Source organism: Streptomyces sp. NEAU-174, from assembly GCF_052665095.1.
Window position 1 is genome coordinate 517255 of record NZ_JBQTCE010000004.1, and the last position, 49637, is coordinate 566891.

The 49637-nt window shown below is 71.7% G+C and carries 44 protein-coding genes and 2 pseudogenes (1 of these 46 running past the window's edge); 23 read left to right on the top strand and 23 right to left on the bottom strand.

Annotated features, from left to right (window positions below; genetic code table 11):
* Nucleotides 1–4159: pseudogene (locus tag ACT2CW_RS14690) on the top strand (type I polyketide synthase); its annotated part reaches 2345 nt to the left of the window's first position; the annotation flags it as partial.
* Between the two features lie 198 nt (nucleotides 4160–4357).
* A complete protein-coding gene (gene argG, locus ACT2CW_RS14695; RefSeq protein WP_182473887.1) occupies nucleotides 4358–5806 on the top strand; it encodes an argininosuccinate synthase in 1449 nt (482 codons plus the stop codon).
* A 77-nt stretch (nucleotides 5807–5883) separates the two neighbouring features.
* Here the strand turns inward: argG and ACT2CW_RS14700 are convergent, their stop codons facing one another.
* Both ACT2CW_RS14700 and ACT2CW_RS14705 read right to left on the bottom strand, forming a co-directional pair.
* Nucleotides 5884–7746, bottom strand: a complete 1863-nt coding sequence (locus ACT2CW_RS14700; RefSeq protein ID WP_445517019.1) for a glycoside hydrolase family 9 protein — start codon at nucleotides 7744–7746, stop codon at nucleotides 5884–5886.
* A gap of 228 nt (nucleotides 7747–7974) precedes the next feature.
* Nucleotides 7975–9249 carry a glucarate dehydratase family protein gene (locus ACT2CW_RS14705; protein WP_164434637.1) on the bottom strand — a complete coding sequence of 425 codons (1275 nt, stop codon included), beginning with the start codon at nucleotides 9247–9249 and terminating at the stop codon, nucleotides 7975–7977.
* Nucleotides 9250–9516: 267 nt separating this feature from the next.
* Here ACT2CW_RS14705 and ACT2CW_RS14710 point away from each other — a divergent pair, with 267 nt between their 5' ends.
* Entirely contained in the window at nucleotides 9517–9960 is a 444-nt protein-coding gene (locus ACT2CW_RS14710; RefSeq protein ID WP_445516876.1) for a hypothetical protein, read from the top strand.
* Nucleotides 9961–10074: 114 nt separating this feature from the next.
* Here the strand turns inward: ACT2CW_RS14710 and ACT2CW_RS14715 are convergent, their stop codons facing one another.
* Complete coding sequence (locus ACT2CW_RS14715) at nucleotides 10075–10395, bottom strand: NIPSNAP family protein (protein ID WP_164434632.1); 321 nt, start codon at nucleotides 10393–10395, stop codon at nucleotides 10075–10077.
* Nucleotides 10396–10459: 64 nt separating this feature from the next.
* Nucleotides 10460–11428, bottom strand: a complete 969-nt coding sequence (locus ACT2CW_RS14720; protein ID WP_375792342.1) for an NADP-dependent oxidoreductase — start codon at nucleotides 11426–11428, stop codon at nucleotides 10460–10462.
* 138 nt (nucleotides 11429–11566) lie between these two features.
* Here ACT2CW_RS14720 and ACT2CW_RS14725 point away from each other — a divergent pair, with 138 nt between their 5' ends.
* The gene (locus ACT2CW_RS14725) at nucleotides 11567–11941 is read left to right on the top strand and encodes a winged helix-turn-helix transcriptional regulator (protein ID WP_037947419.1); all 375 of its coding nucleotides are present in this window, start codon (nucleotides 11567–11569) and stop codon (nucleotides 11939–11941) included.
* A gap of 87 nt (nucleotides 11942–12028) precedes the next feature.
* On the opposite strand, the gene ACT2CW_RS14730 is transcribed toward ACT2CW_RS14725, so the two are convergent.
* Entirely contained in the window at nucleotides 12029–12685 is a 657-nt protein-coding gene (locus ACT2CW_RS14730) for a YceI family protein (protein WP_164434630.1), read from the bottom strand.
* A 110-nt stretch (nucleotides 12686–12795) separates the two neighbouring features.
* Between ACT2CW_RS14730 and ACT2CW_RS14735 the strand changes: the two genes are divergently transcribed.
* On the top strand, nucleotides 12796–13587 hold the full coding sequence (locus ACT2CW_RS14735) for a thioesterase family protein (RefSeq protein ID WP_445516877.1): 792 nt from the start codon (nucleotides 12796–12798) through the stop codon (nucleotides 13585–13587).
* Between the two features lie 239 nt (nucleotides 13588–13826).
* Entirely contained in the window at nucleotides 13827–15206 is a 1380-nt protein-coding gene (locus ACT2CW_RS14740; protein WP_445516878.1) for an MFS transporter, read from the top strand.
* Here the strand turns inward: ACT2CW_RS14740 and ACT2CW_RS14745 are convergent.
* Both ACT2CW_RS14745 and ACT2CW_RS14750 read right to left on the bottom strand, forming a co-directional pair.
* On the bottom strand, nucleotides 15146–15952 hold the full coding sequence (locus tag ACT2CW_RS14745; RefSeq protein WP_445516879.1) for an alpha/beta fold hydrolase: 807 nt from the start codon (nucleotides 15950–15952) through the stop codon (nucleotides 15146–15148). The genes ACT2CW_RS14740 and ACT2CW_RS14745 overlap by 61 nt on opposite strands.
* 53 nt (nucleotides 15953–16005) lie before the next feature.
* The gene (locus ACT2CW_RS14750) at nucleotides 16006–17337 is read right to left on the bottom strand and encodes an FAD-binding oxidoreductase (protein WP_199336171.1); all 1332 of its coding nucleotides are present in this window, start codon (nucleotides 17335–17337) and stop codon (nucleotides 16006–16008) included.
* A 241-nt stretch (nucleotides 17338–17578) separates the two neighbouring features.
* Between ACT2CW_RS14750 and ACT2CW_RS14755 the strand changes: the two genes are divergently transcribed.
* The 5 genes from ACT2CW_RS14755 to ACT2CW_RS14775 all read left to right on the top strand — a co-directional run bounded on the left by ACT2CW_RS14755 (nucleotide 17579) and on the right by ACT2CW_RS14775 (nucleotide 21919).
* Complete coding sequence (locus tag ACT2CW_RS14755; protein ID WP_138912618.1) at nucleotides 17579–18052, top strand: nuclear transport factor 2 family protein; 474 nt, start codon at nucleotides 17579–17581, stop codon at nucleotides 18050–18052.
* 102 nt (nucleotides 18053–18154) lie between these two features.
* Nucleotides 18155–18754, top strand: a complete 600-nt coding sequence (locus ACT2CW_RS14760; RefSeq protein ID WP_166484165.1) for a TetR/AcrR family transcriptional regulator — start codon at nucleotides 18155–18157, stop codon at nucleotides 18752–18754.
* Between the two features lie 18 nt (nucleotides 18755–18772).
* Nucleotides 18773–19918 (top strand): sensor histidine kinase, encoded by a 1146-nt coding sequence (locus tag ACT2CW_RS14765; protein ID WP_445516880.1) that lies wholly within the window; start codon nucleotides 18773–18775, stop codon nucleotides 19916–19918.
* Nucleotides 19915–20625 (top strand): response regulator, encoded by a 711-nt coding sequence (locus ACT2CW_RS14770; protein ID WP_445516881.1) that lies wholly within the window; start codon nucleotides 19915–19917, stop codon nucleotides 20623–20625. The genes ACT2CW_RS14765 and ACT2CW_RS14770 overlap by 4 nt, the downstream gene beginning before the upstream one ends.
* A 94-nt stretch (nucleotides 20626–20719) precedes the next feature.
* Nucleotides 20720–21919: a serine hydrolase domain-containing protein gene (locus tag ACT2CW_RS14775; RefSeq protein WP_445516882.1), complete on the top strand. Its 1200-nt coding sequence runs from the start codon at nucleotides 20720–20722 to the stop codon at nucleotides 21917–21919.
* Nucleotides 21920–21967: 48 nt separating this feature from the next.
* Here ACT2CW_RS14775 and ACT2CW_RS14780 read toward each other — a convergent pair whose 3' ends face one another.
* From ACT2CW_RS14780 to ACT2CW_RS14805, 6 genes are all read right to left on the bottom strand, one after another.
* Nucleotides 21968–24499 (bottom strand): ABC transporter permease, encoded by a 2532-nt coding sequence (locus ACT2CW_RS14780; protein WP_445516883.1) that lies wholly within the window; start codon nucleotides 24497–24499, stop codon nucleotides 21968–21970.
* Nucleotides 24500–24595: 96 nt separating this feature from the next.
* Complete coding sequence (locus ACT2CW_RS14785; RefSeq protein WP_445516884.1) at nucleotides 24596–25360, bottom strand: ABC transporter ATP-binding protein; 765 nt, start codon at nucleotides 25358–25360, stop codon at nucleotides 24596–24598.
* 177 nt (nucleotides 25361–25537) lie between these two features.
* The gene (locus ACT2CW_RS14790; RefSeq protein ID WP_037947457.1) at nucleotides 25538–26188 is read right to left on the bottom strand and encodes a response regulator; all 651 of its coding nucleotides are present in this window, start codon (nucleotides 26186–26188) and stop codon (nucleotides 25538–25540) included.
* Nucleotides 26185–27480, bottom strand: coding sequence for a sensor histidine kinase (locus ACT2CW_RS14795; RefSeq protein ID WP_445516885.1), 1296 nt, complete (start codon nucleotides 27478–27480; stop codon nucleotides 26185–26187). The genes ACT2CW_RS14790 and ACT2CW_RS14795 overlap by 4 nt, the downstream gene beginning before the upstream one ends.
* An 18-nt stretch (nucleotides 27481–27498) precedes the next feature.
* Nucleotides 27499–27753: a hypothetical protein gene (locus ACT2CW_RS14800; protein ID WP_445516886.1), complete on the bottom strand. Its 255-nt coding sequence runs from the start codon at nucleotides 27751–27753 to the stop codon at nucleotides 27499–27501.
* A gap of 108 nt (nucleotides 27754–27861) precedes the next feature.
* Nucleotides 27862–28647 (bottom strand): trypsin-like serine peptidase, encoded by a 786-nt coding sequence (locus ACT2CW_RS14805; RefSeq protein WP_445516887.1) that lies wholly within the window; start codon nucleotides 28645–28647, stop codon nucleotides 27862–27864.
* A gap of 64 nt (nucleotides 28648–28711) precedes the next feature.
* Between ACT2CW_RS14805 and ACT2CW_RS14810 the strand changes: the two genes are divergently transcribed.
* Together ACT2CW_RS14810 and ACT2CW_RS14815 are read left to right on the top strand one after the other, a co-directional pair.
* Complete coding sequence (locus ACT2CW_RS14810; RefSeq protein WP_445516888.1) at nucleotides 28712–28912, top strand: hypothetical protein; 201 nt, start codon at nucleotides 28712–28714, stop codon at nucleotides 28910–28912.
* 375 nt (nucleotides 28913–29287) lie between these two features.
* On the top strand, nucleotides 29288–30610 hold the full coding sequence (locus ACT2CW_RS14815) for a cytochrome P450 (RefSeq protein WP_182473901.1): 1323 nt from the start codon (nucleotides 29288–29290) through the stop codon (nucleotides 30608–30610).
* Between the two features lie 11 nt (nucleotides 30611–30621).
* Here ACT2CW_RS14815 and ACT2CW_RS14820 read toward each other — a convergent pair whose 3' ends face one another.
* From ACT2CW_RS14820 to ACT2CW_RS14830, 3 genes are all read right to left on the bottom strand, one after another.
* The gene (locus ACT2CW_RS14820) at nucleotides 30622–30837 is read right to left on the bottom strand and encodes a tautomerase family protein (RefSeq protein WP_037947464.1); all 216 of its coding nucleotides are present in this window, start codon (nucleotides 30835–30837) and stop codon (nucleotides 30622–30624) included.
* A 58-nt stretch (nucleotides 30838–30895) separates the two neighbouring features.
* Nucleotides 30896–31804, bottom strand: coding sequence for an SDR family NAD(P)-dependent oxidoreductase (locus ACT2CW_RS14825; protein ID WP_445516889.1), 909 nt, complete (start codon nucleotides 31802–31804; stop codon nucleotides 30896–30898).
* 65 nt (nucleotides 31805–31869) lie between these two features.
* On the bottom strand, nucleotides 31870–32637 hold the full coding sequence (locus ACT2CW_RS14830; RefSeq protein WP_445516890.1) for an SDR family oxidoreductase: 768 nt from the start codon (nucleotides 32635–32637) through the stop codon (nucleotides 31870–31872).
* 199 nt (nucleotides 32638–32836) lie between these two features.
* Here ACT2CW_RS14830 and ACT2CW_RS14835 point away from each other — a divergent pair, with 199 nt between their 5' ends.
* From ACT2CW_RS14835 to ACT2CW_RS14845, 3 genes are all read left to right on the top strand, one after another.
* Nucleotides 32837–33700: a helix-turn-helix transcriptional regulator gene (locus ACT2CW_RS14835; RefSeq protein WP_445516891.1), complete on the top strand. Its 864-nt coding sequence runs from the start codon at nucleotides 32837–32839 to the stop codon at nucleotides 33698–33700.
* A 206-nt stretch (nucleotides 33701–33906) separates the two neighbouring features.
* Nucleotides 33907–34788, top strand: a complete 882-nt coding sequence (locus ACT2CW_RS14840) for an aldo/keto reductase (RefSeq protein ID WP_445516892.1) — start codon at nucleotides 33907–33909, stop codon at nucleotides 34786–34788.
* A gap of 145 nt (nucleotides 34789–34933) precedes the next feature.
* Nucleotides 34934–35704: an SDR family NAD(P)-dependent oxidoreductase gene (locus tag ACT2CW_RS14845; RefSeq protein ID WP_182473905.1), complete on the top strand. Its 771-nt coding sequence runs from the start codon at nucleotides 34934–34936 to the stop codon at nucleotides 35702–35704.
* Between the two features lie 50 nt (nucleotides 35705–35754).
* Here ACT2CW_RS14845 and ACT2CW_RS14850 read toward each other — a convergent pair whose 3' ends face one another.
* Nucleotides 35755–37311: an alpha-L-arabinofuranosidase B gene (locus ACT2CW_RS14850; RefSeq protein ID WP_445517020.1), complete on the bottom strand. Its 1557-nt coding sequence runs from the start codon at nucleotides 37309–37311 to the stop codon at nucleotides 35755–35757.
* A 196-nt stretch (nucleotides 37312–37507) separates the two neighbouring features.
* On the opposite strand from ACT2CW_RS14850, the gene ACT2CW_RS14855 reads away from it, so the two are divergent.
* Together ACT2CW_RS14855 and ACT2CW_RS14860 are read left to right on the top strand one after the other, a co-directional pair.
* On the top strand, nucleotides 37508–38116 hold the full coding sequence (locus ACT2CW_RS14855; protein WP_164434595.1) for a 3'-5' exonuclease: 609 nt from the start codon (nucleotides 37508–37510) through the stop codon (nucleotides 38114–38116).
* Between the two features lie 391 nt (nucleotides 38117–38507).
* Nucleotides 38508–39263, top strand: coding sequence for a dienelactone hydrolase family protein (locus ACT2CW_RS14860; RefSeq protein WP_445516893.1), 756 nt, complete (start codon nucleotides 38508–38510; stop codon nucleotides 39261–39263).
* Nucleotides 39264–39319: 56 nt separating this feature from the next.
* Here ACT2CW_RS14860 and ACT2CW_RS14865 read toward each other — a convergent pair whose 3' ends face one another.
* Nucleotides 39320–40222, bottom strand: a complete 903-nt coding sequence (locus ACT2CW_RS14865; RefSeq protein WP_445516894.1) for a serine hydrolase — start codon at nucleotides 40220–40222, stop codon at nucleotides 39320–39322.
* Nucleotides 40219–41190, bottom strand: coding sequence for a LysR family transcriptional regulator (locus tag ACT2CW_RS14870; RefSeq protein WP_325120120.1), 972 nt, complete (start codon nucleotides 41188–41190; stop codon nucleotides 40219–40221). Before ACT2CW_RS14870 ends, ACT2CW_RS14865 begins: the two co-directional genes overlap by 4 nt.
* A 177-nt stretch (nucleotides 41191–41367) precedes the next feature.
* On the opposite strand from ACT2CW_RS14870, the gene bla reads away from it, so the two are divergent.
* The gene (bla, locus tag ACT2CW_RS14875) at nucleotides 41368–42315 is read left to right on the top strand and encodes a class A beta-lactamase (protein ID WP_445516895.1); all 948 of its coding nucleotides are present in this window, start codon (nucleotides 41368–41370) and stop codon (nucleotides 42313–42315) included.
* Between the two features lie 65 nt (nucleotides 42316–42380).
* On the opposite strand, the gene ACT2CW_RS14880 is transcribed toward bla, so the two are convergent.
* The gene (locus tag ACT2CW_RS14880; RefSeq protein ID WP_164434018.1) at nucleotides 42381–43142 is read right to left on the bottom strand and encodes a sulfite exporter TauE/SafE family protein; all 762 of its coding nucleotides are present in this window, start codon (nucleotides 43140–43142) and stop codon (nucleotides 42381–42383) included.
* 84 nt (nucleotides 43143–43226) lie between these two features.
* Between ACT2CW_RS14880 and ACT2CW_RS14885 the strand changes: the two genes are divergently transcribed.
* On the top strand, nucleotides 43227–44150 hold the full coding sequence (locus ACT2CW_RS14885) for a LysR family transcriptional regulator (RefSeq protein ID WP_445516896.1): 924 nt from the start codon (nucleotides 43227–43229) through the stop codon (nucleotides 44148–44150).
* Nucleotides 44151–44354: 204 nt separating this feature from the next.
* Here ACT2CW_RS14885 and ACT2CW_RS14890 read toward each other — a convergent pair whose 3' ends face one another.
* Nucleotides 44355–44804: an RrF2 family transcriptional regulator gene (locus ACT2CW_RS14890; RefSeq protein ID WP_182473911.1), complete on the bottom strand. Its 450-nt coding sequence runs from the start codon at nucleotides 44802–44804 to the stop codon at nucleotides 44355–44357.
* 178 nt (nucleotides 44805–44982) lie between these two features.
* On the opposite strand from ACT2CW_RS14890, the gene ACT2CW_RS14895 reads away from it, so the two are divergent.
* Nucleotides 44983–46101: an NADH:flavin oxidoreductase gene (locus ACT2CW_RS14895; RefSeq protein ID WP_445516897.1), complete on the top strand. Its 1119-nt coding sequence runs from the start codon at nucleotides 44983–44985 to the stop codon at nucleotides 46099–46101.
* Between the two features lie 137 nt (nucleotides 46102–46238).
* Here the strand turns inward: ACT2CW_RS14895 and ACT2CW_RS14900 are convergent.
* Nucleotides 46239–46925: pseudogene (locus tag ACT2CW_RS14900) on the bottom strand (cellulase family glycosylhydrolase); the annotation flags it as partial.
* Nucleotides 46926–47073: 148 nt separating this feature from the next.
* On the opposite strand from ACT2CW_RS14900, the gene ACT2CW_RS14905 reads away from it, so the two are divergent.
* Nucleotides 47074–47463, top strand: coding sequence for a TraR/DksA family transcriptional regulator (locus tag ACT2CW_RS14905; protein ID WP_445516898.1), 390 nt, complete (start codon nucleotides 47074–47076; stop codon nucleotides 47461–47463).
* Between the two features lie 5 nt (nucleotides 47464–47468).
* Here the strand turns inward: ACT2CW_RS14905 and ACT2CW_RS14910 are convergent, their stop codons facing one another.
* Complete coding sequence (locus ACT2CW_RS14910) at nucleotides 47469–48395, bottom strand: SDR family oxidoreductase (protein WP_445516899.1); 927 nt, start codon at nucleotides 48393–48395, stop codon at nucleotides 47469–47471.
* Nucleotides 48396–48608: 213 nt separating this feature from the next.
* On the opposite strand from ACT2CW_RS14910, the gene ACT2CW_RS14915 reads away from it, so the two are divergent.
* Nucleotides 48609–49544: a D-alanyl-D-alanine carboxypeptidase family protein gene (locus ACT2CW_RS14915; RefSeq protein ID WP_164434032.1), complete on the top strand. Its 936-nt coding sequence runs from the start codon at nucleotides 48609–48611 to the stop codon at nucleotides 49542–49544.
* Nucleotides 49545–49637: the final 93 nt, after the last annotated feature.

Consider the following 49637-nt stretch of genomic DNA (forward strand, 5'->3'; position numbering starts at 1 on the left):
ATCCACCCTCACCGGACAACTCGCCACCGACCAAGACCTCCGCACCCCCGACTACTGGACCGCACAAGCCCGCCAACCCGTACGCTTCTCCGACGCCATCACCACCCTCCACCAGCACGGAGCCACGACCTTCCTCGAAATCGGCCCCAGCGGTGCGCTCACCGCCCTCGCCCAGGACGTCCTCGCCGACCTGTCCGGGACCACTACCGCCATCGCGCTGCTGCGGCGCGACCAGGCCGAGACGCGGAGCCTGGTCGGTGGTCTCGCCCGGCTGCACGGCACGCGAACACGTCCCGACTGGCGGGCGTTCTTCGACGGCACCGGGGCCCGCACGGTGGACCTGCCCACCTACGCCTTCCAGCACCGGCGCTACTGGGTGGACGCGGCCACACCGCACACCGACGCCGCCGGGCTCGGCCTCCAGCCCGCCGAACACCCGCTGCTGGGAGCGGCGTTGCTGCTCGACGACACCGACGAGGCCGTGTTCACCGGCCGGCTGTCGTCGCACACCCACCCCTGGCTCGCGGACCATACGGTGGCGGACACCGCCGTCCTGCCGAGTGCCGCACTGGTCGAGCTGGCCATGCGGGCGGGTGACGAGGTCGGCTGCCCCGTGCTGGAGGAGCTCACACCGGACGCGCCCCTGGCCCTGCCGTCCGGCGGCGCGGTCCGGCTGCGGGTGAGGATCGGGGCGCCCGACGGATCCGGGCGGCGGGCGATCACCATCCACTCCCGGCCGGAGGACGGCGGCGTCTCCTGGCTGCGGCACGCGCACGGCAGTGTGGGCCCCGGCGCTCCGGCCGCCCCGCCGACCGCGCCGTGGGCGGTGCCCGAGGACGCGGAACCGGTCCCGGTGGACGGCTTCTACGAGCGGCCCGACGGGACGGGCACGGCCTACGGGACGGCCTGCCAGGGGCTCACCGGGGTATGGCGGCGCGGCGAAGAGCTGTTCGCGGAGCTCCGGCTGCCCGCCGAGGTGGCGGATCGAGGAGCCGGCTTCGGCCTGCATCCCATCCTGCTGGACGCGGCGCTGCACCCACTGTCGCTCACCGGCGCGTCCGCCGCGTGGGCCGATCGGTGGCGGGGCGTGCGGCTGTACGCCACCGGCGCCACCACGCTTCGGGCGCGCCTGTCCCCGGTCACGGTGGCCACGGCGGACGAGGCACCGGGGGCGGGTGGCGGTACGTACACCCTGCGCCTCACCGATCCGTCCGGTCAGCTCGTCGCCGAGGCGGCGGCCGTGACGGTGCGTCCGCTCCCCGTCGCCGAGCTCACCGTCTCGAAGACCCGTCCGCACGACGCGCTCTTCCGTCTCGACTGGATCGCGCGGCCCCTCGCACCGGCCGAAGCGGGCCCCGCCGCCCGCTGGGGCGTGCTCGGTGGAGCGGACCCCGCCCCGGGGGCCGTGGTCTTCCCGGATGTGGCCGCGGCGGCCGCGGCGGTGGCCTCCGGTGCCCCCGTCGACGCCGTCCGCGTCACCCTCGGCACCCGGGACGGCGGCGCCGCCGACGACTGGGGCCGCACCACCGTCGGGCGCGCGTTGAGCCTGGTGCGGGAGTGGCTGGCGGACGAACGGCTGGCGGAGGTCCGGCTGGTGGTGGTGACCGCGGGCGCGGTGGCCACGGCCCCCGGCGAGGACGTCACCGACCTGGGCGCCGCCGCAGCCTGGGGGCTGCTGCGCTCGGCCCAGTCGGAGAACCCCGACCGCATCGTCCTCCTCGACGCCCCACCGGCGTCGCTCACCGACACCGCGCTGTCCGCCGTCGTGTCCTCGGGCGAGCCGCAGGCCGCGCTGCGGCGGGACACGATGCTGGTGCCCCGGCTGGCCCGAGTGGCCCATGACCACCGCACCGCCCCGCCGGTGTGGGACGGCGCGGGTACGGTCCTGATCACCGGTGGCACCGGCTCGCTGGGCGGGCTGTTCGCCCGCCACCTGGTGGCCGAGCACGGGGTGCGCCATCTGCTGCTGGTCAGCCGACGCGGTGAACGGGCCGAGGGGGCCGCCGAGTTGGTGGCGGAGCTGACCGGACTCGGTGCCGAGGTCGCGGTCGAGGCATGCGATGTCTCCGACCGGGACGCGCTCGCCGCGGTGCTCGCCCGTGTCCCGGCGGCACATCCGCTCACCGGGGTCGTCCACACCGCCGGTGTCCTGGACGACGGGCTCGTCGCGTCCCAGACCGCCGAGCGGCTGGACGGTGTGGTGCGGCCGAAGGCCGACGCGGCCTGGCATCTGCATGAGCTCACCCGGGAGCTGGACCTCACCGCCTTCGTCCTGTTCTCGTCCGTGGCCAGCGCGGTCGGCGGGCCCGGTCAGTCCACGTACGCCGCCGCCAACGCCTTCCTCGACGCACTCGCCCAGCACCGCGCCGCCCGGGGGCTGCCCGCCACCTCCCTCGCCTGGGGTCTGTGGGCGCAGGCCACCGGCCTCACCGGAGGGCTGACCGAGACCGACCTCAGGCGTATCGCCCGCAGCGGCCTCCGCCCGGTCCCGGCCGAGCGGGGGCCCGCCCTGCTCGACCTCGCGCTGCGCCTCGGCCTTCCGTACGCCGTCGCCACCCCGTTGGACCTCGGGACGCTCCGCGACCAGCCACCGGTCCCGGCGCTGTTCCGCTCTCTGGTGCCGGTCCCGGCGCGCGCGGTCGCCCGTGCCGCGGCCGATGAGTGCACGGCGCTGTCCGACCGGCTGGCCGGACTGTCCGCGGCACGCCGGCGCGAGGTGATCCTGGAGTCGCTGCTGAAGGAGGTGTCCGGGGCCCTCGGCCACGGCGGAGCCACGGCCATCGACACCGAACGCCCCTTCCCCCAGCTGGGTTTCGACTCCCTGACGTCCGTGGAACTCCGCAACCGGCTCGCCGCGCTCACCGGTCTGCGGCTGCCGGCCACCGTGGTCTTCGACCATCCCACCCCGGACGCCCTGGCCGGGTATCTGGAGGCGGAGATGCTCGCGGCGGACGGCGGGACCGGCGGCCGGGACGGCGCCGCCCCGGACGCCGTCGACTTCGCGGCGGACATCCGGCTCGGCGCGGACATCCGGCCCGCGTCCGAGGTCGTACGCGGCTGCGCGGACCCGCGGGAGATCCTGCTGACGGGCGCGAGCGGCTTTCTCGGCGCGTTCCTGCTGCGGGACCTCATGCGCACCACCCGGGCCAGGATCCACTGCCTGGTGCGCGGCGCGGACGAGGCCGCGGCGTACCGGCGGCTGCGCGAGAGCCTCACGTGGTACCGGGTCTGGGACGCCATCGACCCCGACCGGCTGGTGGTGGTCGTCGGCGACCTCGCCGAGGAGGGGCTCGGCCTTCCGCCGGAGGTCTTCGACTCCCTGGCCCGTACGGTCGACGTCGTCTACCACGCGGGGGCCACGGTGCACTGGCTGCATCCGTATCCGGCGCTGCGGGCGGCCAACGTCCGCGGCACCGAGGAGATCCTCCGGCTGGCGGCCCGCCACCGTACGGTGCCCGTGCACCACGTCTCGACCGTCGGTGTGTTCAACGGCCCGGTCACCGAGGGCGTACCGCTGAAGGTGACCGACCCGACCGGCCCCGCGGAGACGCTGCCCAGCGGCTATCTTCAGAGCAAGTGGGTCGCCGAGCAGCTGATCGGCCTCGCCCGCGACCGGGGTCTGCCGGTCTCGGTCTACCGGGTCGATGTGATCTCGGGCGACCAGCGCAACGGCGCCTGCCAGACCCGCGACTTCGTATGGCTCAGCCTCAAGGGGCTGCTCCAGGCGGGGAGCGTCCCGGCCGATGCCGGGGGCCGCTTCCATCTGCTGCCGGTCGACTACGTCAGCGCGGCGATCCTCGGCATCTCCATGCGACCGGAGACCTCCGGGGGGACGTTCCACCTGTTCAACCGCAGCTCCTTGAGCCTCGCCGACTGCGTGTCCCAGCTGCGCCGCCTTGGCTACCGGCTGGACGAGACGGACTGGGAGCGGTGGAGCGCCGCGGTGCGGGCCGACCGGGAGAACGCGCTGCTGCCGCTGTTGCACGCGTTCGAGATGATGGCCTCCGACACCGACTCCTTCTATCCGCCCTTCGACACCACCGAGACGGAGGCGGCGCTGGAGGGCACCGGGATCAGCTGCCCGCCGCTGACCGAGGAGCTCTTCGCCACCTACGTGGAGTTCTTCGTGCGGGAGGGCCATTTCCCGGCCGCCGTCTGACGTCACCGCCCTGAGCAGGCCGCCGTCCGTCTCCGAGTGGGGGCGGACGGCGGTCGTGTGCGGCCGTCATGCCGTCGTGGGCTGGGGTGGCGGGGACCAGCGGCCCCGCCTGCGGCGGGCTCGGTCCGGAGACCGGTCGCAGCCGCCGGGTGAGGACAGGGCCTTGCATGATCATGCGTAACCCTGCATACTCCTGCTGTGTCCAAAGTTCTCACCTCCCTCCCTGTCGGCGAACGCGTCGGGATCGCCTTCTCAGGCGGCCTCGACACCTCGGTAGCGGTCGCGTGGATGCGCGACAAGGGCGCGGTGCCCTGCACCTACACCGCCGACATCGGCCAGTACGACGAGCCCGACATCGCCTCGGTCCCCGGGCGCGCCACGACGTACGGCGCGGAGGTCGCCCGGCTGGTGGACTGCCGGGAGGCCCTGGTGGAGGAGGGGCTCGCGGCCCTCGCCTGCGGGGCGTTCCACATCCGCTCCGGCGGCCGCAGCTACTTCAACACCACTCCGCTCGGGCGGGCGGTCACCGGCACCCTGCTGGTGCGCGCCATGCTCGAGGACAATGTGCAGATCTGGGGCGACGGCTCCACCTTCAAGGGCAATGACATCGAGCGGTTCTACCGCTACGGCCTGCTGGCCAACCCCTCCCTGCGGATCTACAAGCCGTGGCTGGACGCCGACTTCGTGAGCGAGCTCGGCGGCCGCAAGGAGATGTCGGAGTGGCTGCTCGCCCATGACCTGCCCTACCGGGACAGCGCGGAGAAGGCGTACTCCACCGACGCCAACATCTGGGGCGCCACCCACGAGGCCAAGTCGCTCGAGCACCTCGACACCGGTATCGAGATCGTCCAGCCGATCATGGGCGTGCGGTTCTGGGACCCGTCGGTCGAGATAGCGGCCGAGGACGTCACGATCGGCTTCGAGCAGGGCCGGCCGGTGACGATCAACGGCAAGGAGTTCGCCTCCGCCGTCGATCTGGTGCTGGAGGCCAACGCCATCGGCGGACGCCACGGGCTGGGCATGTCCGACCAGATCGAGAACCGCGTCATCGAGGCCAAGAGCCGGGGCATCTACGAGGCACCGGGCATGGCGCTGTTGCACGCGGCCTACGAGCGGCTGGTCAACGCGATCCACAACGAGGACACCGTCGCCACCTACCACACCGAGGGGCGCCGCCTCGGCCGGCTGATGTACGAGGGCCGCTGGCTGGACCCGCAGGCGCTGATGGTGCGCGAGTCGCTCCAGCGCTGGGTCGGCGCGGCGATCACCGGCGAGGTGACCCTGCGGCTGCGGCGCGGTGAGGACTACTCCATCCTGGACACCTCAGGACCGGCGTTCAGCTACCACCCGGACAAGCTCTCCATGGAGCGGACCGAGGACTCCGCCTTCGGTCCCGTGGACCGGATCGGCCAGCTGACCATGCGCAACCTCGACATCGCCGACTCGCGCGCCAAGCTGGAGCAGTACGCCGGTCTCGGCATGGTCGGCAGCTCGCATCCGGCGCTGATCGGTGCCGCGCAGGCGGCCTCCACCGGGCTGATCGGCGCGATGCCGCAGGGCGCCTCCGAGGCGATCGCCTCGGACGGGCATGTGTCCGGACAGGACAAGCTGCTCGACCGCGCCGCGATGGAGTTCGGCGCCGACTGACCTCCCCGCTTCCTCTGGTCCGCCGCCCACCCGCGCCCGAGCGCGGGTGGGCGGCGGCGTGTTCCGGCCGGGCCGGGTCAGCGCACGGGCCGCTGCGCCGCGCCGCCGCCCAGACCGTCGACGTACGAGGCGATCCAGGCCAGCGGGGCGTTCCAGTTGATGGTGATCTCGTTGGTGGAGAACGCCATCAGGCTGTCGGTGTAGCACATCGCCGGGGCGCAGCCCTTCAGCTTCTTCTTGGCCACCGGGTCCTGGAGCCCGGAGTTCGGGCCGCCCGCCAGCGAGCCGGGTGCCGGATGCGGCAGCCGGTGGTCGCGCTGGTGGGCCCAGAAGCGGTGGTGCTGGTTGTGCGAGTCCCGCTCGCCGTGGCCGGTGACATAGGACTGGTTGAGCGGATTGCCGCCCAGCAGATAGTCCATGCCGCGGAGCACCGCGTCGAGATAGCGGTCCTTGCCCGTCAGGTCGTGCGCGGTGGCGAGCACGACCATGTTGTTGAGCACCTGGCTGTTGGAGCCCCACTCGTACGTGCCGTCCTTCGGCGCGTACGGCACGCCGTAGGCCGACTTCGCGGAGTCGGCGGCGTAGCGGTCTGCGGCCTTCGTCACCATCGCGCGCACCTCGGCGCGCTGCCGCTCGGTGAGCTTGTTGGGGACGGTGGCCAGGTCCAGCGCGCCGAGGCCCGCGGTCGAGGCCCACGACATGCCGCCGCCGCGCGGGAAGAGCGCGCCCACGTCGCGGTGGAGCGGCGAGTCGAGCACCGCCTTGGCGTAGCCGTGGTCGCCGGTGGTGATGAACAGCTCGGCCGCGGCCCAGTAGAACTCGTCGCCGACGTGGCGGTCGCCGTAGGCACCGCCACCCGTGGAGTCGTTGTCGCCGGCGTAGATCTTCGGATGTGCCTTGGCCGCGTCCCACGCGGCCCGGGCCGCGTGCAGACAGCGGGCGGCGAACTCCGGGTCGTAGGACTTGAACAGCCGGGCGCTCTGCGCGGCGGACGCCGCCAGGTTGAGCGTGGCCGCAGTGGACGGCTTGTGCAGCTCGCGCTGTTGCCGGTCCTGGTCCGGCCGGGTCGGGAACCCGGTCCACTGCTTGTCGTGCACCTTGTGGAACGCCATACCGGCGAGCGGCTTGCCCTTCGGCACCTGCATGCGCAGCAGGAAGTCCATCTCCCAGCGGGCCTCGTCCAGGATGTCCGGGACGCCGTTGCCACGCTCGGGCACCCGGAGCCTGCCGTCGCCCAGCGACGCGGCGTCGGCGCCCTTGGCGGTGCGGGTGCGCTCGTAGGCGGACATCAGCTGGGCCACCGAGATACCGCCGTTGACGACGTACTTGCCCTGGTCACCGGCGTCGTACCAGCCCCCGGCGACATTCCGGCGGTAGTCGCACACGCCCTTGACGCACGGGACGTCGGTGTCGCCCCGGTGCGGGGCCGCCTTGTCGTGGCCCGCGGGACGGGCGTACTTGGAGCCCACGAGGTCCGCGTCGATCTTGATGCCGCTGCGGTTGTGGTAGAAGTACGCGAGCGCGTCGCTCCGCAGCGAGTCGTAGAGGTGATCACCGATGGCGAACGGCTCGCTCTTCTTCCCGTCGATGGTGACGGTGTACCCCTCGCCCGCGTCCATGATCCTGCCGAAGTCGAAGATCTGGACATTCTGCCGGGAGCTGGGGTCGACGCCCGCGGGGGTGGTGGTGCCGCGCGCCCGCTCGGTGCCGTCGGCGGCCCGGAGCGTCCAGGTCAGCGGCTTGGTGGCGGGGGTGACCACGGTGCCCTTCTTGGGGCCGTGGGTCAGATAGCCGACCTGGTTCACCCGCACCGGGGAGCCGGTGTCGGCCTTGGGAGCGCCCGTCCCGGCGGTGTGCCGCGCGTGGTGGTCGGCGGCGCTCGCCGCGGGCGCGGCCAGGGCGCCGAGGGTCAGTCCGGCCGCGACCGCCGCGCCCACCATGCGCCGGCGGCGGCGGTCGGTCCGATCAGGGGTGATCCGTACGCGAGGAGCGGTAGCAGACAAGACTCAGCACTTCCGGGGTTCGGCGTCCATTCCGTCCCTCAGAGGCTAGGAAGAGGCCCTGGCCTGGAGCTTCGTACGCTTAGCCGAAATCCGGATACACCAGGTGACCGAGGCCCGCCTCCTTCGATCGAGGTATCGCGGGAGGTGAGCCGTGGTGGCGGGGGGCTACCAGCGGGCGAGATCCGCCTGGAAGGACGGGTCGAAGCGCCGCATGTACCCGGTGTCATCGCGGTTGCGCAGTCCGCACCGGACGTACTGCTCGTGCAGGCGCGCCAGGGCGTCGGGGTCCAGCTCCACACCGAGGCCGGGGGCGCCCGGCACGGGCACCGCGCCGTCCACGAAGGTCAGCGCGCCGTCCACGATCACGTCCTCGGTCTTCCACGGCCAGTGGGTGTCGCAGGCGTAGGTGAGGTTCGGGGTGGCCGCGGCGAGGTGGGTCATCGCGGCCAGGCTGATGCCCAGGTGTGAGTTGGAGTGCATGGACAGGCCCATGCCGAAGGTGTCGCAGATGCCGGAGAGCAGCTTGGAGCGGCGCAGCCCGCCCCAGTAGTGGTGATCGGAGAGGACGACCTGGACGGCGTCGGCGGCCACCGCCGGGGCCAGCTCGTCGAAGGCGACCACGCACATGTTGGTGGCCAGCGGCATGGGGACCTCGCGGGCGACCGCGGCCATGCCGTCGATCCCGGGGGTGGGGTCCTCCAGATACTCCAGCACGCCCTCGAGCGCGCGCCCGACCTTCACCGAGGTCTCCGTCGTCCAGACCGCATTGGGGTCCAGCCGCAGCGGATGATCGGGGAAGGCGCGGCGCAGCGCCCGGATCGCCTCGATCTCCTCCTCGGGGGGCCGGACGCCGCCCTTCAGCTTGATCGCCGTGAAGCCGTAGTCGTCCACCATCCGGCGGGCCTGCGCCACGATGGCGTCGGGGTCGAGGGCCTCGCCCCACTCGTCCGGCTCCTGGCCCGGGTGGGCGGCCCACTTGTAGAAGAGGTACGCGCTGAACGGGACGGCGGACCGCACGGCGCCGCCGAGCAGGTCGCTGACCGGGCGGCCGATGGCCTTGCCCTGGATGTCCAGGAGCGCCACCTCGAACGGGGAGACGACGCGGTCGACGGTGCTGCTGGTGGTGATCATGCCGGTGAGCCCGGAGCCGCCGGAGCCGCCCACGCGGTCGATGACCCGCTGGACGCGCTGGTGCAGCTCCTCGGTGGCGAAGGCGTCCAGCCCGACGATCTCGTGTCCGACGGCCGCCAGGCGCTCCAGGTGGAGCTCGTCCGCGTAGGTCTCGCCGAGCCCGGTCAGGCCCGCGTCGGTGTGGATCTGCACGATCGAGCGGAGCGCGAAGGGCTCGTGGACGCCGACGGAGTTGAGCAGGGCCGGGTCGCGGAAGGCGACGGGGGTGATGGTGACATCCGTGATGCGCAGGGGTGCTCCGTCAGACATCGACGTCCATTCAGATGGTGGAACAGATGGCGGATGTATGAACCCTATCAAGGGTAGGGTCTGCACCCCACTGCCAGTGGGTTCAAGTGCGTGAACGAAGCGAGGAGTTCCTGCTGGGCATCGCGGAGGCGGGGTTCTTCCCCGGTGTGATGGACTACCTCACCACCTGGCTGCCGGACTCCGCGCGCGGCCGGGCCGGCGCCATCTTCCTCGGCGGCTCGGGTCGGGCTGCTCACGGCCATCCCGTGGATCTGCGCGGTCATCGCGATGTACACGATGAGCCGCTATACCGACCGGGTTCCGGACCGGCGGCCCTACCTCGCCATCGTGCTGGTGCTCTCCGCCATCGGCACCTTCCTCGCCACCCTGGGCTCCCCGTGGTTCGGGCTCGCGGCCGTCACCCTGGCCGCCGTCGGCAGCAAGTGCGCCGCCAACCTCTTCTGGCCGCTGGCCAAGTCCACGCTCGACCTCAAGGTCACGGCCGCGGGGCTGGCCGTCGTCAACTCCCTGGGCAACCTGGGCGGCTTCGTCTCCCCCACCCTCTTCGGCTATCTGGAGGAGACGACGGGCAGCACCAACGGCGGCCTCTACGCGCTCTCCGCGGCCTCGCTGCTCGCCACCGCCGGTGTCTACTTCATCCGCCGCGCCGGCAGCGGCCGTGGCGGGGCCGAGGCCGCAGCGCCCGCCGCCGTCCGGACCGCCTCCGGGTGACCATGGCGCGGCCCCGCCCGGAGCCGTGTGGTGCCGGGCGGGGCCGTGTGGTTACGGGGTCGCGGCGGGGCCCGTCATCGTCGGACGACCGTCGCGTCGGTGGCGCCGTCGCGGTCAGCGAAGCCCGGACGCGGGCGTGGGCACGGCCCGCGTGACCTGGATCTTCTCCCGGAACAGCAGTTCCTCGACCCGAGGGCCGATCTCCTGCTGCCACCGCTCGCTCTGGTAGACGGCCTCGTAGAGCCGCACCCGCTCCGCCTCGTCGGCGAAGCGCCGCAGCCACACATAGCCGTCGGGGTCCTCCTCGTCGATGAACGAGGCGATGACGTTCATCCCCTGCGCCGTCTGGAAGGGAATGATCACCTCCTCCATGAAGCTGACCCATTCCTCCCGGCGGCCGGGCCTGGTCTGGTAGCGGCGGATCTCGTAGAACATGCGCGTCTCCTGGGGCTGGTGTGAGCGTCGTGCGAAGTGGTCTCGGGTGTCGGCCGGGGAACGGTCAGGCGCCGGTGCGGAGCACCAGCTTGCCGCGGGTGTGGCCGTCCTCCCCCTGGCGGTGGGCGCGGGCGGCCTCCTCCAGCGGAAAGACGTCCGCCACCTCGACCTCCACCGCACCCTGGTCGATCAGTCCGGCGATGGTGGTCAGGGCGGCGCCGTCCGGCTCGACGAGGAAGGGGCTGGTGCGCACACCGCGGGCGTCCGCGGCCTCCCGCAGCTCGGGGCTGACGCCACCGGGGACGGCCACCAGCAGTCCGCCCTTCTTCAGCACCTCCAGGGAACGGGTACTGGTCGCGTCGTGCCCCTCTCCCAGCAGGTCGATCACCACATCGACGTCCTCGACCGCGTCCTCGAAGCGCTGCTCGGTGTAGTCGATCAGCTCCGCCGCGCCGAGCCCGCCGAGCCACTCGTGGCGGCTCTTCCGGGCGGTCCCCACGACCGTCGCCCCCAGGTGCCGTGCGAACTGGACGGCGAAGTGGCCGACGCCACCGGCGGCGGCGTGCACCAGAACCCGCTGCCCGGCCTCCACCTTGACCGTGTCCACCAGGATCTGCCAGGCCGTCAGCGCCGCGAGCGGCACGGCGGCCGCCGCCTCGTGGCTCAACGTGGCGGGCTTGCGGGCGAACTGGCGGGAGGGGGCCGTCACGAACTCTGCGTAGCCGCCCGCCTGACGGGGGAACCACGGCATTCCGTACACCTCGTCGCCCGGGGCCAGGGTGGTCACCCCGAACCCGGCTTCCTCGACCACACCGGAGACGTCCCAGCCCAGGGTGAACGGCGGCTCGCCCAGCACGCCCGCCATACCGCCGCCCTGACGGGTCTTCCAGTCGACCGGGTTGACGCCGGCGGCGTGCACCCGCACCAGCACCTCGGTGGGCAGCGGTTCCGGCCGCGCGACCTCCGCGACGCGCAGCACCTCCGGGCCGCCGGTCGCGTCCTGTACCACCGCACGCATCATGGACCTGGACACGTGTTGCCTCCTGAGCTCATCCGTATCTCTCGCGCCCGCTCTCCGAACGCGCTCGCACGCTAACCTCAGGGACCTGGTTACCCACAAGGGACACTGCTACCTTTTGGATAGTACGACGTAGCCCGGAAGGTTTCCGCCATGAGTACGCGATGCCACACGGGCCAGCATGCCCATCATGATGTGTACGAGGCCCAGTGCCCGTGCCGCGCCATGCTGGATCTGCTGGCGAACAAATGGTCGGCGCTGGCCATCGGAGCCCTGGAGGACGGCCCCTTGCGATTCGGCGCGCTACAGCGCCGGCTTCAGGGGATCAGCCCCAAGGTGCTCACCCAGACACTGCGGCGCCTCGAGGACGCCGGGCTGGTGGAGCGGACCGTCTACCCGGCCGTTCCGCTCCATGTGGAGTACGAGCTCTCCTCCCTGGGCCACAGCGCGTCCGTCCCGCTCAGGAATCTGCGTCTGTGGGTGGAGGACAATCTGGATCTCACCGCCTCGGCCGCGAAGCCGATGTGACGGCGCCGGTTCCCCTGCCGGTCGCCGCCCGGCCCCCCCTCAGCACCCTTCTCGCGGAGCGAGCGGGCGCCCTGGTCCGGGCTCTTGTCAGGCGGTGGGGGCGGTGCGGATGGCGGCGATGTCGAACTGGAGGCGGACCTTCTCACTCACCAGGGCGCCGCCCTCGGCCAGCCTGGCGTTGTAGGTCAGCCCCCATTCGGAGCGGTTGATGGTGGTCGTGCCGTCGAAGCCCGCCCGCTGGTAGCCGAAGGGATCCGTGACATGTCCGATATAGGTGAGCTCCAGGACGACGGGGCGGGTGATGTCTCTGATCGTGAGCTCCCCGGCCATGCGGTAGACGTCCGGGCCCGAGACCTCCACGGCGGTGCTGATGAACCGGATGTGCGGAAAGGTTCTGGCGTCCAGGAAGTCCCGGCCCATCAAGTGGTCGTCGCGCTGCTCGACACCGGTCTGGACACTGGCGGTGGACAGCAGGACCTCGGCCCGGGAACGGCGCGGGTCACGGCCGTCGAAGTAGAGTCGGCTCTCGAACTCCGTGAAGGCGCCACGCACCGTGCTCACCATGGCGTGCCGGACGGAGAAACCGATCCGGCTGTGCGCCGGGTCGACGATCCACTCTCCGGTGAGAGCCGCGAGGCCGGGGTCCGGCAGAGCGACGGCGCTGGACGTCGCCCGAGTAGTGGGGGCCTCCGGTGCGGCGCTGGCGATCGCGCGGCGGGAGGTACTGCGGCTGAACAGGTTCATGCCACCCGTTGTTATTTCAACTTACGGGATGACGCAACCCTTGATCAAGAGCAGATACTCAAGGATCTTGAGTAAGTGTCTGCGATGCACCCCCCGAGGAGAAGCCCCCGTTGACGACCGACAGTTACTACGAGCCGATCGACGAGTACCGCTACAAGCCCACCTCCCACGTCAGTGGCGCCTGGAGCACCGACGAACAGCACTTCAGCCCGCTCGGTGGGCTCATCGTCCACGCCATCGACCGCCACCTCGCCACCCGGCCGCACACCGGGCTGCTGCTCAGCCGGATCAGCTTCGACATCCTCGGGCGCCTCGCCCTCGACGAGTGCGAGATCCGGGTGGAGACCATCCGGCCCGGCCGCACCATCGAACTCCTCGAGGCCGTGGTGCTCATCGCCGACCGTCCCGTGGTCCGGGCGCGCGCCTGGCTCCTGGCCACCGTGGACACCGCCGCCGTGGCCGGTGGCCCCGGGGACCGGCTCACCCCTCCCGAGCGGCTCGCCCCCTGGTCGATGGCCTCGCTGTGGCCCGGCGGGTACATCGCCTCCCTGGACTCCCGTCCGCTCGCACCGCGCGAGCCGGGCCGCGCGACCCTCTGGGTCTCCACCCCGCTCGGCCTGGTGGCCGGGCAGACCAGCACCCCGCTGGCCTCGTACATCGCGCTCGTGGACACCGCCAACGGCATCGCCGTACGGCAGTCGCCCACCACCTGGATGTTCCCCAACGTCGACCTGACCATCCATCTCCACCGGCAGCCCGAGGGCCGCTGGACCGGGCTGGACACCACGGTCACCTTCGGCGGCACTGGTCAGGGCATCACCAGCACCGTGCTGCACGACCTGCGCGGTCCGGTCGGCCACGCCCAGCAGATCCTCACCGTACGGCCCCTGCCCGGCACCTGACCGCGCACGGGACAGGCCGCCACCGGCGAGGTGGCGGCTCCCCCTGTACGATGAGCCCGCAAGCAACGAACCACTCTGCCTGACGCAGAGCTGGCGCGACCGCTCGGCGGCCGCGGTCCTCCATGCCCCTGATCGGCGCGGACCCGGTATCTACCCCGGTCCAGCGCGAGAGGACAGCTCTCGGCGCACTCCGCCACGCCGGCCCGGGTGCGCTACCAGGCGGCGGAAAGGCGTCGGCCGTGGCATCCGCGGTCTCCAGCGACACCCCTCCCCCCGCACAGCGCGTCGGCTACCGGCAGCTGCTGCGCACACCGGGCGCGTGGACCTTCCTGCTGCCCGGGTTCGCCGCCCGGCAGCCGTTCGCGATGCTGACGATCAGCATCGTGCTCCTGCTGCGCCACACCACCGGGTCGTACGGCATCGCCGGTGCGGTCGCGGCCGTCACCGGCGTCTCCATGGCGCTGTTCGCGCCCCGGAGCGGCAAGCTGGCCGACCGCCACGGGCAGCGCGCGGTCCTGGTGCCTGGTGTGCTGCTCCACGCGGCGGCCGCGGCCCTGCTGACGGCGCTCGCACTGGCCCACGCGCCGCTGTGGGCGCTGATCGCCGCCGCGGTGCCCACGGGCGCCTCCGTGCCGCAGGTCGGGCCCATGGTGCGGGCCCGCTGGGCGGCCGCCCTCGGGGACGGCGCACCGGGCGGATCCGGGCCGCGCCCGGGACGCCATCCGCTGCTGGCGACCGCGGCCGCGTTCGAGTCCGTGACGGACGAGCTCACGTTCGTCATCGGGCCCGTGCTCGCCACCGCCCTGAGCACCGCCGTGCACCCGGCCTCCGGCCTGATCGCGGAGGCCGCGCTGACGCTGGTGGGCGGGCTGCTCTTCGCGGCCCGGCGCCGTACCGCGCCACCGCCGCGCCCGGCGCGGGCGAACGCGCGGGAGCCGCACGCCTCGGCCCTGTCCGTGCCGGGCGTACGGGTCCTGGCCGTGGCCTTCCTGGGCATCGGCTCGGTGTTCGGCGGGATGCAGGTCGCCCTGACCGCCTTCACCCATGAGCACGGCCAACCGGGCCTGAACGGTGTGCTGTACGGGGTGTTCGCGGCGGGCAACATGCTCGCGGGCGTGGCCTGCGGCGCCATCGCCTGGCGCACCTCCCCGCGCCGGCGGCTGCTGACCGCCTACGCCGCGCTGACGCTGATCTGCTCGACGCTGTGGGCGGTGTCCGCGCCACTGCCGCTGGGCGGGCTGGGACTGCTGGCGGGCCTGTGCATCGCACCGGCGCTGATCACCGGGTACACCCTGGTGGACGCGCTGGTCCCGGCCGCCTCCCGGACGGAGGCGTTCACCTGGCTGACCGGCTCGGTCGCGCTGGGGCAGGCCGCGGCGGTGACGGCGGGCGGACAGGTGGCGGACGGCTTCGGCGCGAGCGCCGCCTTCACCGTGCCGCTCGTCGGCACGGCCCTGGCCCTGCTGACGGTGGTGTCCCTGCGCGCCCACATCGCACCGCGCGGCACCACCACGGCGATACGCCGGGACCAGCACACCGCCGACACCCACGCCGCGGGTCAGTCGGTGAGGAACGACGACACGATGGCCCCGGCCTCCGGGCGGCACTCCTCGAAGTAGCCGTGCCGGGCGCCCTCGAAGATGTGCGTCCGCGCCCGGGGAATGCGCGAGGCGAGCAGCGGTGCGTTGACCGCCGGGGTGAGCCGGTCGTCCGCTCCGTGCAGGATCAGCGTGGGCGCGCCGATGAGCGGGAGGACGTCCCAGGCGTCGTGTTCATTGCTCGCCACCAGATGGCGCCGCCGGGCGTGCGGGGGCATACCGGGATCGCCGAGGGTCGTATACGGCCCGGGGTGCCCGGACCGCCAGGCCGGGGTGTACATGAGGTCGGTCAGCGCCTCCCTCGCCGCCCGCGCGTCGGCCTGGGCCAGGGAGCGCCGTACCGCCATGTCGCGCTCCGTCGCCCGTGGTCCGCCGGGTGAGGTGCAGCCGAGGACGAGGCGCCGGATCCGCGCCGGGTGGCGGGCGGCGACCCACTGGGCGACCCGTCCGCCCATGGAGGTCCCGTACAGATCGGCGGACTCGATGCCCAGATGGTCGAGGACGGCGATCACATCGTCGGCGAAGTCCCGTGTCGCGTAGGGGTGGTCGGGCTTTCCGCTCTCCCCCGTACCGCGCCAGTCCATGGTGAGGGTGGAGTGCGTGGTGTGGAAGTCCGCCCGTACGCCGTCCCACCAGTGGTGGTTGTTGGCCTGGCCGGCCAGGAGCACCAGCGGCGCCCCGGTGCCCTGGCGCTGGTAGGCGAGGAGGGTGCCGTCCAGTGCGCGGGCGTGCCCGCTGACCTGCTGGGGGACGTCGGTGTGTGGCATGGGTGTCTGGTGCCTTTCGGGCTTCGGGCGTTGCGGGCGCGGGCGGTCCGCGCTCAGCCGCGGGCGATGACCTTGCCCGGGTTGAGGATCCCGTGCGGATCGAGGGCCGCCTTGACCGCTCGGTGCAGGTCCAGGACGGCCGGTGTGAGCTCCCGCTCCAGACCGTCCCGCTTCAGCAGGCCCACACCGTGTTCACCGGTGACCGTGCCGCCGAGGTCGATGGCGTCCGCGATGATCTCGTGGAACGCGGCCTGGGCCCGCTCCCGGGCCGCCGTGTCGCCGGGCTGGGTGATCAGCAGCGGATGGAGGTTGCCGTCACCGGCGTGGGCGATGTTGGCGATGAGCGTGTCATGGCGGGTGGCGGCGCGCTCGATGCGCGCCAGCATCTCCGGTACGGCCGCCTTGGGCACGCACACGTCCTCGGTGAGCACCGGGCCCAGCCGCTCCAGCGCGGGATAGGCGAGCCGCCGGGCCGCGAACAGCGCGTCGGCCTCCTCCTGGTCCGTGGACTGCGCGGCCCAGGTCGCCCCCGCCTCCTCGAAACAGGCGAGCATCCGCTCGGCCTCCTGGGCGCCGGCCGGGCCGGGGGCGTCCGTGCGTCCGAGGAGCACCACGTCCGCGTCGACGGACAGGCCCATGTTCTTCCACTTGTCGACGGCCGCCAGGCAGTGCCGGTCGATGAGCTCAAGCGCGGACGGGGTGAGCCCGGCGGCCCCGATCGCGGCGACCGCGCGTCCCGCCGCCACGACGGAGGAGAAGTATCCGGCGACCGTGCGCTCCGCCTCGCGCCGCGGCCGCAGCCGCACCGTGACCTCGGTGATCACTCCCAGGGTGCCCTCGGAGCCGACCATCAGGCCCGCCAGGTCGTACCCGGCCACGCCCTTGGCGGTCCTGCGGCCGAGTCGCACCAGCTCACCGGTGCCGGTCACCACTTCCAGGCCGAGCACATAGTCGCGGGTGACGCCGTACTTCACACAGCACAGCCCGCCCGCGTTGGTCGCCACATTGCCGCCGATGGTGGACCAGGGCGCGCTCGCCGGGTCCGGCGGGTACCACAGCCCCCGCTCGGCGCAGGCGGCCCGCAGATCGTCGTTGACCACCCCGGGTCCGACGACCGCGAGGCGCTCCACGGGGTCGATCTCGTGGATGGTGTCCATGGCCTCGGTGGAGAGCACCACACAGCCCTCGACGGCGTTGGCACCACCGGAGAGACCGGTGCCGGCGCCCCGGGTGACCAGCGGTACGCCGTGCCGTACGCAGGCCCGCACCACCGCGCGCACCTCCGCCGCCGTACGTGGCCGCACCACCGCGCGGGGCGTGCCGTACGGCGCCCACTCCGCCTCGTCGTGGACGAACCCGGCGGCGACACCGGGGTCCTCAACCATCCGGCCGTCCGGCAGCTCCTGCCGCAGATCATCGATCAACACGCCGGTCCCCTGCCTCGTCGTCGCGCACGGTACTTCCCGCTCGCACGGTACCCACCGCCACCGGAGAGCGTGATCACCACCCCCTGGCTCCGGGGCGGTGGCGGGTCGGCACTTGCATGAGAACCATCGTTCTCCTAGGGTCGGACCCATGGAGAGAACGCTCGTTCTCCCCTCCTCCGCCACGACTCGAGGAGTCGCCATGACCGACGCCGCACGCCCTCCGTTCCCCCCGTTCACCCGCGAGACCGCCATCGAGAAGGTCCGGCTGGCGGAGGACGGCTGGAACTCCCGTGACCCGGAGAAGGTCGCCCTGGCCTACACCGTCGACTCGCGCTGGCGGAACCGCGCGGAGTTCGTCACCGGCCGCGCGGAGATCGTCGCCTTCCTCACCCGCAAATGGGCGAGGGAGCTGGACTACCGGCTCATCAAGGAGCTGTGGGCCTTCGACGGCAACCGCATCGCCGTACGCTTCGCCTACGAGTCCCACGACGACTCCGGCAACTGGTTCCGCTCCTACGGCAACGAGAACTGGGAGTTCGACGACAGCGGTCTGATGCGCCTGCGCCACGCCTGCATCAACGACCTCCCCATCGAGGAGTCGCAGCGCCTGTACCACTGGCCGCTCGGGCGCCGCCCCGACGACCACCCCGGGCTGAGCGACCTCGGCCTCTGAGACCTCGGCTTCCGACCGGCCGGACACCAGGCCGGACACCAGGCCGGACACCAGGCCGGACACCAGGCCGGACACCAGGCCGGACACCAGGAGAGCGATGACATGATCAGTCCCGAGACCGCGGAGCTCCGGATCCTCGACGCGGCCGAGACCCTGTTCTACGGACGGGGCATCCAGGCGGTGGGCATGGATGAGATCCGCTCCGCGTCAGGCGTCTCCCTCAAGCGGCTCTACCAGCTCTTCCCGTCCAAGGGCGAGCTCCTCCAGGCGTATCTGCGGCGGCGCGACATCCGCTGGCGCCAGAGGCTGGCCGCGTACGCCGATGCGCAGGCCACCCCCGAGGAGAGCATCCTGGCGGTCTTCGACTGGCTCCACGAGTGGTTCGGCGAGCCGGACTTCCGCGGCTGCGCCTTCAGCAACTCCTTCGGGGAACTCGGCGCCACCTCCTCGGCCGTCGCCGAGACGGCCCGGGCGCACAAGGAGGCGTTCTTCCGCTACCTCGCCGAGCTGACGGCGGCCGCGGGCAAACCGGCCGCGCTGGGCGACCACTTGGCCCTGCTGGCCGAAGGCGCCATCACCACCGCGGCCATCACCGGCAGCGCCGAACCCGCGCATCAGGCGAAGGCGGCCGCGCGCGTCCTGCTGGACGCGGCACAGCCGTCAGCATCCAGGGCACAGCCGTCACCAGCAGGAGGGGCATAGCCGCTACCATCCAGTCTCATGCGGGGGTGGTGGGAGCGGGGCCGGGCGCTGGGAGCAGCCCACCCCCAGGCCGTGGACATCGGGATCGCGCTCCTGGTCCAGGCGGCCATGACGATGCCGTTCGTGGTGCCACGCCCGCCCGATCTGGAGCCGGCGACCTGGCCCGCCTACGGGCTGACCACACTCACCGTCGTCCCCCTGATCTGGCGCCGGCGCGCTCCCCTGGCCGTGCTGACCGCGATCATCGCGACCAGCGCGCTGTACAGGCTGGCGGTGGAGGGGCCCGGGCAGCCGCTGCCGTACACCGGGCTCGTCATCATCTACACGATCGCCGCCGCTTCACCGCCGTGGAAGCGGCTGGTCGCGGGCGGTCTGCTGACGGTCGCCGTGCCGGTGTCGGTGTGGCTCAACACCCGGACGGCGCGTGAGCTGACCTTCTCCCTCTTCGTGTTCGCGGCGGCCTATGTCCTCGGGCGGCTGACCGATGCCCGGCAGCGGGAGCACCGGATCGAGGCGGAGCGGGCCGCCGCGCGCGAACGGGCCCGGATCGCACGGGAGATGCACGACATCCTCTCCCATGCGGTGAGCCTGATGATCGTGCAGGCGGAGGCCGGTCCGGTGGCGGTGCGGACGGCTCCGGAGCGGGCCGAGGCCGCCTTCGACGCCATCTCCGCGACCGGCCGGGACGCCATGGCGCAGCTGCGCCGGATGCTGGGTGTGCTGCGCGAGGGCGATGAGCCGGGCCGCGCCCCGCGCGAGCCGCAGCCGGGCCTGGCCGGTCTGCCCGAGCTGCTCGACCGGATACGGGCGAGTGGCCTCGAGGTGGCGTACGAGTCGGCGGGGGCAGTACGGCCGCTGCCGGAGGCCACCGGGGCGAGCGTCTTCCGGATCGTCCAGGAGGCCCTGACCAACGTGGTCAAGCACGCGGCGGCCCGCGGCGTTTCCGTCCAACTCACCTATGGCGAAGGCGCGGTGGACATCCGGGTGCTGGACGACGGGCGCGGACCGCGACCGGGTTCCGGTGGCGGCCACGGTCTGATCGGGGTCCGCGAGCGGGCGGCGGCACACGGCGGTACGGCGGCCACCGGGCCCGGCCCGGACGGCCGGGGCTTCGAGGTACGGGTCCATCTCCCCGTACCCGCCGCGGCGGAGGTGGCGCGTTGACGATCCGGGTGGTGGTGGCCGACGACCAGGAGCTGGTGCGCAGCGGCTTCGCCATGATCCTTGACGCCCAGCCGGACATCGAGGTGGTCGCGGAGGCGGGCGACGGGGCCGAGGCCGTCGAGGCGGTGCGGCGGCACACGCCCGATGTGGCCCTGCTGGACATCCGGATGCCACGTCTGGACGGTATCGGGGCCTGCCGCGAGATCGCCGCGTCCGGCGGCTGCCGGACGGTGATGCTGACGACCTTCGACTCCGACGAGTACGTCTACGAGGCGCTGCACGCGGGCGCGAGCGGCTTCCTGCTGAAGGATGTGCGCAGGGACGATCTGGTGCACGCGGTACGGGTGGTGGCGCGGGGCGACTCCCTGCTCGCCCCGTCGGTGGCCCGGCGGCTGGTGGAGCAGTACACCCGGGCCACCGCCCGGCCACAGCGGCCGGACCCCCGGCTGGACGCGCTGACCGGGCGGGAGCGGGAGACGCTGCTGCTGCTCGCGCGGGGGCTGTCGAACGCCGAGATCGCCGCGGCGCTGGTGGTCAGCGAGCACACGGTCAAGACGCATGTCGGCAATGTGCTCGCCAAGCTGGGGCTGCGGGACCGGATCCAGGCGGTGATCTGCGCCTACGAGACGGGCCTGATCACGGCCGGGGATCCCCCGCCCGGGGGAGCGGCCGGTCCCGGCTCCTCCCCCGCGTCGGCGAGGAACTGACCCCGGAACACCGCTCGCGCGGGCGATCCGCGCCGGACCGCCGGTCACCAGGATGGAGCCACCGAGAACAACGCTCATCTCACGGGAGTTGACCATGAAGAATACCAGCCGCACCCTGCTGGCCGCGGCGCTCGTCCTGGGCGTCGTGGCGGGCCCGGCGGCGCCGCCGGTCCTCGCGGCCACCTCGTCGCCCTCGGACATCCCGTCCCCCGCGGACACCTCGTCGGCCACAGCATCCGAGCGGTCCGGGATTCCCGAGCTGGAGGCCGCCATCGCGAATCTGCCGACGAGCGACGCCACGGCCGCGCTGGTACGGGTCGGGGGCACCGAGGGCGTCTGGAGAGGCAGTTCGGGCGTGCACGACCTGACGACCAGCCGGCCGGCCGATCCGGCGGGCCGCTTCCGCGCCGGTTCGGTGACCAAGGTCTTCACGGCCGCGGTCGCCCTCCAGCTGGCCGCCGAGGGCACACTCGACCTGGACCGCACCGCACGCTCGTATCTCCCGGAGCTGATCCCGGCGTCGTACGGGGCGGTCACCGTACGGCAGTTGCTCAATCACACCCACGGCATCCCCGCCGCCCGTATCCCCGGGGACACGGTCGAGGAGCGGTACGCCGACCGCTTCCGGATCCATGACCCCGAGGAGATGGTCCGCTCGGCGACCGCGCAGAAGCGCGAGTTCGCGCCCGGCGAGAAGCAGCACTATCTGAACATCGGCTACACCATCGCCGCCCTGGTCATCGAGCGGATCACGGGCGACACCTACGAACACCAGGTGACCCACCGGATCCTGAAGCCCCTGGGGCTGCGCGACACCTACCTCCCGGGGACGGATCCGCGCATCGCCGGCCCGCACAACCACGGCTACCAGACGATGCGGCTGGACGACGGCACGACCGGGCTGCGCGATGTGTCGGTGTGGGGGCCGACGGACGGCTGGGCGGCCGGGGACATCATCTCGACCACGGCGGACCTGGAGCGGTTCATCAAGGCCCTGTTCCGGGGGCGGGTGGTGCGCGGCCCGCTGCTGCGGGAGATGTTCACGCTGCCGAAGGTGGCGGACTTCACCACCGGCGACCCGGCCGCGTACTCGGTCGGCCTCTCGATGAAGAAGCTGGGCGGCCGTGAGGTGTGGGGGAAGTCGGGCGGCCGCTGGGGCTACAACACCGGCATCGTCTCCACCCGCGACGGCTCGCGCACCCTCGTCTACAGCGTCAACTCCACCGACGCCAAGGGCCAGGAGATGAACACGGTGGTGCGGGACATCATGGTGGCGGCCTACGGCAGCCCCTGAGCGGCTCCTCGGTCCCCCGAGCGGCTCCTCAGTCCCCTGAGCGGTGCCTCAGTCCGCCTTGAGGGCCGTGAGGATGTTCAGCCGGGCCGCCCGGCGGGCGGGCCAGAGTCCGGCGACCACTCCGACGAGCGCGGCGCCCGCGAGGGCCACGGCGATACGGCCCCAGGGGATGACCATCTCGTACCCCTGGATGCTGTCGGAGGCGAGCTTGCCCGCGGCCCAGCCGAGGAAGATGCCCGCGCCGATGCCCAGAAGCGCCCCGAACAGCGAGATGAGCACGGACTCCAGACGGATCATCCGCTTCGTCTGCTCGGGCTGGAGCCCCACCGCGCGCAGCATCCCGATCTCACGGGTGCGCTCGAACACCGACATCGCGAGGGTGTTGACGACTCCCAGGACCGCGATCACCACCGCCATGGCCAGCAGCCCGTAGAGGACGTTGAGGAGCAGTGTGATGGCCTCGCCACCGGCCGCCTCGGCCAGGTCGTCGGTGTTCCGCACCTGGATGACGGGGTTCTGGTCGAGGATGCGCTGGAGGGAGCGGCGCGCCGCGTCGCCGTCACCGGTCTTGGTGCGCACCAGGACCGAGGCGTCCTCGATCTCCTTCAGATGGGGCTGGAGCGTGGCCAGCGGCATCATGGTGGACGGGAGGTACTCGTCGTCGTGGTAGACGCCGCCGATCTCCAGCGAGCCCCGGCTGCCGTCGTCGTAGACCACCGTCACCCGCTGTCCCGTGGTCCATCCGTAGATGTCGGCGATGGAGGTGTCGATCAGCAGGCTCTTGCCTCCGCCCGAGCCCAGGGCCGCGAGCGAGCCCGAGGCGAAGCTCGGGTCGAGGAGGTCGCCGATGGTCCGGGGGTCCACACCGGTCAGGGTCACCTCGTCGCCACCGATCCGCACGGCGCCCTGGCGCCGCGGGCTGGAGGACGTCACGGCCGAGGACTTCGCCAGGGTTTGCTGGACCGACGCGGGCAGGTGGCCGCTGTTCTTCGACGAGATCTCGAAGTCGGCCCTGACGGAGCTCTCGGCCCGCTCGTGCAGCGATGTCGTGGCGGACACCGCGACCACCGTGAGACCGGTGACCAGGGACAGCCCGATCATCAGGGCCGAGGCCGTGGAGGCGGTGCGCCGGGGGTTGCGCCGGGCGTTGCGCGGCGCCAGCGTGCCCGGGACGCCGAAGCGGCGCAGCAGCGGTGCGGCCAGGTCGACGGCCGGGCCGGAGAGCGCCGGTGTCACCACGATGATGCCGATGAGCAGCATGGCGGCAGGGAGGAGCACGACATTCCTGCCCTGCTCGCCGCTGGACGCCGCGTACACCACGCCGAGCACACCGATCGCGATCAGGGCGGCGCCGATCGCGTTGCGCCTGCGGAGGCTGCGGGCGGGCGGCGGCGTGTGGATGGCGGACATGGCGGCCACGGGAGGCACGGCGGCGGCGCGGCGGGCGGGCACATACGCGGCGAGCATGGTGACGACGACGCCCACCAGGAACGAGATCAGTACGGTGCTGGGCGAGATGACCAGCGGCCCGTCCGGGAAGCCGGATCCGGTGGACGCGAACAGCTGCCGGATGCCCATGGCCACGCCGATGCCGAGGAGGAACCCCGCGGCGCCCGCGCACAGCCCCAGCAGACCGGCCTCGACGAGGACGGAGCGGGTCACCTGGCGGCGCTCGGCGCCGACCGCCCGCATCAGGGCCATCTCCCGCGAGCGCTGGGTGACGAGCATGGTGAACGTGTTGCCGATGACGAAGATGCCGACGAACAGGGCGATGGCCGCGAAGACGAGCAGCACCTGGCTGAGTCCCCGCGTCCCCTCGGCGGCCTCGGTCCGCTGCCGCTCGCGCAGCTGCGCCCCGGTGCTGATGTCGGAGTCCCCGGGCAGCAGATGGCGGGCTTCGGCCGCGAGCTTCGCCTCGGAGGTGCCGCGGTCGGCCTGGAGGGTGACTCCGTCGTACCGGCCGGGCTTCAGGAACAGCTTCTGCGCGGTGGCGTCGTCGAAGAGCGCCAGGGTGCCGCCGGAGCCGTGGGTGTCATCGGTGCGGACGATGCCGACGAGCTTCTTGTGCAGCACCGGTCCGTCGACGGCCAGCCGGACGGTGTCGCCGATCCGGTAACCACCCTGGTCGGCGGTGGCGGTGTCCAGCAGCACCTCGTCGGGCCCGGTGGGGGCTCGCCCTGCGGTCAGCGGATGGCGGGTGTCCTTGCCGTCGGCCTGGGGGAAGTAGTTGCCCCCCGCGGTCACATGGTCCTCGCCGAGGGGGTGGCCGTCCTTCGCGGCCACGGCGGCGAACCCCTCGACGGAGCCGGTGACGGACGCCACGCCGGGCAGCCGCTGGAGGCGCCGCAGGGTGTCCTCCGCCACCGTTCCGGGCTCGCCGGCCTTCTCGTCGTAGGGCGGTGTGGCTTGGACCGAGACATCGCGCAGGGTGGTGAGGAAGCGCTCCTTGTAGGCGTTGCCGATGGTGTCGGTGAAGACGAGGGTGCCCACGACGAAGGCCACGCCGAGCAGCACGGCGAGCATGGTCATCAGCAGACGGGCTTTGTGCGCGAGGACGTTGCGCAGGGCGGTACGGAACACGGGGCGGCCTTCCGGGAGGGTGCCGGGTGTGAGGTGCTCGGAGAGCGGGGGCGGGCGTCGGAGGTGAGTTCGGAGGTGAGTGAAGTGGCGCGGGCGTCAGGCGTGCGCCGGGGTCAGGCGGCCCATGCGCTCCAGGACGGCCTCGGCCGTGGGCGCGTGGAGTTCGTCGACGACGCGGCCGTCGGCCAGGAAGACCACGCGGTCCGCGTAGGAGGCGGCGACGGGGTCATGGGTGACCATCACGACGGTCTGGCCCAGCGCGCTCGCGGAGCCGCGCAGGAACTCGAGGATCTCGGCGCCGCTGCGGGAGTCGAGGTTGCCGGTGGGCTCGTCGGCGAAGACGATGTCGGGCCGACCGGCCAACGCGCGGGCGACGGCGACGCGCTGCTGCTGGCCGCCGGAGAGCTGGGCGGGCCGGTGGCCGAGCCGGTCGGCCAGGCCGACGGTCCGGATGATGCTCTCCAGCCAGGCCCGCTCCGGTTTGCGGCCCGCGATGTCCATGGGGAGGGTGATGTTCTCCAGCGCGCTCAGGGTGGGCAGCAGGTTGAACGCCTGGAAGACGAAGCCGACGCGGTCGCGGCGCAGCCGGGTGAGCTGACGGTCGTTCAGGGTGGCGATCTCCGTGTCACCGAGGCAGACCGAGCCGAAGGACGGCGAGTCGAGACCGGCCATGCAGTGCATCAGGGTGGACTTCCCCGACCCGGACGGACCCATGATCGCGGTGAACCGCCCCTTGCCGAAGCCGACCGTGACCGCGTCGAGGGCCACCACACGGGTGTCCCCCGTGCCGTACACCTTCGTCAGATCGGTGGCGTGGGCGGCGTAGGACTCCGGGGCGGAAGGGGGCTGGTGTGCGTGCATGCCGGTCCTCGGTGAGCGCTCGGTGGACGGCCCTCGTGGCGGAGGGCGTCGCCGCTGATGGCGACACCCATGAGCCTCCCGCCCCGCCACCCCCGCGCGGATCCCCCGACCATCCGGAGCCGCATCCCCCGATCGGGGGAGATCTCCGCCGAACCACTCGGCACGCCCGCGGGGCCGCTACTCGGCGCGCCCCGTGCGGAAGGCCCAGGCCGCGATCTCGACCCTGTTGCGCAGCCCCAGCTTCGCCTGGACCGAGCCCAGATGCGTCTTGACCGTGCTGGGCGCGATGTACAGCTCGGCGGCGATCTCCGGGTTGGTCAGTCCGCGGGCGATGCCCTGGATGACCTCTTCCTCGCGGTCGGTCAGCGGCTCGGCCGGCTCATGCGCGGCGCGCCGCCGGCTCTTGGTGAAGTGCTGGAGCAGCCGGAGGGTGATCTGCGGGGCGACCATCGCGTCCCCGCGCACGGCCGCCCGCACGGCCTCGGTCAGCAGCGCCGGACCGGCGTCCTTCAGGAGGAAGCCGGACGCGCCGTTCGACAGCGCGGTGTACACATACTCATCGAGGTCGAAGGTGGTGACCACGACCACCTTCGGGGCTCCGGGCCGACCGCCGCCGGCCAGTCGGCGGGTGACCTCCAAGCCGTCGGGCGGGGGCATCCGGATGTCCACGAGGCACACGTCCGGCTGGGTCTCGCGGGCCAGCGACAGGGCCGAGGCCCCGTCGGCGGCCTCGGCCACCACCTCCATGTCGGACTCGGCCGACAGCACCATGCGGAACCCGGCCCGCACCAGATGCTGGTCGTCCGCGACCAGGATGCGTATGGTCATGCCGTCCTGCCCTCCCGTAGCCGCAGCCCGCTTCGTACGGCGTGCCGCCCGCGGGTCCGCGAGGTGCGCGCGGCCTCGTCGGGGCGCAGCGGTACGGAGGCGCGGACCCGCCATCCGCCTTCAGCGCGGTGGCCCGCCTCGAAGGCGCCGCCGAGCAGTTCGATCCGCTCCCGCATGCCCATGATGCCGAAGCCGCCGCCGAGCCGGCCGAGGCTGCCGCGGTGTCCGGACGGGGAGCCGTGTCCGTCGTCCTCCACGACCAGTTCCGCGTGGCGTGCCGCCACCCGGGCGGACACATCCACCGACCGCACTCCGCGCGCATAGCGCTGGGCGTTGGTCAGGGCCTCCTGGAGGACGCGGCTCAGCCCGCCGGTGACCTCGGCCGGTACGTCCTCCGGCAGATCCCGCCCCAGGTCCAGCCGGACCGGCAGCCCGGTCCCCCGTGCCTCGTCCACGATGCGGTTCAGGACCTCACCCAGGTTCTCCGGATGCCGCGGGGTCTCGTCACCGCGCATGGAGCCCACCAGGCGCCGCATCGATGTCAGCGCCTCGCCGCCCGCGTTCTCGACGGCCTCGAGCATCTCGTTCAGCGCCTGCGGGTCGGGGGTGCCCCGCCCGGTGACATGGCGTACGGCCTGCAACTGGACCACGATCGCGGTCACCTGGTGGGCCACGGTGTCATGCAGGTCCCGGGCCAGCGCGAGCCGTTCCTCCTGCCGCACCAGCTGTCCGGTGCGCTCCTGCTGGACGTCGTAGAGCCGCAGCACCAGCCCGCAGACGAAGGCCAGCGCCAGCAGCAGCGCGGTGTTGTCGGAGAAGTCACCGGGATCGGAGTCCCGCAGGAGCGGGACGGAGAACACACTGACGGTCATTGCCGCCACGGACACCAGGGCCCACCAGGGTGTGCAGCGCCGCACCCCCACGGCGAGGAGGAACAGCAGGCCCATCACTTCGGTGCCGCTGGACTCGCTGGTCACCATGTTCACCGGCATCAGGTGGTAGGCCACCGTGGCCGCGAAGGTACCGGCGCAGGCCACCAGCGCGGCCCGCGGGACCCATCGGACATCACGCACGACGGCCAGCACGGCCATCGCCCCGGCCAGGACCCCGGAAGCGATCGGCACCCAGTCCCCGGCGTACGCCTCCGTGTCGAGGTCCGGGTCGAGGACGAGCCGTTCCCGCACGTCCTGGTAGACGGAGAAGAGGAACCACAGGGCCAGCGCGGCGATCAGGATCCGCCCCGGCCAACGTCGATAACCGGCGCGCCGGCCGGAGGACACAGCTATTCGCACCCGCGCCACCCTACGCACCTACGGCGGCGATTGCCGCCCGTCTCCCGCCCCCGGGCCCTCGCCCGGGTCGGTGGGCATGGGCGCGGGCCGTGCGTCGCGCACCCGCTCCGGTGTCCAGTACGAGGGGTCCGGCGGATCCGCCCGGTGGCTCCGTGGGGTGTCCGGGGCGGGGGGATCGCCGGTTTCGTCGCCCCGGGCGGTGACGGCGAGGACCGCGACGATGCCGGTCCCCACGGCCGCCGCAGTGATGAGGACTGCGGTGAGCGGGCGCATGACGTTCTCTCCCGATTCTCTCCCGAGGGTGGGGCGCTGCGGATGCCGGAGGCCGGGGCCCCGAGTGCGGGGCCCCGGCCGAGTGCGGTGTGTGTGGTGCTCTGGTGCTCAGCCGTTGGCCGTGTTGTCGTAGATCGTCTGGATCTTGTTGTCGAAGTAGGGGCTGTCGATGTAGGCGGGCGGATCGGTCCGGGTGCTGGTGACGCCGATCTCGGTCCCCAGACCCGTGGTCTCGTTGTAGTCCCGCAGCCAGGGGCCGCCGCTGGCGCCCTCGACCATGGTGCACCCGTTCTGCACCCGGGAGCCGTCCTGCCACGTGGGGATGTTCTGGCACACATAGGGCAGCTCGCCGTCGTAGCCGAAGGCGGCCGGATAGCCCCAGACGGTCACGGTGTTGGAGTACCCGTAGTTGTAGCCGAGCCCCATGCCGCCGACGGTGTTGACCAGCTTGCCGCCGCCGTTGTCCCAGACGTTGACCACGCCGATGTCGTAGTTCAGGTCACTGTTGTTGATCCAGCCGTTGAACGTGGTCAGCGTCTTGGCGGACCAGGTTCCGTACGGCCGCGAGCCGTTGTAGTACGCGGGCACGAACACCCAGTTGGTGGCCCAGGTGCCACCGGCGCCACCGTGGACGCAGTGCCCCGCGGTGAACACCATGTTCTTCGTGGGATTGTTGACCGCCGCGGCGGAGCAGGCGTAGTCGCCGCCGTTGGTCGGATTGTGGAAGAAGACCTTGCCCTGCACGATCGAGGTGGCGATCCGCACCCCACGGGCCTTCTGCGAGCTGGCTTTCTGCGGTTTCGCGAGCTGAGCGGGTTCGGCCGCCGCGTCGTTGGCCGCCTTACGCGACGCCCTGGCGTCGGCGGGCGTGTCGGCCTCGACGGCTCTGCGCATACGCTGCGGGGTCCAGTATTTCCCGGCGGACTCCGCGGATGAGCGGGACGCTGCACTCTTGTGCGTGGACACCGCGGTGTCCACGCTGCGTGTGACGGTGCTGTGCGAATCGGCGGACGCGGCCGCCGGAATCGTCAGGGCGAACGCGAAAACCACTCCGCTCGCCGCTAAAACGACCTTGCGTATCTGCACCAGTCCCCCAGTTTTTGATCGGGACGGGGAGCGGCTGCCCCCGGTGAAATCCCGGGCGCACCGTATCGCGTGATGAAGTGCGCACGCCAAGCTCCCGCAGGTGGTCAGAACGGTATCCGGCCAGGCATGACGCCCCCGGCCCGGTACGGAGAACCGCCTCGCGACCGCTGGACTGCCCTTTCCGGTAAAAGCGGAACGGGTCGTGTACCGCATTGAACGAGGAATTCCGACGCGTCAACGCGCGTCAACGGCCGCCTTCTCCCAGACGGCGACGGCCACCCGATCCCCGACAGTGTCCGGAACCCGTAATCGCATTTCTCTCGTCGAATTCACGGAAGTATTCACGCAGTTACGGCAGCCCCGTACTACGCAATGGGCCCGCCTGCCGCAGCGGATGCTGTTAGCCTCCCGGCATCCCGTAGGCCCGCCGCTCCGAGGAAGACCATTGGTGACGAACCTCCAGGACGACCAGGAAGACCAGGACGCCCAGGACAGCCAGGACACACCGGCGCCGCAGCACGCACCGGAGGCTCCTGACACGCCGCCCCCGGGCTGCCCCGCCCACGCCGCGCGGCTGTACGGGCCGGACTTCCGGCGCCGCCCGGACGAGACCTACCAGCGGATACGGCAGGACAGCGGACCCGTTGCCCCGGTCCTGCTCGAAGGCGACATCGACGCCTGGTTCGTCCTCGGCTACCGCGAGACCCGTCAGGTGCTGTCCGACACCGAGACGTTCGGCCGGGACCCGCGCCGCTGGAACGGCTGGGACAGCGTGCCGCCGGACTGGCCGCTGATGCCGTGGGTGGCGTACAGCCCGATGATGACCTTCACGGAGGGCGAGGAGCACCAGCGGCGCGCGACGGCGGCGAGCGAGGCCCTCGCCACGGTCGATCCCTTCGTGCTGCGTGGCCACTGCGAGCGGCTCGCCGATCAGCTGATCGACAAGTTCGCCGGGAGCGGCAGGGCGGATCTGGTGTACGACTACATCTACTCGGTGCCCACCCTCGCCACGGCCGAGCTGTTCGGCCTGTCCCAGGACGAGGCCGGGCTGGAGGCCCTGGCGGCGGGGCTGACCGTGTCGTTCCTCTCCAACGAGGAGGCCATCGCCGGTCAGCAGCGGGTCGCCGCGTATGTGACGGAGCTGGTGCGGGCGAAGCGCGCGGATCCGGGCCCGGACCTCACCTCGCGGTTCATCCTGAACACCCCGGACCTCACCGAGGAGCAGCACACCGCCGACATCATGGTGCTGATGGCGGCGGCGCTGCCGCTGACCTCGTACTGGATCGGCAACACCCTGCGGCTGATGCTCACCGACGAGCGCTTCGCCATGACCCTCTCGGGCAACCGCCGCAGCATCGGCGAGGCCATGAACGAGGTGCTGTGGGCGGACTCCCCGTTGCAGAACCTCATCGGGCGGTACGCCACCCGCGACACCGACCTCGGCGGCCGGCACATCCACGCCGGTGACCTCGTCGTCCTCGGCCTGGCCGCCGCCAACGCCGATCCGCTGCTGTGGCCCGACACCCCCGTCGGCCACGCCGGGAACCACTCCCATGTCGCGTTCAGCGGGGGCGACTACGGCTGCCCGGCGGGTGGTCCCGAGACGGCCAGGATCATCGCGGAGACGGCGATCGAGGTGCTGCTGGACCGGGTTCCGGACCTGACACTGGCGGTGGCGCCGGACGAGCTGAGATGGGCGGACTCGTTCTGGTACCGCTGCCTGGAGTCACTGCCCGTCACGTTCAGTCCGGCCCCGGTCACCGCGGGCTAGCGCGCGTGGTGTCAGTTGCCGGGTGGCTGCTGGAGCATGGCGAGGGTCAGGACATTGCCGCCGATGCCCCAGCCGCCGTCGGTGACCTCCTCGACCAGGACCAGGGTGGTGGCTCGGGCGCGCTCACCGTAGATGTCGACGTACAGCTCGGTGGCACGGGTGACGATCTCCTCCTTCTGCTTCTCGTCGAGGGATCCGGCAGGGACCTTGAAGTTCGCGAAGGGCATGGTCGTTTCTCTTTCGTCCGTGGATTTCGGTGGGTTCGAGGGTGCGATTCGGGTGTGATTACAGTGAGCTGCCCGTGGTGAGCAGATCGTCCAGCCCGGCCCTGCGGAAGAACTCGGCGCGAACGCGGTCGGCGACCGCGGAGACGACTTCGCTGCCGTCGCGGCTGGGGTCTATGTGGGTGCGCAGCGGACGGGTGCCGGCCGGCAGGTCCACCAGGCGTACGACGGCGTCGGCGACGTGCGCGGCGTCCGCGTCCGGCGGGATCAGCGCGGCCAGCCGCTGGTCGAGCTCGGCCAGCAGGGTGCCGTAGCGCTCGTCGTAGGCGGTGGCGCGGTCGGAGTCGGCGGGCGCGCCCGCGTGGCGGAAGTGGTTGGTGCCGGAGGTGAAGGCGCCGGGGACGACGATCGCGGTGTCGATGCCGAAGCGGACCACCTCGGCGGCGTAGCTGACGGCCAGGGCGTCCATGGCGGCCTTCGCGGCGAAGTAGGGCCCGATGAAGGGCGGGCAGCCGCCGCGGGTGCTGGAGCTGCCGATCCACACCAGCAGCCCCTCCCCCTGGGCCCGCAGCCGCGGCAGCGCGGCGCGGTTGACGCGCTGGGTGCCCAGGACGTTGACGTCGTACAGCTGGGCCAGCTGCTCGGGGGTGAACGCCTCCGCCGGGCCGGTGACCATGTGTCCGGCGTTGTGGACGATCACGTCCAGCCGGTTCCGGTCGGCCAGGATGCGGGCGATGGCTGCGTCGGCGGAGTCCTGCGAGGTGACGTCGAGCTCTACAGCGCGCAGGTCGACGTCGTGGTCGGTGGCGTAGCGGGTCAGCTCGGCCACCGCGGGAGCGTTGCGGGTGGCCGGCTGCCGGATCCCGGCGTAGACGGTGTGGCCGGCGCGGGCCAGGGCGCGTGCGGTCAGCGCCCCGAAGCCGCTGGAGGCGCCGGTGACCAGAACGGTCGTGGGGGTGTCGGAGGGCATGGGGTCCTTACGGGCGGAAGAAGGCGGGAGAAGGGAGAAGAAGGGGGAATGATGTGCGGTGGCGGTCAGATGATGCCGCCGTTGGCGCGGACGCGCTGGCCGTTGACCCAGTGGCCGGCCGGGGAGGCGAGAAAGGCCACGACCTCGGCGATGTCGGCGGGGGTGCCCAGGCGCTCCAGCGGGGGCTGGGCCGCCATCCGGGCGATGGTCTCCTCGTCCTTGCCGTCGAGGAACAGATCGGTGGCGGTGGGGCCGGGGGCCACGGTGTTGACGGTGACGTCCCGGCCGCGCAGCTCGCGCGCCAGGATCATGGTGAGCGCCTCGACCGCTCCCTTGCTGGCGCTGTAGGCGCCGTAGCCGGGGAGGGCCAGGCCCACGATGGACGTGGAGAAGGTGATGAGCGCCCCGCCGCCGCGGATCCTGCGGGCGGCCTGCTGGGCGACGACGAAGGTGCCGCGGATGTTGGTGCGGTGCAGCGTGTCCAGCTCCGCGAGGTCCAGCTCGGCGATGGGCGCCAGATACATCCGGCCGGCCGCGTGGACGACGACGTCGACACCGCCGTACTCGGACTCCGCGGTGTCGAAGAGCGCGGCCGCCTGCTGTTCGTCGGCGACGTCGGCCTGGACGGCGACGGCCCGGCCACCGGCGGCGGTGATGTCCTTGGCGGCGGCCTCGGCCGGTTCGCGGTGGCCCGCGTAGCCGATGACGACGGCGTATCCGTCGGCGGCCAGCCGCTTCACCGACTCGTGGCCGATACCGCGGGAGCCTCCGGTGACGATGGCGACGCGGGGCCGGTCGGTGGGGTGCTGGGGCGCGGCTTCTTGAGGTGACATGGAGACTCCTGGGGGCATGTGCTGACGGACTGATGCCACGGCGTACGGGCCGTGGACCCCGGGGCGCCGGCGTCGTTCGGCGCCGTGCCCCTTCGGTGTTCCCAGCTTGGGCCGGGATCGCCGGGCCAGCCATGGCTCTCTCCACCCAGGGGTTGTCAGCCCCTGGCTCAGCTCACCGGCACAAGCGACCATGGAGGGCGTGAACCATTCCGAATTCGCCGCCTTCCTGAAGTCCCGGCGCGACCGCATCCGCCCGGCCGACGTCGGTCTGCCCGCCGGTCCACGGCGCCGGGTGCCCGGTCTGCGGCGCGAGGAGGTCGCCCAGCTGGCCGGGCTGTCCGCGGACTACTACACCGAGCTGGAGCGCGGGCGCGGCGCCCAGCCCTCCGCTCAGGTGCTGACCGCGCTCGCCCGGGCGCTGCGGCTGAACGGCGACGAGCGCGACCATCTGTTCCACCTCGCCGACCGGCCCGTTCCCCCGGCGACGCACGGCCCGGCCGCGCAGGTCCAGCCGGGCCTGCTCGGCCTGCTGGACCGGCTCACCACCACCCCCGCCCAGGTCATCACCGATCTGCACCAGATCCTCGTGCAGAACGAGCTGGCCGCGGCGCTGGTCGGCCGTCCCCCGGCGGTGCGCGGCCCCGCGGCGAGCTTCGTCTACCGCTGGTTCACCGATCCGGACGCCCGTGGGATCTACCCGCCCGAGGACCACCCCCACCACTCCCGGGTCTTCGTGGCCGATCTCCAGGCCGTCGCCGCCCGGCGCGGCGGCGACTCCGAGGTACGGCGGATGGTGGCGGCGCTCCGCCGCCGCAGCGAGGAGTTCACCGCCCTCTGGGACACCCATGACGTGGCCCTCCGGCGGACCGACCACAAGCGCATCGTCCACCCCTCGCTGGGCGTCATCGAGCTGGACTGCCATTCCCTGTTCAGCGAGGACGGCCACCAGCGGCTGCTGTGGTTCAGCGCCCCGCCCGGCACCGAGGGCGCCGCCCAGCTGGAGCTTCTCTCGGTGATCGGCACGCAGGACATGACGGCCGGCGAGCACAGCGCGTCCGGGTGAGCCCCCGCGATACGGCGGCGGTCCGGCGGCCTCGGCGACCGGCCACGGCCCCCTGATCGCGCCAACATGGTGACGTTCGGGGCGCGGAGCGAGCAAGCGGTCCGTCTTTGGGAACCCCTGTCGCAGTACGCGCGGGCGCTGCCCGGTGCCGGGGCCACGGCACCGGCGGTGGGCCCGCCGGTCTCCGACTCACCCAAGGACCCCGTATGAATGGACCAGCCCCGCTTCTGACCCTGAACAACGGCGTGCGGATGCCCGCCCTCGGCCTCGGTGTCTACCAGAGCCCGCCCGACGAGACCGTCCCCGCGGTGACGACCGCGATCGAGGACGGCTACCGCCTGATCGACACCGCGGCCGCCTACGGCAACGAGAAGGAGGTCGGTGAGGGCATCGCCCGCTCGGGCATCGCGCGCGAGGACATCTTCGTCATCACCAAGCTGTGGCTGACCGACTACGGCTACGACTCCACCCTCCGGGCCTTCGACACCAGCCTCACCAAGCTGGGCCTGGACCACCTCGACCTGTATCTGCTCCACTGGCCGGCCCCGTCCACGTACGACACCACGGTGGCCTCGTACAAGGCGGCCGAGAAGCTGCTGGCCGACGGCCGGGTGCGGGCCATCGGCGTATGCAACCACACCCCCGAACACCTGACCGCTCTCATGGCGCGCACCGAGGTCGTGCCCGCGGTGAACCAGGTCGAGCTGCACCCGTACTTCAGCCAGCCCGAGCTGCGCGCGTTCGACGTCCGCCATGGCATCGTCACCCAGTCCTGGTCGCCCATCGGCGGGGTGAACCGCTACGGGGGCGAGGGCGCGGACAAGGTCAGGGATCCGCTCCAGGAACCCACCATCACCGGCCTCGCCGAGAAGTACGGCAGGAGCCCGGCCCAGATCATCCTGCGCTGGCAGGTCGAGCACGAACTGTGCGCGATCCCGAAGTCCGTCAAACCCCACCGCATCGCGGAGAACATCGGGATCTTCGACTTCTCCCTGACCCCTCATGAGGTGGCGGCCATCGACGCGCTCGACACCGGGACGCGGGGCGGGCCCGACCCCGACCGGGTCGAGCTCGACACATTCTCCTGAGACCCGGTTCTTCCGGGACACCGGGTGCGGGGCGGCCATCGGCCGCCCCGCGCACGGCCGTCAGGACAGGAGACTACTGAGTTCCTTCGTGGAATGATGGCGCGTGCTTTTGTCGGTTCCAGACCTCTGTCGGTGGGAGAGAGGCATGCGGGGACTTCAGGGCAAGAGGATCGTCATCGCCGGTGGCGCCACCGGGATCGGCGCCGCCACGGCCGAGCGGCTCGCCGGGGAAGGTGCCTCCGTCGTCGTCGGCGACATCGACCTCACGGGCGCGAAGGCCACCGCCCAGCGCGTCGCCGAGGCCGGCGGCACCGCGGTCGCCGTGCCGTTCGACCTCGCCGACGAGGAGTCGATCGGCGCGCTGATCGATCGGGCCGCCGCCGAACTCGGCGGGGTCGACGGGCTGTACAACGTCGGCGCCGACCTCTCGGACGGGCATCTGGGCCGGGACACCGATCTGCTGGAGATGGACCCGGCCGTGTGGCGGCGCACCCATGAGGTGAATCTGCTGGGCTACGCCCTCACCTGCCGGGCGGTCATCCCGCGGCTGCTGGCGCAGGGCGGCGGCGTGATCGTCAACACCTCCTCCGGCGCGGCCTGGGGAGGGGAGCCCCGGCGTCCCGCGTATGCCGCCTCCAAGGCCGGGATCAACGCGCTGACCCGCCATATCGCCTCCCGTTGGGGCAAGGAGGGCATCCGCTGCAACGCCGTGGCGCCCGGGCTGGTCATGGGCGACACCCAGAAGCAGCGGGACGACCAGCGGCTCCAGGCCATGGCGCTGAAGATCGCCCGCAGTCCGCGGCTGGGCGAGCCCGCGGACGTGGCGGGCACCGTGGCGTTTCTCCTCTCGGACGACGCCGAGTGGGTCAACGGCCAGGTGTGGTCGGTCTGTGGCGGCATGAGCCTGCGCGACTGAGGGCTCCCCCGCGACCGTCTCGCGGCGGGCCAGGCCGTCCGTACGGCCTCCTACGGCGTCCAGGGCCCGGACACTCGCCAACTCACGTCATCGGCCCATGACGTGGCGCTGTCGAAGGGGTTGGACCCTCCGTTGGTGGCGATGTAGACCTTGTTCTCGTAGTGGCGGATGAACCGGTCGGGGTAGTTGTAGGACGCGAACGAGGTGCCCTGGCCGTTCTTGCCGGTCTGGGGGCAGAAGGTGGCGTCGGCCCGGAAGACGGCGGTGCCGTCCATCGGCTGCCGGAGCAGCTGGTAGTTGTAGTGGCGCAGGAAGTCGCCGGGGTAGTTGCGCGACTCGAACGACACACAGGAGGCGTTGGCGAGGCCGCGGCGGACGATCCAGGACGCGTCGCCCTTGTCGAGCGCGGAGCTGCCGGAGGACACCACGGAGGTGACGGCGCTGTTGGCCTGGTGGCGGACGTAGCGGTCGGTGTAGCCGGGGGTGGTGGCGCGCAGGGACATCGTCGAGCCCGCGTCGAGGGTGCCGCCCGCCACGGGGCTGGGCGCGCCGTAACCCACGGAGACGACGTTGGCCTGCACGGCGTCGTCGGCCGCGTCGGTCGGCAGGCCGCTGGTCATCACGCCCTCGAAGAACGAGCCGATGGACCCGTTGCTGTTGTCGCCGCCCGTCCCGAGGACGATGGAGCCCTCCTGGTGCATCGGTGAGTAGCCCGGCCTGGACGGCTCAGGACCCGCGTACTGGGTGGTGAGCCTGCCGGACTGGGCGTTGCCGTCCTTGAGGGCGAAGTAGTTCTGTCCGTTGTTCTTCAGCAGGGCGGTGACGAAGGGCGCGGAGTTGCCGGTGTTCGATGGGTTCTTGCTGTAGCCGCTGTCCGACTGGAACAGGCCGTTCTCCAGATCCGCCTGCACCCAGGGCCCGGATCCGCCGCACGGCGGGAACCAGCACTCCGTACCGAAGTTGATGGCGTCCATGTGGCCGTTGCCGGTGTCGGCGATCTGCACCTCGGCGTTGCCGTAGTCGAAGCAGCACAGGTCATTGACATGGGTGCCGGAGGTGACCATGTACATCCCCTCGGGCCGGCCGTTGACGGCGACACCGGAGGCCGCGGTGTGGCGGTAGCCCATGCGGCCGGAGAAGGACGCGCCGTAGACCTGGTGGCCGCCCGCGGTCACGGGTAACGCGTCCGCGGGCACACCCGAGTTGGCGGGGCCCGCGGTGCCGGCCGGTTCGATGGGCATGTGGTTGCGGCGCGGTGACTGGTCGTAGATGACGTTGATGACGCAGGTGGTTCCGGCGCAGAAGGAGTCCTGCCGGGCGGCGTCGGCGTAGCCGCCCGCCGTCAGCGTTCCCACGTCGGTCACCGCGCTGTCGGAGGCGCGTTTCAGCTGGTAGAGCGGGCCGTTGAAGGAGGCGTAGAGGGCCCGGGTGGTGCTGTGCGCGGCCACGCAGGGCGTACCGGCCGCGGCGTAGATGTCGCACGGCAGGGAGGCCGCGGCCTGGGATGTGCCCGTGCCGCCGGCCAGGAGCCCGAGGACGAGGGTGGCTGTGGCGCCCACCGACAGCAGCGCTCTTCTCACCCTCGTGAGACCCGGAGGAACCTTCATGGTGGTGGCCTTCCCGTTGCGGAATGTCGGGGGCATGCCATGCTCAATGTTCGATATATCGCACAATGACCGTGAAATCGAACCTGACGGTAGGGCTGGGGACCGCCGGCGTCAATGGCCGTGCGCGGAGGAGTAGCCTCCTGCGCGGCGACTCGTACGGTTCATTCGCCCCCACCGCATATCGAGGAGAGACCGTTTGTCGACGTTTGTCGTGTTCGACCTTGAGTTCACCACATGGCCGGGAGCGCTTGAGCAGGACTGGTCGGAACCGGGGCAGCTGCGCGAAATCGTCCAGATCGGCGCGCTGCGCATCAGCACCGGCTCTTCCGCTGACGCCTACTCCGTTGTCGAGGAATACGAGGCGCTGGTGAGACCGGTGGTCAATCCTCGGCTGTCCCCGTTCTTCACCGGCCTCACCGGCATCGACCAGCGGACCGTGGACCGCGAGGGAGTCGCACCCGCCGAGGCCATCGGTGACTTCCTGGCGTTCTGCCAGGGGCAGTCCGTTCTCTCCTACGGCAATGACATGGTCGTCCTCGGGGAGAACGTGGGGTGGGCCCGGGCCCGCGGCGAGGAGGTCAAGAACGGCTTTCTCACCACCCCCTTCCTCAATATCCGGCCATGGCTGAACACCCTCGCGCCGATGACGGCCTCGGCCAATTCCGGTCGGCTGTGGGAAGCGCTCGGACTGCCCAAACCCGCGGCCGGCAAGGAGCATTCGGCGCTCTTCGACTGCTATTCGATCGCCGCGGCGATCGGACACGTCCGCGCCGGTGGGGCCACCTTGCCCGAGGGGTGCCTCTAGGGGCGGACCGGCGGATCTTGACGCCTGCGGCGGGCCGCGCGGCGGAGCCGCATATCGATGCTGCCCCCTCCCCGCCCCTTCCCGAAGCATCGATATGCGGCTCCGCCGCGTGGTGGGGCTCCGCCCCAGGCCCCGCTCCTCAAGCTCCCCCAGCTACCGCTGGGAGGTGCCCCCCGGAGGGGCTGGAAGGCGGGGCTCCGCCCCAGGCCCCGGGGGTCCGGGGGCGAAGCCCCCGGTAGCGGGAAGGGGCGGGGAGGGGAACGCATCGGCCATCGGCGAGCGTGGTGTCCGACGCGCTGACGGCGAGTGGCACAATCCGCCCGAGAGGCCGAAGATCTTGCTCGGCGGTGCCCGCGCGCCGCCCGGTACGCATCGAGGAAGGATCCCCCACATGACCGCAGTACGCGGAACCACCGTGGACATCCCCACCCAGGACGGCATCGCCGATGCCTATCTGGCCCATCCCGACGACACCGACCGCCATCCGGCCGTTCTGTTCTACATGGACGCGTTCGGCCTCCGGCCACATCTGCGGGGGATGGCCGACCGGCTGGCCGCGGCCGGTTATACCGTGCTGGTGCCCAACGTGTTCTACCGCCACGGGCGCGCTCCCGTGGTGGAGTTGCCCGACTTCCTCGACCCGACGGCGCGTTCGGCCGTCTTCGAGCACATCGCCCCGATGGCACAGGGGCTCACCCCCGAGCGTGCCGTGCGCGACGCCGGCGCGTATCTCGACTGGCTGGCCTCCTGCGCGCAGGCCGCCGACGGGCCCGTGGGCCTCACCGGCTACTGCCTGGGCGCCGGGCTGGCCCTGCGGACCGCCGGAGCGCACCCCGGTCGTGTCGCCGCGGCGGCCGGTTTCCACGGTGCCTTCTTGGCCACGGAGGCGCCGGACAGCCCGCACACGGTGGCCGGGCAGATCACCGCCGAGCTGTACTTCGGACACGCGGACCAGGATCAGTCCCTTCCCCCCGAGCAGATCGAGCGCCTGGACAAGGCCCTCAACGAGGCGGGTGTCCGCCACCGCACCGAGGTCTACGCGGGCGCTCAGCACGGCTTCACCCAGGCCGACACCTCCGCCTACGACGCCGAGGCCGCCGAACGCCACTGGGAGGCCCTGCTCGACCTCTTCGGCCGCACCCTCTGACCGTGGTGGGCCATGGCTGATGACCGGCCGCCCCGAGCCGGTCACCACACTCCGGCCTAGAGCTGCCGGAGGTGGTCCCGCAGAGTACGGGCCACCTGCGCCATCAGGGCCTCGGCGCCGGGCTGGCTATTGGCGGGCACCAGCGACTCGGTGAGCACGGCGACGGCGAACACCTGACCGTCGGAGTGCTCGACGATCCCGATCTCATGGCGGAGGTTGAGAAGGGTGCCGGTCTTGGAGGACCAGGTGGTGGCGTCGGAGCTGAAGTCCGGGGCGAGTCGGTGCCGCAGCACGTTGTGGGCCATGAGGTCGCGTACCCGCTGCGCCACTTCGGGGTGGATCCTCGACGGTGTCCACAGGGCCTGGAGCAGTTCCACCCAGGCGCGTGCGCTGCCGGTGTTGGCCCGGGTGGTGTCGAGTTGTGGCACCCGATGGCCGCGGCCGCTGGTGCCGGCGTCGATGGCGAGGGCGTGGGCGAGATGCACCTGTGCGGCATCGAAGCGCTCCACGGGGGTTTCGCTCAGTTCACGCATCCCGTGCCGGACGGTGATGCCACGCAGCCCGAGCTCATGGAGGATCTCGGCCACCTGGGCGGGCGGGGTGAGGTCGAACAGCGCGTCCGCCGCCGTTCCGTCGCTCACACAGGTGCTCAGATAGAGCAGGTCGTCGACCGCGATCCGGACGGGGTGGCGGAACCGGCTCAGCCCGGTGGGGCCGGGCGTGGTGATCCGCCCGGGTGGCACATCGAGCATCGTGGCCCCGTCGAGCTCGCCACGTCGGATGCGCTCCAACGTGGCCAGTGCGAGCGGAACTTTGACCAGGGAGGCGGAGGGCAGCTGGGTGTCCGGGTCGATCCCCAGCTCGTCCCCCGTGTGGAGGTCCCGTACGAGCAGACAGCCGTGCAGGCCGCCGTCGCGCAACTGCCCGCGCAGATCGCTCAGCAGTGGCTCGGCGCTCATGCCCCGGCTCCTTCCGCGGTGCCCGCCCGGGTGGCCGCCTCCGCGCTGCCTGCCCGGGTGGCCGCTTCCGCGGTGTCCACGGGTGTGCGCGATTCCTCGGTGCCCGCGCCGAGGCAGCGGGCGATGGCGCCGCCCAGGCGCCCTTCGAGATGCTGGGGATTGCCGTCCGCCGCGGCGGCGAGGGCGAACCCCCGGCTGAGCGCGATCTCACCGATGGGCCGCCACGTCAGGGCGAGTTCCTCGGCCTGCGCGGGAGAACACAGCAACAGGTCGCGGGTGCAGAGGACTTCGGCGGCGGCGGTCGTCAGATCGTCCGCGGCCACGAGCTGTGCGGGCCGCAGACCGACCGCGTCGCGCAGCCGGGTGAGCGGGTCGCGGATATGCGGCACATCGTCCTCCGGCTGGATCCATATCCGGCGGGCCGGGCCCCGCGCGGACCGGCCGACCCGCAGCGTCTCGAGATAGACCCGCCGCACCCCGGGATCCCGCACCCCGGCGAGCCCGAGCGGCACGGACCACGTGGCCTCGTCCGCGGGCACCGCGAGCAGGGCGGCCCGCACCTGCTGGGCATGGATGAGCTCCAGGCGCCGCGCGGGCGCCGCCACGCGGAGATCGAGGGTGACCCCGTGCCCGCGCGCCTCGGCGACGAGGTGGGCGAGACCGGCCGTGGAGCAGATGCCGGGCACCGCGAGCCGCCACGGCTTGCGCTTGGCAGCCTCCGCCTCGTGCAGCAGCACATCGGCGGCCTGTACGAGCTGTCTGGCCACCGGCAGCATCTCCCGCCCGAACGGGGTGAGCACGGCCCGCCGCGAGGTGCGCTCGAAGAGCTGCTCCCCGAAGCGCTCCTCCAGCGCGGCCACGCGACGGCTGGCCACCGACTGCGACATCCGGGCGGCGGCCGCCCCGACGGTGAAACTTCCCCGCTCGCTCACGCTGACGAACGCCCGGCACACTCCCACCAGATCCACAGCCGCACTCTATGCCAGATCGGCATGAAGAAGCGCATGAGCGTATTGGACCGCATAGCCGCCGGGCGGCGAGGGTGATCCCAACGCCGATGACCACGCCCCGGAAGAGGGGCTCGGCTCGGTCATCCCATCCCGTGTGCGCCCCGCGTGACGGGGCCCCAACCGGAGGTTCGGACCATGCGATTCACCCGTACCCGGCACACCGCCGTCAGCGCGTTCGCCACGCTCGCGCTGCTCGTCCCGCTGACGGCCTGTAGCGAGGGGGATTCCCCGGACGCGTCGGCGCCGTCGAGCTCCTCGTCCACCTCCGCCGAGAGGGCGAGTACGGGCGCGGACGCGAAGGCGGTCGCCGGCGAGTTCAAGAAGCTGGAGCGCTCCTACGACGCGCACCTGGGGGTCTACGCGATCGACACCGGCACCGGACACGAGGTGGCGTACCGCGACGGCGAACGGTTCGCCTTCGCCTCCACGTTCAAGGCGCTGGAGGCGGGCGCCGTGCTGCGGAAGTACAAGCTGAGCGGGCTGGACCGGGTGATCCGGTACTCCAAGGACGATCTGGTCGACAACTCCCCCGTGACCGAGAAGCACGTGGACACCGGGATGAGCCTGGGCGCGCTGTGCGACGCCGCCGTCCGCTACAGCGACAACACCGCGGCCAATCTGCTCTTCGACCAGCTCGGCGGGCCGAAGGGCCTCGACGCCATCCTCGAGAAGCTGGGCGACGACGTCATCCAAATGGAGAACATCGAGCCCGAGTTGAGCCGGTGGGTGCCGGGTGAGACGCATGACACCACCACCCCGCGGGCGATGGCCAAGGACCTGCGCGCGTTCGTCCTCGGCGATGTCCTCGGCAAGGGAGAGCGCGCACAGCTCACGAAGTGGCTGCGGACCAACACCACCGGGGACGAGCTCATCAGGGCCGGAATGCCCAAGGGCTGGCAGGTCGGCGACAAGACCGGAAGCGGCAGCTACTACGGCGCCCGCAACGACATCGCCGTGGTGTGGCGGCCCGGCGCCGCTCCCCTCGTCATGGCGATCATGTCGTACCGCGGCGACAAGGACACCCCGTTCGACAACAAGCTGATCGCGGACGCGGCGTCGGTGGTGGCCGACACGATGTCGTAACGCGGTCGGCCGCGTAGCTCAGCCGCGCAGAACATAGCCGCGTAACCTCAGCCGCGCAGGAAATATCAGCCGCGCAGGAAATACAGGACCGTCATGGTCACGGCGGTGGTCAGAATGACGGCCCGCAGCAGCCACGCGGGCAGGCGGCGGGCGATCCGCGCGCCCGCCACACCACCGGCCACCGCCCCGACCAGCATGGCGACGAGCAGCCGCGGCGCGCCCAGCGCGTCCGAGGCGATGAGGAACAGCCCGGTCGCGCTGAGGTAGATGGCCGTGATCTGGGCGACCCGCATCGGGTTGCCGGTCGAGGTGTCGAGGCCGAGACCGATGCTCCACACGGCCAGCATCATGATGCCTACGGCACCGCCGAAGTATCCGCCGTACACGGCGAGGAGGAACTGGCCGAACAGGACGGCCCGGGGGCTCATGCCGACCGCATGGCCCCTCGCCTCGCTCACCGCGCGGGAGACGCGGCGCCCGAAGGCGAGGACCACCGTGGCGAAGGCGAGCAGCCAGGGCACCGCGGCGTCGAACGACACCGCGGGCAGCGCCAGCAGCAGACCGGCGCCGAGCCCGCCACCGAGCACACTGACCGTCGTCAGGGCCCGTGTGGAGGTGTCCCCGACCGGGGCGAGATCGCGCCGGTACACCCATGCGCTCGCCACGCTCCCGGGGACGAGGGCCACGGTCGAGGACGCGTTCGCCGTCACCGGGGGCAGACCGGCCGCCACCAGGGCCGGGAGCGCCACGAACGTACCGCCGCCCCCGATGGCGTTCAACGCCCCGGCGGCCACACCCGCCAGCAGAACAAGCACCGTCTCGGACACCCGCCGAGCATCGCCCCTCGGCCCGTGGGCCCACAATGCGCGATCCGCGTAGCGAGCCCAAGGCCCTGCCTTAGGCTCATCGGTGTGCGGTACGACCTGGACGACCTGCGGCTCTTCCTTCACATCGTGGCGGAGGGCTCGATCACGGCGGGCGCTCGCCGGATGCATCTGAGCCTCCCGTCGGCCAGCGCGCGGGTGCGCTCGCTCGAGCACCACGCGGGCGTGGACCTGCTGATCCGCGGCCGGCGGGGCGTGCGCCCCACCCCGGCGGGGACGGCGCTGGCCCGCCACGCACGGGACGTGCTCGACCGGACGGCGCGCCTGGAGAGCGCCGTGGCGAGCTACGCCCGGCCGCCGACCGCCCCGCTGACCCTGCTGGGCGGTGGCTCCGCGATGCACCGCCTGGTGCCACGGGCCCTGGTCTCGTTCCTCCGCGCACACCCGGACGTCGACGTCGAGGTGTCCGAGAGCCGCACCCCACGGACCGTGCGGATGCTCGCCGACGGCGAGGCTGACCTGGGCGTCGTCCTCGACCGCGAGGCCCGCGACTGCGGTCTCACCATGGAACCCCTCGGCGACGACTCGCTGGTGGTGATCGGCCAGTGCGGCGGGATCCTCGCGGGGCGTACCGAGGTGACCTACAGCGAGGTGGCCGAGCATCCGCTCGTGGGACTCGACGCCGGTTCCTCGCTGCGCCGCTCGATCGAGAAGAACCTCGGTCCGCACGCTCCGGCGGTGCGCTACCGCACCACCGTCGCCCACCTCAACACCCTGGTCTCCCTCGCGGCCGCCGGTGTCGGACTCGCCGTCGTGCCACGCCGTGCCATCGCCCCGTACCATCCGCTCGACGTATGCGACCTCCGCGATCCCTGGGCGCGCCGCCACCATCTGCTGGCCTGGGGCGCGAAGGCCGGAGCCTCGTCCACGGCCACCGCCGCACTCGCCGACCATCTGCGCCGCGCGGCCCTGTCCGAGCCGGACGGAGGCGAGGGCCTTCCGGCCCAGTAGGGTGCCGTCGCCGGGAGCGGCAGCCGATGGAGCCGACGAGAGAGACCGTGCCACGTAATGTTCGCCCGCCTCTGGGGCGGCTGACAGTTCTCACGTGCACGTCCGTCCTCCGGATCCCGAGGATGTGGCTCCCATGAGACGGCGTGAGACGGCACGCCCGGCGCTCCTGACCACGCGAGGGATGAACACCGGGCCGGGCCCGGATCAGCCCTGCCGGACGTGCCCGGTGCAGAGGCGGCGCAGCTCACCCACGCTGTCCGCGAGCGTGCGGTCGCCCAGCGATCCGAGGACCGCCTCCTCGGCCTCGGCGGTGAGCGTGGCGAAGTACTCACCGGCGTGCGCGGTGACCGGGCACACGGGCTCCACCCCCGGCGAGGGGGCGAACAGGGGCTTGTCGCCGACGGCACAGCGATAGATCTCGGCCAGGGTGATCCGGTCGCTCGGCCGCCCCAGCCGCGCCCCACCGGTGCGGCCCTTGACGCAGACGACCAGCCCCTGGTCCGTCAGCGGGACGAGGAGCTTCCGGACCAGGCTCGGGTTGGCGTTGAGTTTATGGGCCAGCTCGGCGGAGCTCAGCGGCCCGTGCCCGTTCTCGGCGGCCACGGCGAGGAACAGCATCACCTGGAGCGCACGGGAGAACCGGATGTCCAGCACCTTCTCCACCTCCGCCCGCAGATCGGGGCACAGCCTACTCGACGGTGCCGTTCCGCCCTCATCTAAAAAGCAATCGTTACAGTTGCAGTTTACGCCGTAAAAACTGTACCTTTCAGACTCACACTTTCGAGGCTCCGGGGGAAGTCTCATCGGAACGACACGTCTGGAGAGCGACACCGTGAACACCCGCCTGACCACGGCACTGTCCCGCCCGTTCACACTGGGTTCGGCGAAGCTGCCGAACCGGATCGCCATGGCACCCATGACCCGCGGGCACTCCCCCGATGGCATCCCCGGTGAGGACGTCGCCGCGTACTACGCGCGCCGGGCGGCGGCGGGGACCGGCCTGATCATCACCGAGGGCACCACCGTCGACCACCGGTCCGCCGGTTATATCGACGGCGTCCCCCGGTTCCACGGCGAGGAGCAACTGGCCGGGTGGCAAAGGGTCGTTGACGCCGTGCACACCCACGGTGGCGCGATCATGCCCCAGCTCTGGCACGTGGGCATACAGCGCACCCCGGGAGCGCCACCGTTCCCCGACGCCCCGTCCGTGGGCCCGTCCGGGATCGCGCTGGACGGCACGCCCGGCGCGGGCGAGACGATGACCCTCGCCGACATCGACGACGTCATCGGCGCCTTCGCGAAGGCCGCGCGGGCGGCCGAGGAGATCGGCTTCGACGGCGTGGAGCTGCACGGCGCGCACGGCTATCTCATCGACCAGTTCCTCTGGGAGCGCACCAACCGGCGCACCGACGCCTACGGCGGCGATCCGGCCTCCCGGACCACGTTCGCCGCCGACCTCGTGGCCGCCATCCGCGAGCGGGTCGCGCCCGACTTCCCCGTCGTCCTCCGGTTCTCCCAGTGGAAGTCCGACAACTACGACGTCCGGCTCGCCGAGAACCCCAAGGAGCTGGAAGCCGTGCTCACGCCGCTGGCGGAGGCCGGTGTCGACGCGTTCCACGCCTCCGGGCGGCGCTACTGGCAGCCGGAGTTCCCCGACACGGGGTCGGATCTGAACATCGCCGGGTGGACGAAGAAGGTCACCGGCAAGCCGGTGATCACCGTCGGCTCGGTCGGCCTGGACAGCGCCTTCCAGCCCGGCTCCCTCTCCGGCGCCAACGCGGCCGTGGAGTCCATCGACCGGCTCCTGGAGCCTCTGGAGCGGGATGAATTCGACCTCGTCGCGGTCGGCCGCGCACTGCTCGCGGACCCCGAGTGGGCCGACAAGGTCCTGACCGGCCGGGTGAACGAGCTCACCCCGTTCAGCCGGGACGCGGTGGAATCCCTGCACTGAAACCCCCGCACCGAAACCCCACACCAAGGGGGACGGCGCCGGCCAGCACGGGGGGATCCGGCCGGCGCCGGGCACGGGGTGCGCTAGTTAGTTTAACATTTCACCACTATCCCGCATTCCCGGTGCCGGCCGGCGCCGGAGCCACCGCCGTAGACGGTGGCCTCGCGGGAGGTCTCGGCGATGCCATCGGGGCCGTTGAAGACGCGCTTGCCCCAGTCGGTGAGCCTGGCCGGGTCGAAGTCGGTGGCCAGGTCCAGGATGGGATCGGTGTTGCCGCTCCAGGACCAGGCCAGATAGCCCAGCTTCAGCCGCTGGGCGGTCGCCATCATGGTGTTCTCGTCCGGATCGCCCCACTGGTCGGCGGGACCGCCGAACTCACCGATGAGGAGGGGCAGCCTGGCGCTCACGAAGGCGTTCAGATAGTCGGTGATCTCCTGCGCCGTGTCATAGACGCTGTACATGTGGATCGAGAAGATCAGATTGCCGGTGGAGTCGGCGTCGTACACGGTCCGCGCGTTGGTGCGCATCACGCTCTGGAGGTCCTGCCCCCAGTTGGGGGCGTCCACCATGATGGTGTGCTGGAATCCGGCGCTGCGCAGCTTCTGGACGGCGGCGACGGTGGGGGCGGTCCAGCCGGCCGGGTCGGTGTTGCCCCAGGGTTCGTTGCCGATGTTGATGATGACGTAGTTCTCCTGGCCGGTGAGCACGCTCTTGAGGCCGATCCAGTAGTCGGCCGCCTGGTCGAGCGTGCCGGCCGCGGCATCCTCGCCGTAGCCGGTGGTGTCGTGCACCTCCAGTACGCAGATGAGCCGGTTGGCCTTGCAGAGTGAGCGCGCGATGGCGTCCGTACGGTGGCTACGCGGTAGATTTGGGAGCGCTCCCATCCATTGCATCGGGCCCGGGAGACGTCAAGGCCTCGGGGAAAGGGCGGCCACCGGAATGCGGACCGGGCGCGCCGGGGTTATGCCGGTCATGAGCGATTCATCCGGCGATGCCGCCTTCTCTCCGGCCGAGCGCGAAGCCATCCGCGCACGGCTGACGGCCGAGCGTGCCGAGACCGGCACGCGGATCGCTGCCCTGGACCGTGAGTTCGACGCGATCGTCGCGTCGAACGCCCTGGTGGCGGTGGACGACGAGCACGACCCGGAGGGGTCGAGCACCGCCTTCGAGCGGGCCCACACCGCCGCCCTGCTGGCCCAGGCCCGCGATCATCTGACCGCCCTGGACGAGGCGCTGGAACGGCTGGACCACGGCGCCTACGGGCGGTGCGAGGTGTGCGGAGAGCCGATCCCCGCCGAGCGCCTGGAGGCGCGCCCCACGGCGACCACCTGCGTACGCTGCGCGACCGCCCACCCCCGCTGAGCGGCTCAGCCGGCCGACCAGCTGTCGGGCCGCGAGCCGTCGATGTCGGTGAATCCGTACTCCCGGGCGAGCTCGGCGGAGCTCACCGATCGCTGGTTCCACCTCGCCCGGCCGGGGTCGGCGGCCAGGGCGGCGACGGCGCGGCCGACGTAGCGCGGTGACTCGGAGGAGGCGAAGGCCTCGGGGGCGGTCGGGCGGCCCTCGCCACGGTCCGGGAGCAAGGCGTCGCGCCAGTTGTCCTCGCCGACCCCGTACGCCTCCAGCATCATCTCCGAGCGCAGCCAGCCCGGGGTGACGGCGACGGCGGTCGCCCCGTGCGGCGCCAGCTCGTGGCCCTGGGAGAAGGCCAGCCGGTTCACGGCGGTCTTGACCAGGTCGTAGAAGACCGAGATGCGGTACCGCTCGGCGTTGTACGCGGCGGTGCCGTCGGTCATCTCCACGAGCAGCCCACCCGGCCTGCCGATCAGCAGTGGCAGCAGGTGGTGCGAGGTGATCAGGTGGGTGTCCAGCCCGAGCCGGAGGATGCGCAGTCCGTCCTCGAGGCTGTGCTGCCAGATCGGGGTGTTCCAGTCGGCGGGCCCGCCCTTGAGCCGCTCGGCGCCCCAGATGTCATTGACCAGCACATCGATGCCGCCGTGATCGTGGCGGATGCGCTCGGCCAGCCGCCCGACCTGCGCGGGGTCGAGGTGGTCGGTCCGTACGGCGACACCGGTGCCACCGAGCCGTGTGACGAGCTCGGCCGTCTCCTCGATCGTCTCGGGCCGGTCGTAATCCGACCCGCCCCGGCCCGACACGCTGCTGCGTCCGGTACAGATGACGGTCGCTCCGGCCTCGCCCAGCGCGGCCGCGATACCGCGCCCGGCGCCACGGGTCGCCCCGGCCACCACGGCGACACGTCCGCGCAGCGCATCGTGATCGAGTGTCCCGTGCACACCATGAGTGTGGCAGATCGCGGATCAGCGGGCGCGCGCTCCGCGCCGCACACAGCCGCCTCGGACCCGTCATCAGGTCAACAGCGCTGGTCCGGGCACTAGTTGTTTCCCCAGAGCCACCGCATGTCCGCCACCCCGAAGCATGGCCGATTTTCGCCCGGTGAGACGATGCGCTCGCCCGAAACACACCTCAACAAGCGAAACGGAGGGCGAATGCATAAACGTCGTGGAACCGTGACCCGCCGCTGGAGAGTCGCGGCGGTCGCGTCCACGGTGGCCGTAGCGATCGCGGTCCCGGTGGCGATGGCCCAGGCTTCGGCCGAACCGCCACCGGAGGTCAGCGCCAAGGGCGCCTACCTGCTCGACACCGGTTCCAACAAGGAGCTGATGGCCAAGGACGCCGACACCAGGCGTCCGATGGCGAGCACCACGAAGATCATGACTGCCCTCGTGGTGCTCGAGACCCGAGGTCTGGACCTCAACCAGCAGGTCACCATCAAGCAGGAGTACCGCGACTATGTGACCAAGTCCGGTGCCAGCACGGCGGACCTCCAGACCGGTGACAAACTCACCGTCAACCAGCTGCTGTACGGATTGATGCTGCCGTCCGGCTGCGACGCGGCGATGGCGCTGGCCGACACGTTCGGCACCGGCGACACCACCGCCGAGCGGACCAAGTCGTTCATCTCCAAGATGAACACGAAGGCGAAGGACTTGGGGCTGACCAACACCAAGTACGACTCCTTCGACGGTGTCTCGGCCGACGCCGACAACTACTCGACGCCCCATGACCTGGCGCAGCTGACCAAGCGCGCCATGGACAACGCGACGTTCGACACGGTTGTCAAGTCGGTGTCCACCAAGCAGGAGGCTCCGGCGGCCAATGGCCACACCCGGTACTACTCCTGGGACAACACCAATCAGTTGCTGGGTTCGTACCAGGGCGCGATCGGTGTGAAGACCGGGACCACCACCCCCGCCGGGCCCTGCCTGGTGTTCGCCGCCAAGCGCGGCGACAAGACGGTCGTGGGAGTCATCCTCAACGACGCGGACCGCTACCCGGACGCCAAGAAGATGCTCGACTGGACGTACGACACCACCACCGAGGTGAAGTGGCGCCAGCTTCCCAAGGACGCTCAGCGGGACTGATCCACAAGCCCCGTGAGGCGACAGCGCGGTGGGCCCGCCCGAACCCCTCCCCGCCCGGCAACACCCCCCCGGGGAGGGGACCGGAACACCCAC

Excerpts from the sequence above, each read along its gene's own strand:
- ACT2CW_RS14915 (WP_164434032.1), top strand. The coding sequence starts at position 48,609 with ATGCATAAACGTCGTGGAACCGTGACCCGCCGCTGGAGAGTCGCGGCG.
- ACT2CW_RS14820 (WP_037947464.1), bottom strand. The coding sequence starts at position 30,837 with ATGCCCTTCGCGAACTTCAAGGTCCCTGCCGGATCCCTCGACGAGAAG.
- ACT2CW_RS14765 (WP_445516880.1), top strand. The coding sequence starts at position 18,773 with ATGCGGGGGTGGTGGGAGCGGGGCCGGGCGCTGGGAGCAGCCCACCCC.
- ACT2CW_RS14755 (WP_138912618.1), top strand. The coding sequence starts at position 17,579 with ATGACCGACGCCGCACGCCCTCCGTTCCCCCCGTTCACCCGCGAGACC.
- bla (WP_445516895.1), top strand. The coding sequence starts at position 41,368 with ATGCGATTCACCCGTACCCGGCACACCGCCGTCAGCGCGTTCGCCACG.
- ACT2CW_RS14825 (WP_445516889.1), bottom strand. The coding sequence starts at position 31,804 with ATGCCCTCCGACACCCCCACGACCGTTCTGGTCACCGGCGCCTCCAGC.
- ACT2CW_RS14725 (WP_037947419.1), top strand. The coding sequence starts at position 11,567 with ATGAGTACGCGATGCCACACGGGCCAGCATGCCCATCATGATGTGTAC.
- ACT2CW_RS14805 (WP_445516887.1), bottom strand. The coding sequence starts at position 28,647 with ATGCGCAGAGCCGTCGAGGCCGACACGCCCGCCGACGCCAGGGCGTCG.
- ACT2CW_RS14905 (WP_445516898.1), top strand. The coding sequence starts at position 47,074 with ATGAGCGATTCATCCGGCGATGCCGCCTTCTCTCCGGCCGAGCGCGAA.
- ACT2CW_RS14730 (WP_164434630.1), bottom strand. The coding sequence starts at position 12,685 with ATGAACCTGTTCAGCCGCAGTACCTCCCGCCGCGCGATCGCCAGCGCC.
- ACT2CW_RS14840 (WP_445516892.1), top strand. The coding sequence starts at position 33,907 with ATGAATGGACCAGCCCCGCTTCTGACCCTGAACAACGGCGTGCGGATG.
- ACT2CW_RS14800 (WP_445516886.1), bottom strand. The coding sequence starts at position 27,753 with ATGCGCCCGCTCACCGCAGTCCTCATCACTGCGGCGGCCGTGGGGACC.
- ACT2CW_RS14790 (WP_037947457.1), bottom strand. The coding sequence starts at position 26,188 with ATGACCATACGCATCCTGGTCGCGGACGACCAGCATCTGGTGCGGGCC.
- ACT2CW_RS14700 (WP_445517019.1), bottom strand. The coding sequence starts at position 7,746 with ATGGTGGGCGCGGCGGTCGCGGCCGGACTGACCCTCGGCGCCCTGGCC.
- ACT2CW_RS14705 (WP_164434637.1), bottom strand. The coding sequence starts at position 9,249 with ATGTCTGACGGAGCACCCCTGCGCATCACGGATGTCACCATCACCCCC.
- ACT2CW_RS14710 (WP_445516876.1), top strand. The coding sequence starts at position 9,517 with ATGTACACGATGAGCCGCTATACCGACCGGGTTCCGGACCGGCGGCCC.
- ACT2CW_RS14785 (WP_445516884.1), bottom strand. The coding sequence starts at position 25,360 with ATGCACGCACACCAGCCCCCTTCCGCCCCGGAGTCCTACGCCGCCCAC.
- ACT2CW_RS14760 (WP_166484165.1), top strand. The coding sequence starts at position 18,155 with ATGATCAGTCCCGAGACCGCGGAGCTCCGGATCCTCGACGCGGCCGAG.
- ACT2CW_RS14850 (WP_445517020.1), bottom strand. The coding sequence starts at position 37,311 with ATGAAGGTTCCTCCGGGTCTCACGAGGGTGAGAAGAGCGCTGCTGTCG.
- ACT2CW_RS14715 (WP_164434632.1), bottom strand. The coding sequence starts at position 10,395 with ATGTTCTACGAGATCCGCCGCTACCAGACCAGGCCCGGCCGCCGGGAG.
- ACT2CW_RS14860 (WP_445516893.1), top strand. The coding sequence starts at position 38,508 with ATGACCGCAGTACGCGGAACCACCGTGGACATCCCCACCCAGGACGGC.
- ACT2CW_RS14775 (WP_445516882.1), top strand. The coding sequence starts at position 20,720 with ATGAAGAATACCAGCCGCACCCTGCTGGCCGCGGCGCTCGTCCTGGGC.
- ACT2CW_RS14750 (WP_199336171.1), bottom strand. The coding sequence starts at position 17,337 with ATGGTTGAGGACCCCGGTGTCGCCGCCGGGTTCGTCCACGACGAGGCG.
- ACT2CW_RS14830 (WP_445516890.1), bottom strand. The coding sequence starts at position 32,637 with ATGTCACCTCAAGAAGCCGCGCCCCAGCACCCCACCGACCGGCCCCGC.
- ACT2CW_RS14865 (WP_445516894.1), bottom strand. The coding sequence starts at position 40,222 with ATGAGCGCCGAGCCACTGCTGAGCGATCTGCGCGGGCAGTTGCGCGAC.
- ACT2CW_RS14845 (WP_182473905.1), top strand. The coding sequence starts at position 34,934 with ATGCGGGGACTTCAGGGCAAGAGGATCGTCATCGCCGGTGGCGCCACC.
- ACT2CW_RS14745 (WP_445516879.1), bottom strand. The coding sequence starts at position 15,952 with ATGCCACACACCGACGTCCCCCAGCAGGTCAGCGGGCACGCCCGCGCA.